General features: G+C 55.2%; 55 protein-coding genes and 2 tRNA genes (1 of these 57 only partly in view). 34 read left to right on the top strand and 23 right to left on the bottom strand.

Annotated features, from left to right (window positions below):
• The 3 genes in view from ASE07_RS14275 to ASE07_RS14265 are tightly spaced (at most 24 nt apart) and all read left to right on the top strand, a layout consistent with a single transcriptional unit that may run on beyond the window.
• Positions 1-606 carry the 3' portion of an MBL fold metallo-hydrolase gene (locus ASE07_RS14275; RefSeq protein WP_057291506.1) on the top strand. It extends 348 nt beyond the left edge of the window, so only the last 606 of its 954 coding nucleotides appear in the window; its start codon lies off the left edge, out of view; the stop codon is at positions 604-606.
• A 24-nt stretch (positions 607-630) separates the two neighbouring features.
• Positions 631-2349, top strand: a complete 1719-nt coding sequence (locus ASE07_RS14270) for an FAD-dependent oxidoreductase (RefSeq protein ID WP_057291505.1) — start codon at positions 631-633, stop codon at positions 2347-2349.
• Entirely contained in the window at positions 2331-2540 is a 210-nt protein-coding gene (locus ASE07_RS14265) for a DUF2783 domain-containing protein (protein WP_057291504.1), read from the top strand. Before ASE07_RS14270 ends, ASE07_RS14265 begins: the two co-directional genes overlap by 19 nt.
• Positions 2541-2591: 51 nt before the next feature.
• Here ASE07_RS14265 and paaY read toward each other — a convergent pair whose 3' ends face one another.
• Positions 2592-3197 (bottom strand): phenylacetic acid degradation protein PaaY, encoded by a 606-nt coding sequence (gene paaY, locus ASE07_RS14260; RefSeq protein ID WP_057291503.1) that lies wholly within the window; start codon positions 3195-3197, stop codon positions 2592-2594.
• Positions 3198-3401: 204 nt separating this feature from the next.
• On the opposite strand from paaY, the gene ASE07_RS14255 reads away from it, so the two are divergent.
• From ASE07_RS14255 to ASE07_RS14240, 4 genes are all read left to right on the top strand, one after another.
• Positions 3402-4019: a TetR/AcrR family transcriptional regulator gene (locus ASE07_RS14255; RefSeq protein ID WP_057291502.1), complete on the top strand. Its 618-nt coding sequence runs from the start codon at positions 3402-3404 to the stop codon at positions 4017-4019.
• A gap of 62 nt (positions 4020-4081) precedes the next feature.
• On the top strand, positions 4082-6130 hold the full coding sequence (paaZ, locus tag ASE07_RS14250) for a phenylacetic acid degradation bifunctional protein PaaZ (protein WP_057291501.1): 2049 nt from the start codon (positions 4082-4084) through the stop codon (positions 6128-6130).
• A 644-nt stretch (positions 6131-6774) separates the two neighbouring features.
• Positions 6775-7887 carry a glycosyltransferase family 4 protein gene (locus ASE07_RS14245; protein WP_057291500.1) on the top strand — a complete coding sequence of 371 codons (1113 nt, stop codon included), beginning with the start codon at positions 6775-6777 and terminating at the stop codon, positions 7885-7887.
• A gap of 357 nt (positions 7888-8244) precedes the next feature.
• Positions 8245-10413 carry an amylo-alpha-1,6-glucosidase gene (locus ASE07_RS14240; RefSeq protein WP_057291499.1) on the top strand — a complete coding sequence of 723 codons (2169 nt, stop codon included), beginning with the start codon at positions 8245-8247 and terminating at the stop codon, positions 10411-10413.
• 83 nt (positions 10414-10496) lie between these two features.
• Here ASE07_RS14240 and paaX read toward each other — a convergent pair whose 3' ends face one another.
• Entirely contained in the window at positions 10497-11432 is a 936-nt protein-coding gene (paaX, locus tag ASE07_RS14235) for a phenylacetic acid degradation operon negative regulatory protein PaaX (protein ID WP_200960940.1), read from the bottom strand.
• Between the two features lie 253 nt (positions 11433-11685).
• On the opposite strand from paaX, the gene paaA reads away from it, so the two are divergent.
• From paaA to ASE07_RS14190, 9 genes are all read left to right on the top strand, one after another.
• The gene (gene paaA, locus ASE07_RS14230; protein ID WP_057291498.1) at positions 11686-12678 is read left to right on the top strand and encodes a 1,2-phenylacetyl-CoA epoxidase subunit PaaA; all 993 of its coding nucleotides are present in this window, start codon (positions 11686-11688) and stop codon (positions 12676-12678) included.
• Between the two features lie 24 nt (positions 12679-12702).
• Positions 12703-12987, top strand: coding sequence for a 1,2-phenylacetyl-CoA epoxidase subunit PaaB (gene paaB, locus ASE07_RS14225; protein WP_057291497.1), 285 nt, complete (start codon positions 12703-12705; stop codon positions 12985-12987).
• A 46-nt stretch (positions 12988-13033) separates the two neighbouring features.
• Positions 13034-13789: a 1,2-phenylacetyl-CoA epoxidase subunit PaaC gene (gene paaC / locus ASE07_RS14220; protein WP_057291496.1), complete on the top strand. Its 756-nt coding sequence runs from the start codon at positions 13034-13036 to the stop codon at positions 13787-13789.
• Positions 13783-14310, top strand: coding sequence for a 1,2-phenylacetyl-CoA epoxidase subunit PaaD (gene paaD / locus ASE07_RS14215; RefSeq protein ID WP_057291495.1), 528 nt, complete (start codon positions 13783-13785; stop codon positions 14308-14310). The genes paaC and paaD overlap by 7 nt, the downstream gene beginning before the upstream one ends.
• 144 nt (positions 14311-14454) lie before the next feature.
• Positions 14455-15531, top strand: coding sequence for a 1,2-phenylacetyl-CoA epoxidase subunit PaaE (paaE, locus tag ASE07_RS14210; protein ID WP_057291494.1), 1077 nt, complete (start codon positions 14455-14457; stop codon positions 15529-15531).
• A gap of 94 nt (positions 15532-15625) precedes the next feature.
• Positions 15626-16417: a 2-(1,2-epoxy-1,2-dihydrophenyl)acetyl-CoA isomerase PaaG gene (gene paaG / locus ASE07_RS14205; RefSeq protein WP_057291493.1), complete on the top strand. Its 792-nt coding sequence runs from the start codon at positions 15626-15628 to the stop codon at positions 16415-16417.
• A 41-nt stretch (positions 16418-16458) separates the two neighbouring features.
• Positions 16459-16923 carry a hydroxyphenylacetyl-CoA thioesterase PaaI gene (gene paaI, locus ASE07_RS14200; protein WP_057291492.1) on the top strand — a complete coding sequence of 155 codons (465 nt, stop codon included), beginning with the start codon at positions 16459-16461 and terminating at the stop codon, positions 16921-16923.
• 58 nt (positions 16924-16981) lie between these two features.
• Positions 16982-18304, top strand: a complete 1323-nt coding sequence (gene paaK, locus ASE07_RS14195; RefSeq protein ID WP_057291491.1) for a phenylacetate--CoA ligase PaaK — start codon at positions 16982-16984, stop codon at positions 18302-18304.
• A gap of 157 nt (positions 18305-18461) precedes the next feature.
• The gene (locus ASE07_RS14190) at positions 18462-19463 is read left to right on the top strand and encodes an MBL fold metallo-hydrolase (protein ID WP_057291490.1); all 1002 of its coding nucleotides are present in this window, start codon (positions 18462-18464) and stop codon (positions 19461-19463) included.
• Between the two features lie 71 nt (positions 19464-19534).
• Here the strand turns inward: ASE07_RS14190 and ASE07_RS14185 are convergent, their stop codons facing one another.
• The gene (locus ASE07_RS14185) at positions 19535-20098 is read right to left on the bottom strand and encodes a flavin reductase family protein (RefSeq protein WP_057291489.1); all 564 of its coding nucleotides are present in this window, start codon (positions 20096-20098) and stop codon (positions 19535-19537) included.
• 402 nt (positions 20099-20500) lie between these two features.
• Between ASE07_RS14185 and ASE07_RS14180 the strand changes: the two genes are divergently transcribed.
• Entirely contained in the window at positions 20501-21793 is a 1293-nt protein-coding gene (locus tag ASE07_RS14180) for a polysaccharide deacetylase family protein (RefSeq protein ID WP_057291488.1), read from the top strand.
• Positions 21794-21914: 121 nt separating this feature from the next.
• Here the strand turns inward: ASE07_RS14180 and ASE07_RS14175 are convergent, their stop codons facing one another.
• Both ASE07_RS14175 and ASE07_RS14170 read right to left on the bottom strand, forming a co-directional pair.
• Positions 21915-22118, bottom strand: a complete 204-nt coding sequence (locus ASE07_RS14175; RefSeq protein WP_057291487.1) for a hypothetical protein — start codon at positions 22116-22118, stop codon at positions 21915-21917.
• A 167-nt stretch (positions 22119-22285) separates the two neighbouring features.
• Positions 22286-23194 (bottom strand): LysR family transcriptional regulator, encoded by a 909-nt coding sequence (locus ASE07_RS14170; protein WP_057291486.1) that lies wholly within the window; start codon positions 23192-23194, stop codon positions 22286-22288.
• A gap of 133 nt (positions 23195-23327) precedes the next feature.
• Here ASE07_RS14170 and ASE07_RS14165 point away from each other — a divergent pair, with 133 nt between their 5' ends.
• The 3 genes from ASE07_RS14165 (at position 23328) to pncB (ending at position 26106) form a co-directional block, all read left to right on the top strand.
• A complete protein-coding gene (locus ASE07_RS14165; protein ID WP_057291485.1) occupies positions 23328-23708 on the top strand; it encodes a tautomerase family protein in 381 nt (126 codons plus the stop codon).
• 346 nt (positions 23709-24054) lie between these two features.
• Entirely contained in the window at positions 24055-24870 is an 816-nt protein-coding gene (locus tag ASE07_RS14160) for an isochorismatase family protein (RefSeq protein WP_057291484.1), read from the top strand.
• An 18-nt stretch (positions 24871-24888) separates the two neighbouring features.
• Positions 24889-26106 carry a nicotinate phosphoribosyltransferase gene (gene pncB / locus ASE07_RS14155; protein WP_057291483.1) on the top strand — a complete coding sequence of 406 codons (1218 nt, stop codon included), beginning with the start codon at positions 24889-24891 and terminating at the stop codon, positions 26104-26106.
• Between the two features lie 376 nt (positions 26107-26482).
• Here the strand turns inward: pncB and ASE07_RS14150 are convergent, their stop codons facing one another.
• The 4 genes from ASE07_RS14150 to ASE07_RS28845 form a co-directional block, all read right to left on the bottom strand.
• Complete coding sequence (locus ASE07_RS14150; protein ID WP_057291482.1) at positions 26483-27295, bottom strand: citryl-CoA lyase; 813 nt, start codon at positions 27293-27295, stop codon at positions 26483-26485.
• 2 nt (positions 27296-27297) lie between these two features.
• Positions 27298-28500 carry a CaiB/BaiF CoA transferase family protein gene (locus ASE07_RS14145; protein WP_057291481.1) on the bottom strand — a complete coding sequence of 401 codons (1203 nt, stop codon included), beginning with the start codon at positions 28498-28500 and terminating at the stop codon, positions 27298-27300.
• 40 nt (positions 28501-28540) lie between these two features.
• Positions 28541-29308 carry an IclR family transcriptional regulator gene (locus tag ASE07_RS14140; protein WP_057291480.1) on the bottom strand — a complete coding sequence of 256 codons (768 nt, stop codon included), beginning with the start codon at positions 29306-29308 and terminating at the stop codon, positions 28541-28543.
• Positions 29309-29466: 158 nt separating this feature from the next.
• Positions 29467-29781: a hypothetical protein gene (locus ASE07_RS28845; protein ID WP_156396636.1), complete on the bottom strand. Its 315-nt coding sequence runs from the start codon at positions 29779-29781 to the stop codon at positions 29467-29469.
• A 103-nt stretch (positions 29782-29884) separates the two neighbouring features.
• On the opposite strand from ASE07_RS28845, the gene ASE07_RS28840 reads away from it, so the two are divergent.
• The 3 genes from ASE07_RS28840 (at position 29885) to ASE07_RS28835 (ending at position 31399) form a co-directional block, all read left to right on the top strand.
• Positions 29885-30109, top strand: coding sequence for a hypothetical protein (locus ASE07_RS28840; protein WP_156396635.1), 225 nt, complete (start codon positions 29885-29887; stop codon positions 30107-30109).
• Positions 30110-30199: 90 nt separating this feature from the next.
• Entirely contained in the window at positions 30200-30952 is a 753-nt protein-coding gene (locus ASE07_RS14125) for a hypothetical protein (RefSeq protein WP_057291477.1), read from the top strand.
• Between the two features lie 243 nt (positions 30953-31195).
• The gene (locus ASE07_RS28835) at positions 31196-31399 is read left to right on the top strand and encodes a hypothetical protein (protein ID WP_156396633.1); all 204 of its coding nucleotides are present in this window, start codon (positions 31196-31198) and stop codon (positions 31397-31399) included.
• Positions 31400-31722: 323 nt separating this feature from the next.
• Here the strand turns inward: ASE07_RS28835 and ASE07_RS14115 are convergent, their stop codons facing one another.
• Positions 31723-32319, bottom strand: coding sequence for a hemerythrin domain-containing protein (locus ASE07_RS14115; RefSeq protein ID WP_082584152.1), 597 nt, complete (start codon positions 32317-32319; stop codon positions 31723-31725).
• Between the two features lie 181 nt (positions 32320-32500).
• Between ASE07_RS14115 and ASE07_RS14110 the strand changes: the two genes are divergently transcribed.
• Entirely contained in the window at positions 32501-32839 is a 339-nt protein-coding gene (locus tag ASE07_RS14110) for a hypothetical protein (protein ID WP_057291474.1), read from the top strand.
• Between the two features lie 594 nt (positions 32840-33433).
• On the opposite strand, the gene ASE07_RS14105 is transcribed toward ASE07_RS14110, so the two are convergent.
• Entirely contained in the window at positions 33434-34846 is a 1413-nt protein-coding gene (locus ASE07_RS14105) for an MATE family efflux transporter (protein ID WP_057291473.1), read from the bottom strand.
• A gap of 36 nt (positions 34847-34882) precedes the next feature.
• On the bottom strand, positions 34883-35338 hold the full coding sequence (locus ASE07_RS14100) for a MarR family winged helix-turn-helix transcriptional regulator (RefSeq protein WP_057291518.1): 456 nt from the start codon (positions 35336-35338) through the stop codon (positions 34883-34885).
• Positions 35339-35507: 169 nt separating this feature from the next.
• Between ASE07_RS14100 and ASE07_RS14095 the strand changes: the two genes are divergently transcribed.
• Positions 35508-35837: a hypothetical protein gene (locus ASE07_RS14095; protein WP_156396629.1), complete on the top strand. Its 330-nt coding sequence runs from the start codon at positions 35508-35510 to the stop codon at positions 35835-35837.
• 117 nt (positions 35838-35954) lie between these two features.
• Here the strand turns inward: ASE07_RS14095 and ASE07_RS14090 are convergent, their stop codons facing one another.
• Positions 35955-37388 carry an aminotransferase-like domain-containing protein gene (locus ASE07_RS14090; RefSeq protein ID WP_057291471.1) on the bottom strand — a complete coding sequence of 478 codons (1434 nt, stop codon included), beginning with the start codon at positions 37386-37388 and terminating at the stop codon, positions 35955-35957.
• A 633-nt stretch (positions 37389-38021) separates the two neighbouring features.
• Here ASE07_RS14090 and ASE07_RS14085 point away from each other — a divergent pair.
• The 3 genes from ASE07_RS14085 to ASE07_RS14075 all read left to right on the top strand — a co-directional run bounded on the left by ASE07_RS14085 (position 38022) and on the right by ASE07_RS14075 (position 40301).
• Complete coding sequence (locus ASE07_RS14085; protein WP_057291517.1) at positions 38022-38687, top strand: c-type cytochrome; 666 nt, start codon at positions 38022-38024, stop codon at positions 38685-38687.
• A gap of 34 nt (positions 38688-38721) precedes the next feature.
• Positions 38722-40017 (top strand): cytochrome c, encoded by a 1296-nt coding sequence (locus ASE07_RS14080; RefSeq protein WP_057291470.1) that lies wholly within the window; start codon positions 38722-38724, stop codon positions 40015-40017.
• Between the two features lie 68 nt (positions 40018-40085).
• A complete protein-coding gene (locus ASE07_RS14075; protein WP_057291469.1) occupies positions 40086-40301 on the top strand; it encodes a DUF2970 domain-containing protein in 216 nt (71 codons plus the stop codon).
• 30 nt (positions 40302-40331) lie between these two features.
• Here the strand turns inward: ASE07_RS14075 and ASE07_RS14070 are convergent, their stop codons facing one another.
• From ASE07_RS14070 to ASE07_RS14035, 8 genes are all read right to left on the bottom strand, one after another.
• Positions 40332-42125, bottom strand: coding sequence for a PHA/PHB synthase family protein (locus ASE07_RS14070; RefSeq protein WP_082584150.1), 1794 nt, complete (start codon positions 42123-42125; stop codon positions 40332-40334).
• Between the two features lie 342 nt (positions 42126-42467).
• Complete coding sequence (locus tag ASE07_RS14065) at positions 42468-43400, bottom strand: crotonase/enoyl-CoA hydratase family protein (RefSeq protein WP_057291468.1); 933 nt, start codon at positions 43398-43400, stop codon at positions 42468-42470.
• Between the two features lie 143 nt (positions 43401-43543).
• The gene (locus ASE07_RS14060; RefSeq protein WP_057291467.1) at positions 43544-44185 is read right to left on the bottom strand and encodes a TenA family transcriptional regulator; all 642 of its coding nucleotides are present in this window, start codon (positions 44183-44185) and stop codon (positions 43544-43546) included.
• A 55-nt stretch (positions 44186-44240) separates the two neighbouring features.
• The gene (locus tag ASE07_RS14055; protein WP_057291466.1) at positions 44241-46403 is read right to left on the bottom strand and encodes an ATP-binding protein; all 2163 of its coding nucleotides are present in this window, start codon (positions 46401-46403) and stop codon (positions 44241-44243) included.
• 9 nt (positions 46404-46412) lie between these two features.
• Positions 46413-47642 carry an EAL domain-containing response regulator gene (locus ASE07_RS14050; protein ID WP_057291465.1) on the bottom strand — a complete coding sequence of 410 codons (1230 nt, stop codon included), beginning with the start codon at positions 47640-47642 and terminating at the stop codon, positions 46413-46415.
• Positions 47643-47894: 252 nt separating this feature from the next.
• Positions 47895-48278 (bottom strand): hypothetical protein, encoded by a 384-nt coding sequence (locus ASE07_RS14045; RefSeq protein ID WP_057291464.1) that lies wholly within the window; start codon positions 48276-48278, stop codon positions 47895-47897.
• A gap of 115 nt (positions 48279-48393) precedes the next feature.
• Positions 48394-49179: a universal stress protein gene (locus tag ASE07_RS14040; RefSeq protein WP_057291463.1), complete on the bottom strand. Its 786-nt coding sequence runs from the start codon at positions 49177-49179 to the stop codon at positions 48394-48396.
• Positions 49180-49254: 75 nt separating this feature from the next.
• Positions 49255-50250, bottom strand: a complete 996-nt coding sequence (locus ASE07_RS14035; RefSeq protein WP_057291515.1) for a bile acid:sodium symporter family protein — start codon at positions 50248-50250, stop codon at positions 49255-49257.
• Positions 50251-50341: 91 nt separating this feature from the next.
• On the opposite strand from ASE07_RS14035, the gene ASE07_RS14030 reads away from it, so the two are divergent.
• From ASE07_RS14030 to ASE07_RS14020, 3 genes are all read left to right on the top strand, one after another.
• On the top strand, positions 50342-51142 hold the full coding sequence (locus ASE07_RS14030) for an AraC family transcriptional regulator (RefSeq protein ID WP_057291462.1): 801 nt from the start codon (positions 50342-50344) through the stop codon (positions 51140-51142).
• A 213-nt stretch (positions 51143-51355) separates the two neighbouring features.
• Positions 51356-51432: transfer RNA gene (locus ASE07_RS14025), tRNA-Arg, on the top strand.
• Positions 51433-51531: 99 nt separating this feature from the next.
• A tRNA-Leu gene (locus tag ASE07_RS14020) sits at positions 51532-51616 on the top strand.
• Positions 51617-52009: 393 nt separating this feature from the next.
• Here ASE07_RS14020 and ASE07_RS14015 read toward each other — a convergent pair.
• Positions 52010-52951 carry a DUF4214 domain-containing protein gene (locus tag ASE07_RS14015; RefSeq protein WP_057291461.1) on the bottom strand — a complete coding sequence of 314 codons (942 nt, stop codon included), beginning with the start codon at positions 52949-52951 and terminating at the stop codon, positions 52010-52012.
• A 306-nt stretch (positions 52952-53257) separates the two neighbouring features.
• On the opposite strand from ASE07_RS14015, the gene ASE07_RS14010 reads away from it, so the two are divergent.
• Both ASE07_RS14010 and ASE07_RS14005 read left to right on the top strand, forming a co-directional pair.
• Entirely contained in the window at positions 53258-53461 is a 204-nt protein-coding gene (locus ASE07_RS14010) for a hypothetical protein (protein ID WP_057291460.1), read from the top strand.
• Positions 53462-53654: 193 nt separating this feature from the next.
• Positions 53655-53921: a hypothetical protein gene (locus ASE07_RS14005; protein ID WP_057291459.1), complete on the top strand. Its 267-nt coding sequence runs from the start codon at positions 53655-53657 to the stop codon at positions 53919-53921.
• A 336-nt stretch (positions 53922-54257) separates the two neighbouring features.
• Here ASE07_RS14005 and ASE07_RS14000 read toward each other — a convergent pair whose 3' ends face one another.
• Positions 54258-54653 carry a hypothetical protein gene (locus ASE07_RS14000; protein ID WP_057291458.1) on the bottom strand — a complete coding sequence of 132 codons (396 nt, stop codon included), beginning with the start codon at positions 54651-54653 and terminating at the stop codon, positions 54258-54260.
• A 266-nt stretch (positions 54654-54919) separates the two neighbouring features.
• On the opposite strand from ASE07_RS14000, the gene ASE07_RS13995 reads away from it, so the two are divergent.
• A complete protein-coding gene (locus ASE07_RS13995; protein ID WP_156396626.1) occupies positions 54920-56233 on the top strand; it encodes a hypothetical protein in 1314 nt (437 codons plus the stop codon).
• Positions 56234-56421: the final 188 nt, after the last annotated feature.

The raw sequence follows: 56421 nt of genomic DNA, 5'->3' as shown, positions 1-56421 counted from the left end.
AGCGAGATCGAACGCTTTCCGCGACTTTTCCGTTCGGTAGAGTCAGTGCCTGGATTAACCTGGCCGACCATGGCCTTTACCGGCGAAATGACCTTGTGGCTGGGCAAGCTGGAAGTGAAGATCATGCAGGTTGGCAGAGGCCATACCAAGGGCGACACCATCGTCTGGCTGCCACAGCAAAAGATCCTGTTTTCCGGGGACCTGGTGGAATACGGCGCCACGCCGTATGCGGGCGATGCCTACTTCAAGGACTGGCCAAAGACGCTTGACGCACTTGAAGCCCTCAAGCCGGAAAAGCTGGTTCCAGGCCGCGGGGCGGCATTGACCACGCCGGCAATGGTCAAGGAAGGCATCGACGGAACGCGCGCCTTTGTCAGTGAGCTATACCAGGCGGTACAGAAAGCTGCGACCGAAGGTAAAGACCTGAACAGCGCCTACAAGCAAACAATGGATACCCTGCGTCCCAAGTATGGGCAGTGGGTCATCTTTGATCACTGCATGCCGTTTGATGTAACCCGGGCCTACGATGAGGCAACCCAATATGCGGACCCGCGTATCTGGACTGCCCAGCGTGACAAGGAAATGTGGCACGCACTCGAAAGTTAACCGACAGGCCGCAGGAGTGTATCCATGGAAAAAAATTACCAGCAGCTGAAATTCGACTACGTCCGCTCCCCGGACGAAGTCGCGGCCACGCCGGTTCGCCGTCCTGTCGTGGTGGTGGGCGCCGGCCCGGTCGGCTTGTCGGCCGCCATCGACCTTGCGCAGCAGGGCATTCCGGTCGTGGTGCTGGATGACGATTGCGTACTGTCGAACGGCTCGCGCGCCATCTGCTTTGCCAAGCGAACGCTGGAAATTTTCGACCGGCTCGGTTGCGGCGACCGCATGGTGGAGAAGGGCGTGTCGTGGAATGTCGGCAAGGTATTCTACCGGGATGAAATGGTGTACGCGTTCGACCTGCTGCCGGAAACCGGTCATCGCCGTCCCGCCTTCGTGAACCTGCAACAGTATTATGTTGAAGGCTACCTGCTCGAACGTGCGCAGCAACTGTCCAACCTCGACCTGCGCTGGAAGAACAAGGTGGTCGGCGTGTCACAGGATGGCCCTCGGGTCGAGCTGATGATCGAAACACCGGACGGCCAGTACCGGCTGGATTGCGACTATCTGATTGCCGCAGACGGATCGCGCAGCACCGTACGAAAATTGTGTGGGCTCGAAAGCAAGGGTCGCACGTTCCATGATCGCTTCCTGATCGCGGATGTGCGCATGAAGGCGGAGTTCCCGCCCGAGCGCTGGTTCTGGTTTGATCCGCCTTTTCATCCCAATCAGTCGGTGTTGCTGCATCGCCAGCCTGACAATGTGTGGCGCATCGACTTCCAGCTCGGATGGGACGCTGACCCCGTTGCGGAAAAGGATCCGGAGAAAGTGACTGCACGGGTACGTGCGCTTCTGGGAAAGGATGCCGAGTTCGAGCTGGACTGGGTGAGCGTCTATACCTTCTCATGCCTGCGCATGGAGAAATTCCGGCATGGCCGCATTTTCTTTGCCGGCGATGCAGCGCATGGCGTATCGCCTTTCGGAGCACGCGGTGCAAACAGTGGCGTGCAGGACGCCGACAACCTGGCGTGGAAACTTCGCCTGGTGATCGAAGGAAAAGCACCGGAGGCGCTGCTTGAATCCTATTGCGATGAGCGTGAATTTGCGGCAGATGAAAACATCCTCAACTCCACGCGTTCCACTGATTTCATTACGCCGAAGAGCGCCATCAGCCGTACCTTCCGGGACGCTGTCCTGCGTTTGTCTAAAACCCATGATTTCGCGCGCAAGCTGGTCAACAGCGGCCGCCTGTCGCGTCCCTCGGTCCTTGCGCAAAGCGCATTGAACACGCCCGATCAGGATATGTTCGACAGCGCGATGGTGCCGGGAGCACCGGCTGACGACGCGCCGATCCAGATTGCGGGCCGTCCACAATGGTTCAGTACGCAGTTGGGGAACGAATTCACAGGGGTGTATTTTTGCGATGCGTCGCCTGCGTCACTGGCCGCCCTATCAGGCCTGCTTTCGCTGGTGGCAGCCGAGATACCCGTGCGAACAATAGTTGTCCTGCCGGCCGACGCAGCAGGTCAACAGCTGGATGGTATCGAAACCATCATCGACACGGAAGGCTTACTGGCAAAACGATACGACGCGCGGCCCGGAACGTTTTATCTGTTGCGTCCGGACCAGCATGTATGTGGGAGGTGGCGTCAATTTGAGGTGCCGCGCGTCACGCAGGCGGTCTTGCGCGCGACGGGCAGGCGGAGTGTCCAACCGATTCCTAGTGAGCAATCATGCCTGGTCACACATTGATTACCGCGTCGAACATGACGCAACCTGACGAGTTTTATGAACGTCTGATTGATATGCATCGCGAGTTGACGCCGCAGCAGAGCGAGGCTGCGAATGTGGCCCTGATCCTGCTGCTGGCAAATCATGTAGGCGACCTCGCGGTGTTGCAGCAGGCGATGGATATTGCGCGTGCTGATGCACAGCAGGTATAGCGATTAATCCGGATCAGTTAGCAACCTGTGGAACAACTGCGGGGCGCTAATTCATTTATCCCGCTTGGTAGCAATCAGAGGCTTCACATCCGGGGCGCGCAACCGGGGACGGTCTGCTTCGACAACGGTGAGTGGATGCACTTCCTGCATGGTCGCAAGACAGCGCTTCGTCAGATCCTGATACGTCAGCGTCCCTTCAAGCTTCCAGGCGATTTCTTCATCGCTCAGATCGCGGATCACCTTCGCCGGCACACCGGCAACCAGAGAGCGGGGTGGAATCTTCATGCCGGCACGCACGAAGGCGCTGGCCGCGACAATCGCTTTCTCACCGATTTCCGCCTCGTCCATCACGACCGCATTCATGCCGACCAGGGCATCGCGTCGCACCATGCAGCTATGCAGGACCGCACCATGGCCGATGTGGCCGTTTTCTTCGACAACGGTGTCCGCCGATGGGAAGCCATGGACCACGCAGGTATCCTGAACATTGGCACCCCGGTGCAGGACAATCCGGCCGAAATCGCCACGCAATGACGCGCAAGGGCCGATATAGCAGTCGGGTCCGACAATGACGTCACCGATCAGTACGGCGCTAGGGTGAACATACGCGGTCGGATCGACCACTGGCACGACGCCTTCAATGGCATAGCATGGCATGCTGGGCTCCTGTAGATGCTGCGCTTGGTGAATGGACTGGCTAGGGCATGTCGTTGCCCGCCTTGCAATTTAAACGAGTTTCAATATAATTTAGTCCGACCGGTCGGTCAAGAATGTAAACGGGAAACGCGCGGCAGAAATCGTGAGCGCGAACCCGAATGTCTGGAGTCCGCCCGGTTATTTGCAAATCAACAAGGACTATGCATGGCCAGAGGACGCGCGCCGGGATATGACAGCCAAAGGGAAACGATACTCGCACGCGCGGCGGAGTTGTTTGCCATGCGGGGCTATGCCGGGACCTCGATGAATGAGGTGGCCGAAGCCTGCGGATTATCGAAGCCGGCGCTGTATCACTATTTCAAGGACAAGTATGCGTTGCTCGTCAATATCGCTGAAGGCCATGTGTTGCGGTTGGAAGCGGTGGTCGATGAAGTCCTCGACCAACAATTGCCCGCACAAGAGCATCTCGGTCAGCTGATTCGCTGCTTTGTCGAAGAGTACGCGGACGCGCAGCACGCCCACCGCGTGCTGACCGAAGACATCCGTTTTCTCAACGACGACGATCGGGAACGCATTCTTGAACGCGAACGCCGCGTGGTGTCGGCGTTTTCAAAAGTGATTCGCCAGATCCGGCCCGAGATTGATGATGCACGCATGGCCACGCCACTGACCATGCTGTTATTCGGCATGATCAACTGGATGTTTACCTGGCTGAAGCCGGATGGCGAACTAACCTATGAGGCAATGGCGACGGTCGTCGCCGATCTTTTCTTCGGCGGCATTCCCGCAGTCAGATTGCCGATCCAACCGATCCAACCTTAGGCTTTTTATTTGGCGCGGGTAAGTATGCGCGCCCGTTTCCACACGTAATCAGGAGAGTTCACATGAGCGCCGTACCCACCTTGCAAAGCTTTATCGGCGGCCGTTGGTTCGGCGCCGAAGCCGGTCAGATGCTGGCCAGCGCCATCGACGGTCGCGCCGTCGCGAATACGCACGCAGACCGGATCGATTTCGGTGAAGCGGTCGCCTACGCCCGCCGTGGCGGAAAGGCATTGATCGCAATGGATTTCCAGGAACGCGCCGCGCGACTCAAAGCGCTCGCCGCCTATCTCGCAGAACGCAAGGAACAACTCTACGCAATCTCTCACCATACCGGCGCGACCCGCGCGGATAGCTGGATCGACATCGAAGGTGGCACCGGTACTTTGTTCGCCTATGCGAGCATGGGGTCGAACGAACTCCCATCCGGTAACATCATTCACGAAGGCCCACCGGTGCAGCTCGGCAAGCAAGGCAAGTTTTTCGGTTCACACATACTTGTTCCACGCGGCGGCGTTGCCATCCATATCAACGCGTTCAATTTCCCGGTGTGGGGTCTGCTCGAAAAGTTTGCCCCGACTTTCCTTGCCGGCATGCCTTGTATCGCCAAGCCGGCGACGGCGACCAGCTACCTGACCGAGGCGATGGTGCGCATGGTGCACGAGTCCGGCATTCTTCCGGATGGCGCGCTGCAACTGGTGATCGGCGGCACCGGCGACCTGCTCGACCGGCTTGACGGTTTTGATGTGGTCACATTCACAGGCTCGGCCGACACGGCTGCCAAATTACGTGCGCATCCCAATCTGCTGCAGAAAGGCATTCCGTTTAATGCGGAAGCCGACTCGCTCAACTGTGCAATTCTGGCGCCGGATGTTACACCCGACGACGAGGAGTTTGACCTTTTCGTGAAGGAAGTGGCGCGCGAAATGACCATCAAGGCAGGGCAGAAGTGCACCGCGATACGTCGTGCAATTGTTCCGCGTCAGCATCTCGATGCAGTGGCACAACGCTTGCGCGAGCGCCTGGCAAAGACGGTCATCGGCGACCCGTCGCGAGAGGGCGTCAAGATGGGGGCACTTGCTTCGAAGGCGCAGCAGTCTGACGTTGCCGAACGTGTTGCCATGCTTGCGCAAGGCAATGAAGTCGTGTTCGGTGAGCGAGATGGTTTTTCGCCAGTCGGTGATGGCGTCGAGCGCGGCGCTTTCTTTGCGCCCACATTGCTGCTCTGCCGTGACGGCATGCGTGATGAGCGCGTACATGACATCGAAGCCTTCGGCCCGGTCAGCACGCTGATGCCTTACGAAGACATCGACGAGGCGCTTGCGCTGGCAGCAAAAGGAAAGGGAAGCCTGGTCGGCACGCTGGTTACGCGCGACCCGAAAATCGCGGCGAAAATGATTCCGGTGGCGGCCATGCAGCATGGCCGTATGCTGGTGCTGGATCGCGAAGCCGCGGTCGAGTCAACCGGTCACGGATCACCGCTGCCCATGCTCAAGCACGGCGGCCCGGGGCGCGCCGGTGGTGGCGAAGAACTGGGCGGTATCCGCGCGGTCAAGCATTACCTGCAGCGCAGCGCAATCCAGGGCTCCCCGACAATGGTCGCCGCGGTGACCGGCGAGTACTTGCGCGGTGCGGCCGTCAATGAATCCGAGATTCATCCTTTCCGACGTTATTTCGATGACTTGCAGGTCGGCGACTCGCTGTTGACCCATCGCCGCACGGTGACCGAAGCGGACATCGTCAACTTCGGCGGCATTTCTGGCGACTACTTCTACATGCACTTCGATGAAATCGCGGCAAAGGAAACGCAGTTCGGCAAGCGCATCGCCCATGGTTACTTTGTCTTGTCCGCCGCCGCGGGCCTGTTCGTCTCGCCGGCCCCCGGACCGGTTCTGGCGAACTACGGCCTCGATACGCTGCGCTTCGTCAAGCCTGTCGGGATAGGTGACACGATACAGGCCCGCCTCACCGCGAAACGCAAGATCGACCGGCGCAAGAAGGATGCGAAAGGCGTGGGGCAGGGTGTCGTCGCATGGGATGTTGCCGTGACCAATCAGGATGGTGAGCTTGTCGCGAGCTACGACATCCTGACGCTCGTCGCCAAGCGTTCGTAAAGTTAATACCCACTCGTCGTCAATAGCCCGCTATTGACTCCTCCTGCGCCTTGCCAGTCAAAAAAATCCATCAATCTCATTTGTCACGTTACAGGTTGGGATTGGTATAAGTTGTCATAAACATTCAATCAAACTGCGAGCGAACGTGACTCAGTCACATTCGCTCGCAGGCTCCCCACTCCCGACCCGCGGCACCGCTGCTACTTTCAGCACACCAATTATTTACTCTTTGGTAAATCGCTCTAGTGCATGCCAAAAATACTCGGACAGAACATGAGCTTGGATTTTTGTTCTGATACTCCATATAAATACAATTTTCGAGATGTAAAACATCAGCAATGGGCCGGGGATGCCAACTATTGCGGCATTGTAAAAGCCGCGACGCCTGCATAACAATTAATTGATCCAGCCCGTTTGATGCGACCGGTAAGAACCATCCGATAGATGAAACTTACGGAATCCTGATTAGATCAATCTTACACAAGCTGAGCGCCTATACTGCCTATGTTGGGCGTTCGAATAGGCATGTACCGTACCCGGTAACTGTTTTCATTTTCAAATGAAGTGATGGGGGGAGCATTTATTCAAGGTAACAAAATGAATTGATCACGCCCAGTGGCCACATGACTTCCGAGTGACAGGCTATGAAAATCGCACAGGTAGCACCGCTTATCGAGAGCGTTCCACCCAAAAAGTATGGCGGCACTGAACGCATAGTCTCCTATCTAACCGAAGAGCTTGTCCGGTGCGGGCATGACGTTACGTTATTTGCCTCAGGCGATTCGATTACCACGGCAAAGCTTGTACCAGCCATTCCAAAAAATATACGTGAAAATCTGAACCCCGAGGCATGGGTGGGCTATCACACGATACAAATGGACATGGTTTCAGAGCTGGCCGACCGCTTCGACGTGATTCATTTCCACACGGATTACCTGCATTTCCCGATCGCTCGCCTTTGTCGTGTTCCTTATCTCACCACGATGCATGGACGCCTTGACTTGCCAGAACTGACGTGGATATTCAAGCGTTTTGCCGACACGCCCTTGGTATCCATTTCCGCGAGCCAGCGGGTGCCCTTGCCTTGGGCGAACTTTGTTAATACGGTATATCACGGCCTGCCACCCGATTTGTATTCATACGGACCTGGGGACGGAGGCTATTTTCTTTTTTTAGGGCGCATTTCACCCGAAAAGCGCCCGGACCGGGCGATCTCCATTGCGCGGCAGTGTGGTGTGCCGCTTTACATCGCAGCAAAGGTGGACAGGGCCGACCAGGGATATTTTAATCATGTCATCAAACCGCTTCTGGATTGCCCGTTGGTCACTTATTTAGGCGAAGTTGGAGATGGGGAAAAACAGGCCTTGTTGCAAAAAGCGCGTGCTCTGCTATTCCCGATCGACTGGCCCGAACCATTCGGCCTTGTCCTGATCGAGGCACTTGCTTGTGGTACACCGGTGGTGGCCTATCGGCGTGGATCGACACCTGAGGTGTTGGAGCATGGCATTACCGGCTTCCTGGTCAGTGACGAAAACGAGGCGATCGAAGCTGCCCGAAACATTCACCTGATAGACAGGAAGCAATGCAGGGAATCATTCGAGCGCCGGTTTACCGTTTCGCAGATGGCTTCAGGGTATCTGCAGGCGTATAGGCAAGTGATGGTGATGCATGACTGCAGGCGCGACTTATTTCCGATCGCACCCAGGCGTGCCAAGTTGAACGAGGGAACTTCGAGAATCAGCACCGGCGGACTTTGATGAGATGTGCAAAGGTTGGACCCGGAGCAGGTGCAGCTGTGAAACAGGCCGAATTTTTAACTATGAATATTTTGGACATCGCCTGACGGCGTAGACGTGACGTCGACCACTCCAGGCGATTTACGCAATTTGGGCGTTGCTTTAACCAACAGAGGAACATACAGATCGCGGCTCAGTCCACTCCAGTGATCATCACTGTCTGCCGCATCACGGACTTGCGGAACAACATCGACTTCTGCGAAATGGAAGTCATCCGCCTGGATAACGGCAACAAAAAGGTATGGTGCGAGAGAAGAGGTGAATGGTCTTGGCTGCGAGTCGCAGCAGATCGGCACTGTAAGGTGAGTGGAGAATCCAATGGTTGAGAAAATCCGTCTTGGCGAGCAATGGTACATTCTCGCAACGTCTTCGTCGCCCGATGAAAGGCGACGCGTCCTCAAGGAAAACGACACCTTCGCCATGTTCGATCGTTTCGGCGACATTCAGCCGATCGGGGTGAGCGAGGAAGGCATTTATCGTGGTGATACCTGCTTTCTTTCGCAACAGGAATTGTTGATCGAGGGCGTGCGGCCGCTGTTTCTGAATTCGACAGTCCGTGACGACAATGGGCTGTTGACTGTAGAACTGATGAATCCCGATTTGCATCCTGAAGGGAAGAATTCTGTTCCGAAAGGCACGCTGCATGTGTTCCGGGCAAAATTGTTGTGGAACGACGTGTGCCAGGAGCATATACGTGTCGCGAATTTTGGACTCGATCCAGTCGAGATCACGCTATCTATCGAGTTCGGTGCAAGCTATGCCGATATTTTCGAGGTGCGGGGGTTCCGGCGCAATCGTCGTGGCGACACCCTTGCTCCAAAGTCGACGGATCGCGAACTGCTCCTTGGATACCGCGGTCTCGACGGAACCGTGCGCAAGACGCGCATTAACTTCGATCCGCCACCGCAGAAACTTTCATCATCACGTGCGGACTATAAGTTGCATCTTCTTCCCAAGGAAGAAACCCATCTGTACTTCAGTATCGGCTGTGAAGTTGGTAACGAGATGACGCCTGCCCCAGTCGACTATTTTTCGGCCTTCACAAAAAATAATGAGGCCATGGCCGAACGCTTGACCAATCACTGCAGGATTTCGACGTCCAACGACCGATTTAACCAATGGCTTGATCGCTCCACCGCCGATCTGGTGATGTTGACAACCGTAATGAAGGACGGCACCTATCCCTATGCCGGTTTGCCCTGGTATTCAACGACCTTCGGCCGCGATGGGATCCTGACGGCATATGAATACCTGTGGCTGGATCCTGGCATGGCAAGAGGAGTACTCACCTTTCTGGCCTCAACGCAAGCCGCGGAATTTGATCCCGCGCGCGACGCGGAGCCGGGAAAGATTCTTCACGAAGCGCGCAACGGCGAATTGGCCGAGCTCAATGAAATTCCGTTCGGCCGGTATTACGGAAGCGTGGATGCCACGCCACTCTTCGTGGGTCTGGCCGGCGCCTACTACGAGCGCACTGGAGATCTCGAATTCATTCGTGGCATCTGGGACAACATTCTGCGCGCGCTGCACTGGATCGACAACTACGGCGACCGTGACGGTGACGGGTTTGTCGAATATGCGCGCTACACCGAAGCAGGTCTTGCGCAGCAGGGTTGGAAGGATTCCCAGGACTCGGTCTTTCATCGCGATGGCCGATTTGCTGAAGCGCCGATTGCATTATGCGAAGTACAGGGTTATGTTTATGACGCGAGATTGCAGGCGGCGCGCCTCGCGGGTCTGTTAGGCGACGATGCATTGAAGCAGGATCAGGAACGTGCGGCGCAGGCGCTGAAAAAGCATTTCAACGACGCGTTCTGGTGCGAAGAAATCAATATGTACGCACTCGCTCTCGACGGTAAGAAACAGCAATGCGCTGTACCCTCATCCAATGCCGGTCATGCGCTCTGGTCAGGTATTGCTACGCCGGAGCGCGCAGCCCGGGTAGCGGCTCAACTGGTCAGTGAAAAATTTTTCTGTGGCTGGGGCGTGCGCACCATTCCGACCGGCGAAGCACGCTATAACCCAATGGCCTATCACAATGGCTCGGTATGGCCGCACGACAATGCGATCATTGCCAGCGGCATGGCGCGCTATGGACTGACCGGCAATGCCATGCAAGTATTTGCGGGTTTATGGGACACCATTCAGTACATGGATCAGTACCGCATGCCGGAGCTCTTCTGCGGCTTTTCAAAGCGCCCGGACGAGGGGCCCACGCTGTACCCAGTCGCTTGTTCTCCGCAGGCGTGGGCGGCGGCAAGCGTGTTCTACCTGCTGCAAGCCTGTCTGGGCCTGTCGTTTGACAGCGCGAAATCTGAAATACGCTTCCGCCATCCAAAGCTGCCACCATTCCTCGAATCCGCCACGATTGATCGCCTTGCCGTTGGCGACGCCGTCGTTGACCTGCAGCTTCAGCGCTATACGAATAACGTAGGCATCAATATCATGCGCCGGTCCGGCAATGTAGAAGTCGTCTCTGTTGCCTAGAGCACCTGGAGCAGATTTCGAACTGGTGTTTGGAGCAGCGATTCGATTCGACGTGCTGGGTGTAGCCAGAGGCACCTTTTGTATCAAGCGAGACCACCGAAGCGTTGATAGAAATAGGGAGCTGCCTCCGGCGCAACTTCATCTTCGCGTCGCAAAATCTCAGTGATATAGGCCTCCGCCTCGGCATGCGTCGCTGCATAGAGTCGATGGCATAACTCGTAAGCGGTTTTTCCTGGCCAACTATCCGGCAGCAACTGTAGCGGCAACTGCGGATCGTGCAACTGCACCCGGCGAAACTCGTGAATCAGCAGCGTACGCAGGATGAATGCCTGTTCGTTATCGAGCAGGCGTTTGGTATCCAGCAGTTCTTCCAGACCGGCGAAGCATTGGATGAAGTGCTCATAATTTTTGACAATGTTGCCGAGTTCCCAGCACTGGCCCACCAGATCGCTGAGCGGTTTTGCAAAGGGCAGCCCGGATTCCTGGGCGTGGCAGACAAATACATTTCCTTCGACGCCGACGCGCGCCAGGATTTCCTTTACGGTATCAGGCTCCGCCGCCGGGTGGCCAAACACCGATGGTGCGATCGTGCCGAAACCTTCCCACACCAACTCCTTCCGCAAACCGGAACGCTGCTCCGCAGTAATGGCGCCGGACGTGGCAAACAGCAAGGTCCACTTGCCATCCCATGGTCGATAAGACGGCGTATAAACGCGCTGATACGCACGCTCGAAGCGGCGTGCCGCAGATTGCTTGAGGGCATATTGACTACGACGCCCTTCGCGCTGCGCCTCCAGCCATCCTTCCTCGGCAAGACGGAAGACACTGGTCCTGACCAGGCGGTCGCTGATACCGAAAGGCGCCAGCAATTCAATCAGGCTGCCTAACCATACCTGGCCACCGTGGGGCGTGATGACATCGCCAAACAAGGTCATTACCATGGATTTTGCTCGCGGAGGATTGTCCGCCATGTAATGGTCAATCCATTTTCTGATCGCCGGATTTTTTGTTGTTGGCATAGGTAAAGCCGGTCAATGGTAATTATGTGGATGAAGAGGATGTTCGATGCGAACAGGAAATATGTGGTCTTTCATGCAATGTTACCTCAAGATGCGATACAAGAATTTAATATGATACGAGAAAAGCTATTTACATTAATATTTACGTATCATATTATGAAAGAATCCAAGAGGCTGCGGCAAACCTGCGCGGCTTCAACCATGCGGCGTAGCCAACTTCGGCCAGGCCGCATAGCGATGAGAGGGTTTAACCATGTATGCACAGCTGGTCGACACCGGAAGCAAAAAGCTCCGCTCCATGGAGGAGTTGGGACCCGAGGAACGCGCATTTCAGGAACGCATCGATGAAGGCATAAAGATTGAAGCCAAGGACTGGATGCCTGAAGCGTACCGCAAGACCCTGATACGACAGATTTCGCAACATGCCCACTCGGAGATTGTCGGCCAGTTACCGGAAGGTAATTGGGTTACGCGCGCACCGACACTCAAGCGCAAGTCCATCCTCCTGGCAAAGATTCAGGACGAAGCCGGCCACGGACTTTACCTCTACAGTGCGGCAGAGACACTTGGTGTTTCGCGTGACCAGTTACTTGCAGATTTGCATTCAGGCAAAGCCAAGTATTCGAGCATTTTTAATTATCCGACGCTAAGCTGGGCTGACATGGGCGCCATTGGCTGGCTGGTCGACGGTTCGGCGATCATCAACCAGATTCCGTTGTGCCGCTGCTCTTACGGTCCTTATGCACGCGCGATGATTCGCGTCTGCAAGGAAGAATCTTTCCATGCGCGCCAGGGTTACGACATCATGCTGTCGCTGTGCCGTGGCACGCCAGAGCAAAAACAGATGGCGCAGGATGCGCTCAACCGCTGGTGGTGGCCATCGCTGATGATGTTCGGTCCTTCGGATGCGGAATCCGTCAATAGCGCACAGTCGTCCGCGTGGCGCATCAAGCTGTTTTCCAACGATGAACTGCGCCAGAAGATGGTGGATCAGACCGTGCCGCAGGCGGAGTACCTCGGCCTGACCGTCCCCGACCCTGACCTGAAATGGAACGAAGAACGCGGGCATTACGATTTTGGCGAGATCGACTGGGAAGAGTTTTACAACGTACTGAAAGGCAATGGACCGTGCAACCGTGAACGCCTGCGTACCCGCGTCAAGGCGTACGAGGATGGCGCATGGTTTCGTGACGGACTGGTTGCGCATGCCGAGAAGCAGGCGCAACGTAAAACCAAGGCTGCCTGAATCATCGCGTGATTGGAGAATGACATGAGCAAGGAATGGCCCCTCTGGGAAGTGTTTATCCGCAGCCAGCACGGACTGGCGCACAAGCACGTGGGCAGCCTACATGCCCCCGACGCCGAGATGGCGGTTAACAATGCGCGCGACGTCTACACCCGGCGCAACGAAGGCGTCAGCATCTGGGTCGTGAAAGCGGCCGACATCACCGCCAGCAGTCCGGGCGATAAGGAAGCCCTGTTCGAACCGGCGAACAACAAGGTGTATCGTCACCCGACGTTCTTCCCCATGCCGGAAGAAGTGAAGAACCTGTAATTCATTCATCAAGGCGTCACGTATTACGGCGGCGAACGGAGACAGTATGTCCGATCAAAAATTCATGTATGTGCTGCGCCTGGCTGATAACGCTATGGTATTGAGTCAGCGACTGTGCGAATGGTGCGGCAAGGGGCCAGCGCTCGAAGAAGATATGGCGTTAAGCAATGTCGGACTGGACCTGATCGGGCAGGCGCGCTTCTGGTACACCTATGCGGGCGAACTGGAAGGCAAGGGCCGTGACGAAGATGCCATCGCATTCCTGCGTGACGCGCATGATTACCGCAACCTGTTGCTGCTTGAACAGCCCAATGGCAGCTATGCCGATACGCTGGCGCGGCAGTTTTATTTCGATGCCTGGCATTTCCTGCTGCTGCAGCAATTGACACACTCGACCGATGAGCGGATTGCCGGCATTGCCGAAAAATCGCTGAAGGAAGTCAGCTATCACGCACGCCGCAGCGCCGATCTGGTCGTTCGCCTTGGCGACGGCAGCGAAAGGAGTCATGCCATGATGCAGACGGCGCTCGATGAATTGTGGATGTACACCGGCGAAATGTTCCGTGCCGATGCAGTGGATGACGCCATGGCGGCACAAGGTGTGGGACCCGATCCGGCCAGCCTGCGCGAGCCCTGGCTGAACCACATGCGGGATATTTTCTCGGAAGCGACACTCAAGATGCCGCCTGCTGACGCGTGGATGCAAAAGGGTGGGAAGCAGGGCGTACATACCGAACACCTGGGCTACCTTCTCGCTGAAATGCAGTTCCTGCAACGCGCCTATCCGGGTGCATCATGGTAAGCGCTTCGCCTGCTGCCGTCGAAGAGGTATGGCACTGGCTGTCCGAAGTGCCCGATCCGGAAATTCCCGTCATTTCGGTGGTCGATCTCGGCATCGTTCGCAATGTCGCCTGGACTGCCGACGAGGAATGCGTCGTGACGCTTACGCCGACCTACAGCGGATGCCCCGCCATGCGAGTCATCTCCGACTCCATCGGCGAAGCCCTGTCCAACCACGGTATCACACGCTTTCGCGTCGAGTCGCAGTTGTCGCCGCCATGGACAACCGACTGGATGAGCGAGAGCGGCAAGCAAAAGCTCAAGGCATATGGCATTGCTCCGCCGGTTCACCAGGCGGTCAATGAGCGGGTCATAGACATCAGCAGCCTCAGCCGCCGGAACAAGGTGGAATTGCAGGTGACATGTCCGAACTGCGGCTCGGCGCATACGCGGCTGAGCAGCCAGTTCGGATCGACACCCTGCAAGGCCTTGTATCGCTGCGAGGATTGCCTGGAGCCTTTCGATTATTTCAAGAGTCACTGAGCCACTGAAGTTCTGACGCACGCCGGAAACGCATACTGCAGCGCAGGGTGCATGGACCGCGTCCGAACTGGAATGCCGAATGTGCCGTCACGCTGCACGATAAAGCAGCTAGTCGTTGATCGCTGGAAATGGGAGCAGTTAGTCATGAGCAAGTTTCACCCGCTGACCGTAGCAGACGTGCGCAAGGAAGCGCGCGACACCCTAGTCGTGACCTTCGCAGTGCCGGACGAACTCAAGGAGTCGTACAAGTATTCGCAAGGGCAGCACCTGACGCTACGGGCGGGCATCAACGGCGAGGATGTGCGACGGTCCTATTCGATCTGTTCCGCCGTGCAGGACGATAGCCTTCGGATTGCGATCAAGCGTACTTCCAATGGCCAGTTCTCAACATGGGCAAACGAGGCGCTGCAGCCCGGCATGGTGATCGATGTAATGCCGCCGATGGGGCATTTTCAAGCGCCGCTGTCCGCTGATAATCGCAAGCACTACCTGGCTTTCGCGGCCGGTAGCGGCATTACGCCCATCCTTTCCATCATCAAGACGACGCTGCTTGCCGAACCGCTGAGTCGCTTTACCTTGTTTTACGGAAATCGAGCGTCGTCGACAGTGATTTTCCGTGATGAGCTTTCCGACCTGAAGGATCGCTTTCTGGATCGCTTCAAGCTTGTCTATGTGATGAGTCGCGAGCAGCAGGACATCGAACTGTTCAATGGTCGCATCAACAAGGAAAAATGCAGCCGCTTTTTCCAAAGCTGGATTGCACTCGATGATGTCGACATGGCCTTTATCTGCGGGCCGGAACAGATGATGCACGAAGTGTCAGAAGCCTTGCAGGAACACGGCCTGTCCAAAGATAAAATCAAGATCGAAATGTTTGCGGCCAGCGTGCCGAAGCGGCAGCACGTACCTCACGCCCAGCCGCTTCCAGGCAGTCACGATTGCGAAGTTACACTGCTTATCGACGGCAATCAGGTCAGCTTCACAATGGAAAAGGATAAGGAATCGGTGCTCGATGCCGCACTGAAGCAGGGTATCGATATGCGTTATTCTTGCAAGGCCGGGGTCTGCTCGACCTGCCGCTGCAAACTGGTCGATGGAAAGGTCGACATGGATGCCAACTATGCCCTCGAAGATTATGAGGTGGCACGTGGCTTCGTGCTCTCCTGCCAGAGTTTTCCGGTCAGCGACAAGGTTGTCATGGACTTCGATCAGGATCACTGAATACTGGATCTGTTGATCCCGTTGAATCGGAAATCAGGCCGACACCGACTGACAAAATCACGCAATAATAACCATCATCTTTCTGGAGCAGACAATGGCATTCCAACATATCCTGTTCAGCGTCAGCGAAGGCGTCGCGAAGCTGACTTTCAACCGTCCGGACAAGCTCAATAGCTTCACGACCGCCATGCACGTTGAAGTGCGCGAGGCACTGGAACAGGCCAAGTCTGACCCGTCAGTGCGCGTCCTTGTCGTGACCGGGGCCGGCCGCGGCTTCTGTGCCGGCCAGGACCTGAGCGATCGCACCGTCGCGCCTGGTCAGGAGGCGGTAGACCTTGGTGAGTCCATCCAAAAATATTACGGCCCACTGGTGCTGACGCTGCGCAGCCTGCCGGTGCCGGTGATCTGCGCCGTCAATGGGGTCGCCGCAGGGGCGGGTGCGAACCTCGCATTGGCCGCCGATATCGTGATTGCCGGCAGGTCGGCCTCGTTTGTTGAAGCGTTTTGCCGTCTTGGATTAATCCCCGACACCGGCGGCACCTACTTCCTGCCACGCCTTGTCGGTACTGCGCGTGCAATGGGACTGGCAATGCTGGGTGACAAGCTGAGCGCCGAGCAGGCCGAAAACTGGGGCCTTATCTGGAAATGCGTCGACGATGACCAGCTTGTCTCCGAAACCGACAAACTCGCCAAGCACTTCGCCTCGGCGCCAACGCTGGGCCTGGCGCGCACCAAGCAGGCCATCTATGCGAGCCCGGCGAACACACTTCCTCAGCAACTCGACCTCGAACGTGATTTCATGCGTGAACTCGGACGCAGCGAAGATTATCGCGAAGGCGTCAATGCTTTCATTGAAAAGCGTGCGCCCAAATTCAAGGGAAAGTGACAGCGGCACCTCAACAATCTGACACACAGGAGAGCTGGTCCATGCACGAAGCTGATCAGGCAAGTCCCGCACAGGCAGTGGCGGTAGCCACATCGGCCGCGATGTACGAACGTGATGAGGCGACAAAATCGCTTGGCATGCAAATCGTCGGCATCGGCCCGGGTTATGCACGCCTCAGCATGCCTATCCGACGTGACATGCTGAACGGGCATAAGACCTGTCACGGTGGCTTCATTTTTGCGCTGGCGGATAGCGCGTTCGCGTTTTCCTGTAACAGCTATAACCTCAATACGGTGGCGGCCGGATGTTCGATCGAATACCTCGCCCCCGGACGCGAAGGCGACGTGCTTACCGCTGAAGCGGTTGAGCAGGCACGCTCCGGAAAGTCGGGTGTGTACGACGTCATCGTGACCAACCAGAACGGCGAGCGCATCGCACTGTTCCGCGGCAAATCGCACCAGATCAAAGGCGAAGTGGTAGAAGGCCTGGTCCAACGGCAGACCTGAGAGTCGCGGTGTTAGAGATTCATCGAGATACGGAAAAACAGAATACAAGGAGACAGCCATGCCACAGCGCAATCCGACAGACAATGACCTTGACCCGATAGAGCGCGCCACCAAGGACGAACTTCAGGCGTTGCAGCTCGAGCGCATGAAATGGACGCTCCGTCACGCATACGACAATGTGCCGCATTACCGAGCATCGTTCGACGCGGTGGGGGTACATCCGGACGACTTGAAAACCTTGGGCGACCTTGCGAAGTTTCCGTTCACAACCAAGAAGGATTTGCGAGACAACTATCCTTTTGGCATGTTCGCCGTGCCACGGGAAAAAGTTGTCCGTGTCCATGCATCCAGCGGTACCACCGGCAAGCCGACCGTCGTCGGCTATACGCAGAAGGACATTGGTACCTGGGCCGATGTCGTCGCCAGGTCGATCCGTGCAGCGGGCGGCCGTGCCGGCGACATCGTGCATGTCGCCTATGGTTACGGGTTGTTTACCGGTGGCCTGGGAGCGCACTATGGCGCCGAGCGTCTTGGATGCACGGTGATTCCCATGTCCGGCGGGCAGACTGAAAAGCAGGTGCAGCTGATCCAGGATTTCAAGCCGGATATCATCATGGTGACGCCGTCGTACATGCTGAATATCGTTGAAGAGTTTCAGCGGCAAGGTCTGGATCCGGCGAAGAATTCGCTGCAGGTCGGCATCTTCGGGGCGGAGCCATGGACTGACGCAATGCGTACGGAAATCGAACAGCGCGCCGGCATCGACGCTGTGGATATCTATGGCCTGTCTGAGGTGATGGGTCCGGGCGTAGCGAGTGAATGTATAGAAAGCAAGGACGGCCCGGTAATCTGGGAAGATCACTTCTATCCTGAAATCATCAATCCCGACACGGGTGAAGTGGTTGCCGACGGTGAAGAGGGCGAGCTGGTGTTCACCTCGCTGACCAAAGAAGCCTTGCCTATCATTCGCTACCGGACGCGCGACCTGACGCGCCTGTTGCCACCAAGTTCGCGGTCGATGCGCCGTATTGCCAAGATTACCGGCCGCTCGGACGACATGCTGATTATTCGCGGCGTCAATGTCTTTCCATCGCAGATCGAAGAACTGATCCTCAAGCAGTCCAAACTCGCACCGCAATACCAGCTTGTCCTGACGCGCGACGGGCATCTTGACAAACTGGAAGTGCTGAGCGAGTTGCGTCCCGAAATGTCAGGCCGGTTGTCGGCCAATGAGGTCGACGCTGTCGCACGCGACTTGCAACACCAGATCAAGACCTATGTCGGCGTAACGACCGATGTTCGGGTGCTGAATTCAGAGGCGATCGAGCGCACGGCGACCGGCAAGGCGCGACGCGTCGTCGATAAGCGCGCAAAGCTGTAAGGTTAACGGCGGCTTGCTGCCAGCGCAGAGAACGCACATCTCCATGCGTTCTCTGCACTTCCTGCACCCCTTTCTCCGGAGCGCAGAGTCCCTACGCCTGAATGCCATATCCATTTGCGTTATGATCGCAAACTCCGTCACTACGATATGGAAAGATATGGCTCAGAACAATTCAAGAAATGCCCGTAAAATTCTGCTCGCTGCCATGATTGCAGCAACTGCCGCGGTTACCGCACTCCTGCCCGCGACGGCATCAGCGGCCCCTCCCGCCAGGCAAACCACCCAGGTGCCCGGCTATTACCGCCTGAATGTTGGAGACATTGAAGTTACCGCCCTGTATGACGGTTACGTTGCGCTCGACACTAAGCTTCTCAAGGGTGCCAGCGCCAACGATATACAGCAGTTAATTGGCAGGATGTTCATCGCGTCGTCCAAAGGGGTGCAAACGGCAGTCAACGCATTCCTGATCAATACCGGCAAGAACCTGATTCTGATCGACACCGGGGCTGCGAAATGCTTCGGCCCGACACTAGGTGTGATTGGCGACAATCTCCGGGCGGCGGGATACGAGCCTGCACAAATCGATTCCGTATTGCTGACGCATCTGCATGGAGACCACGCTTGCGGTCTCGTCGCCGCAGATGGCAAGCCGGCGTTCCCCAATGCGACTGTCTACGTGTCGCGAGATGAGGCCGGATTCTGGCTCAACAAGGATATTGCCGCCAAGGCGCCGAAGGAAGCGCAAGGTTTTTTCAAGATGGCCGACGACTCGGTTGCACCTTACGCGCGTGACGGCAAGCTCAAGCAGTTCGCTGCCGGCGACAAGCTGATGGAAGGCGTTGTATCGGTGCCCACGCCAGGGCATACACCCGGCCACGCGGGCTATATGTTTTCGTCAGGCGACCAGCAACTGCTGGTGTGGGGTGACATCGTGCATAGCCATGCCGTACAGTTCGCGCGCCCTGAAGTGGCGATCGAGTTTGACGTCGACAACAAGAAGGCAATCGCAACTCGCAAGAAGGTGTTTGCGGACGCGGCCAAGAATAAGCTCTGGATCGCCGGGGCCCATCTTCCCTTTCCGGGGATAGGTCACGTACGTGCGGAAAAGAAAGGGTACGCCTGGGTGCCGCTGGAATACTCGCCCGTGATTTCGAAGTAAGTCCTGGGAGATTGCGTAGCAAAGCGCGTCATTGAAACTGGACCGGCTGGCTGCGCAATCCCCTTGTGACTCTATTTTTTTACATCGAAAGCCTCCCCGGTTTCGAAAAAATTTCCGCCGGCGATGTAATGAATGCTGCGAGGGCTACCTTCATCGAATGACCAATGTCCTTCGACGAAGGCTGCCGGATCGGCCCATGCAGCAATCACTTCGGCAAGGAAAAGATCGTAGCGTTCCTGGATATGCGGCTCCGGGATGACTCGGCATTCAAGCCAGCCAAGACAGCCATTGATAAGTGGTGCGCCAATTTTCTCGGCAGAGAATGCGGTAATGCCATATTCGTCGAACTTGTTCACCTCACGCCCCGACCGCGAGCCGACCGCCAAGGTTTGCTGGGCCAACTCCCTTGACGGCACATTCAGTGCGAACTCTCCAGATCCTTCCACCAGACGGCGCGTCCATGTGTTGCGATCGATGACAACAGCCACCTTGGGCGGCGAAAAGTCGAGCGGCATCGACCAGGCAGCAGCCATGACATTGACCGCTCCGTCGTATGCGCTGCTGACTAATACAGTAGGACCATGATTAAGCAGCCGATAGGCTTTGGATAGTTCGACTGCAACGCGATGAGACATATCGGTTTCCTGTGTGTGATTCGTTTGATCGCCAGGGCATGCACGAAAGTTGCACTGCGACCTTCGTATTATGGACCTTTGAGGCCCCGGTTTCACGGAGGGGCATTCTGTCCGGCGCAGTGGACCGAAAGAAGATGCAGGCTTTGCATACGGCCTAAACCTTTTTCTTTTGTCTGAAATTACTCAAGTCATCGAGGATACAAGTTTTCATCGGCTGGTATATCAATATAAGAATGCCCTGCGCGCCCGCAATTGATGCATGTCCGGCACCAAGTGCATATCGCATGATTTGTCACAATTCCCCAGGCGACATGGATCATGGCAGCCCATGTCCATGCCCCCGATCATATGCATAAGGGAGGACCGCTCCCAAATTCAATCAGAACAAACAGGGGAAAGTAAATGTTGCGTGCAAGCGTAGTGCCGGTAGTTGTGTTGGGAGCTGCTTTGGGATTGACAGGATGTGGCGGCGGAAGCGGAGGGCCAGCCGCCGATGGGTTAAGCTCAACAGATACAGGTACCAGTGTCGCAAGCAGTCTTGGCACGAACGCGGGGGCGAGTACCGGTAACAGCACCGGCGGTAATTCAGGCACAACTACGGATACAAATGTAGCTCCAGGCGGCGGAACTGCAGATAGCGGAGGTGCTGGCACCAGCACTACTGCCGATACCGGCATCAGCAGTGGCAGCGGCTCCAATGGAGGAACCACCACGGGCGACGCAGCGTGTCCCGACTTAAGTCGCTGTGTAGACTTTACCGCACTGCGTATTGCGAAATACAAGGACAACAAGCGGGCGGCGGCTTCCTATACCTTCGATGACGGTTATGCGACCAGCACCGCCATCGGTTCCATCTTTGAAAAGGCCGGATTGCGCGCTACCTTTTACATCATCCCTGGCGTCATACCCGCCGATGGCTGGTCGATGTGGCAGGCACTGAGGGACAAGGGTCATGAAATCGGAAATCATTCCATGACCCATCCGGATTTTGTGAACACGGTGATGAGCGACCAGCAGCTCGACACGGAGATCAATGGTGCACAAAGGCTGATTGAGCAAAAGTTGGGCATCCGGCCGCAGACTTTCGCTTTTCCGTATCATCTCTATACCGATCGTGCATTGAAAGTCGCACAGCAGAACCACGTTGCTGTCCGTAAGATGAACCTGGGCGATCCAGGTTATCAGTTTGCTTTCTTTGACACGGATCACGGAACTGACCTCGCTGGCACCTTGGTTACAGTGAACCGTCAACTCGACGAAGTCGTTAAGGCGGGAGGATGGTTTGTCGCCGGAGGACATGGGATTGACGGCGACGGATGGAGCCCGGTCACGACCGAATTCCTGCAGAAACACCTGGCCTATGCGGCGCAGTATTCGTCTACGCTGTGGACAGACACGTTTGCCAACGTGTCGCGCTATAGGCTCTGCCGGGATACGGTCAAGGCGGAAGTGCTGCTTCAGTCGTCAACCCAGGCTTATGTGCGTCTGACCGGGACCTATGACCCAGCGGTATGCAATGCGCCTCTGACGGTTACGGTGCCTGTTTCGATTCCCTCTGGTGCCGCGCTGCACACTAAGACTGCTGACGGTACCGAGGTCCCGAACTGGGTGAGTGCGGGAACCGCCTTCTTCAACCTGCGTCCGGGTGACAAGATATCGCTGCAAGTTGTGCCAGCTACAAAATTTGCAAAGTAAACAAAACGGGGCGCATGCAGCGCCCCGTTTTAATGGGTGAACTCTATCAGGCTAAATTTATGCAACCAAGGGCTTGGTAATCCAGGCGTATGGCCAATTGCGATTTTGAATGCTTGGCGGCTTAATCGGTCAGGAAAAGGAGCGCTGCGAACACGCCACCGATCAGCAGCAAGGCTTTGGAAAATCCACTCATATTTTCCTTTTTCGTTGGCCACTGGCGATGGCGCACAGGCTGTGGCGGAGTCAGCGGAAAACCGCAGGCCGGGCAGACATGTGCGCTGGAAGCGGTTTTTGCTTTGCATTGGGGGCAGGATGCCTTTGCCATGGGAGCCTCTTGGTTTTCAGAATGACAATTAGACCGTAAACGTTCCAGCCGGTAAAGAACTGTCTGAGTTGCCTCGGTCAGTGCGGCGGCGTACGCGGAAAAGCTTTTTTCAACTGCACCATCATTACTCCATCAGCTAAATAAGCTGACGTATAGCCTTACCTCACTTAGTTGGCAGACAGCGCGTCCGCCGGTGTCTGGAGGACCTCAGGCGGAAGATTTTCATGCAACACCTCCAATATGACTTCACGCAATCGTGCAATCGCAGGCGTTATCGGTTTGTGTCCGTGACGGATCACCAGACCAATGCCAGGCAGCGTCGGCAACCGGCGTTCGATGCCAACGTTCGTCAGGCCCCGTGGCGCCGCTACGGCGCATCTGACTGTGACACCAATGCCGGCTTCCGCTGCTGCCCACAACCCTCCGAGGCTGGGGCTGGTCACCGCGATACGCCATTTGATACCGGCATCGTCCAGTGACTTGATGGCCGCCTGCCGGAATACGCAGGGTTGTTCCAGCAGTAGAAGCGGCAGCGGCTCATCCGGGGCGAGCGATAAATCCGGCCGACCTATCCACACCATGTCGAGTTCGGCGATTGGCTCCGCGCCTTCCGTTTTTTCATTGGAAAAGATCAGCGCGATATCGATTTCACCGCGATCCACCTGGACGGCCAGTGCGGAGTTGCGGTCCATGCGGATTTCGATGGCAACTTGGGGATGCGAGCGGGCAAACCTTGCCAATGTGGCGGGCAGCCAGGTGTTTTCAAAATCCACCGACATGCCGAAGCGTACACTGCCCATAACGGCCGAGCCACGCACTGCGGCGACCGTTTCCTCGTTGAGCTCCAGCATGCGCTGGGCATAATCATGCAGGGTTCTTCCCGCAGCGGTCAGGGTAAGCGAGCGACCCTGCTTTTCGAAAATTTCGACGTCCAGCTGCTCTTCCAGTTTTTTCATCTGCAGGCTTAACGCCGATTGCGAGCGGCCAATCTTGTCCGCGGCGCGCGCAAAGCTGCCCATGCTAATGCCGGTCACAAGCGTCCTCAGCAAATCCAGGTCCAACAGAAGTCTGCTCATATGTTTGCTCATATATGAGTAAATTTAAAGTATTTCTTTAAAACTTCGAATTTTACAAATGTATATTAGCTGCCTATAGTCCTCCTGTCACCCGATTATTCGAAAACGGAATCACATTGAAAAGGAGTAAATCATGCCATTCGTACGTATTTATTTGCCGCAAGGAAGTGCGCCGGAGATCAAGCGGCACGTGTCTGATGCAATTCACCAGGCTTTGGTCGAGACCTTCAAGGTTCCGGAGGACGATCGTTTTCAGGTCATCAGTGAGCATGGTCCGGATGACCTGGTCTGTACACCCGCTTATCTAGGTATTGCGCACTCGGCCCGGGTCGTCTTTGTACAGATCACCTGTAGTGAAGGCCGCAGCGTTCAGGCGAAAAAAGATCTTTTTCAGCACATGGCAGAACTGATCGCAATTAACGGAGCCTTTGCGATGGCCGACGTCATCATCAACCTGGTCGAGGTCAAAAAGGAAAACTGGTCGTTTGGCGACGGCATTGCGCAATACGCCTGAAAGCAGCTTCAAGAATATTTTTACCTTTTATTTTACGATGGAGATAACCATGAACACTAATCCTGCTTCTGATGCCACTTCCGATTCACATGCATTGCCTGTTGAAGATAAATGGCGCATCGCGAGGTGTGTCGTGCTCGTTTTAGTATGTTCGATAAGCGCAGCCTCGCTGTCTATCCACTGGCTCACACCGATTGTTTAGCAGGTCCCGTATCACCGCAGTCTTGAGGATCGCTTTATGACTGAAGGCGATCCTGGGGAGGCGATCTGGCGGATATAAGCCGGTCCAAGTAGGATACACTGGATCTCCTCCGCAAAAGACTTACCGTTTTTAAACGCATCTGCCATGAACGTCAACCTGCTTATCATTGACCCACAGAATGATTTCTGCGATATCCTGGGTGCCGCCCTGCCTGTTACGGGTGCCGATGAAGACATGAAACGACTTGCCGCTTTTATAGCGGGACATGGATCAGCACTGTCCTCCATCACGGTGACGCTCGATTCTCACGCCAGCGTCGCGGTCGAGCGCACCACCTTCTGGGCTGCACACGATGGAGGCGAAGTCCCGCCGTTCACCATCATCACCCTCGACAGCCTACGTAACGGAGAATATATTCCACGCGATTGCAGCCTGCTGCCGTCTGTGACCGCCATGCTGGAAAAACTCGAACAGCTTGGCAGGCACCAGTTGATTGCCTGGCCCGTACACTGCGTAACCGGGACATGGGGTCACAATATCCATACGGCGTTGTCACAACAACTGAATGCCTGGGAGTTTGCCCGTCAGTGCCCGGTTACCAGGGTGTTGAAGGGGCAATATCCCCTGTCGGAACACTATGGCGTGTTCGAAGCCGAAGTGCCCCATGAAGACGAGGAAGCGACGAAATTCAATGAGCGTCTCGCAACAGACCTGCTTAGGAACACGGATCTTCTGCTGATCGCCGGCGAAGCGTCCAGTCACTGCGTGGCGGCGAGCGTCGAACAACTTCTCGGCTATGCCAGGGGTAAAAATCTGCGCCTGCCACGCATGGTTCTGCTGCGGGATTGCATGAGTGCGGTTACGGGTTTCGACGCAGCGGAACGTGGATTCTTTGAACGGGCAGGCGCACAAGGCGTAGAACGCTTGACGGCGAATGAGGCCGCTGAACTACTGGACTAGATACGGAAAACGATAGACATGAAAAAACCCTTTCAGCCGGTGATTCAGAGCCTGCTCGACACGGACCTGTACAAATTCACGATGTGGCAGTCACTGCTGCATGCATTCCCGGCCAATCAGTCCGAATATCGCTTCAAATGCCGCAACAAGCCGGCGTATCCCTTGAGCTCGCTTCGGTACGATGTCGAGGCGCAGCTTGATGCTTTGTGTGCGATGCGCTTTACGGATGATGATCTGGAATATCTCCGCATGCGGCCGTACTTCAAATCGGACTTCATCGATTTCCTGCGGATTTTCCACTTTCAGCGACGCTACATCCGCATTGAGGAAGACGGTGATGATCTTGTCATCGTTGCGCAAGGGCCGCAAATCCATGTAATGGGTTTTGAGGTCTATGTACTGTCAATCGTCAACGAGCTCTACTTCCGCAGCGTGGACCAGGATGCCGCAATGGCGGAAGGGCGAAGGCGCATGCAGGCAAAGGTTGAGCTCCTGCGGCAGAAGGGACCGGAAACGGCCGAGCGCGTACATCCATTCCAGTTCTTTGACTTTGGCACGCGCCGGCGGTTTTCTGCGAGCTGGCATGACGAAGCGGTGGCTACGCTGAGCCGTGAGCTCCCTGCCTATTTCAAGGGCACTTCCAACGTGCACCTGGCGCGCAAATATGGCCTGGTACCTATCGGCACGATGGCGCACGAATACCTGCAGACATTCCAGGCAGTCGGTGTGCAGCTCAAGCAGTTCCAAAAGGCTTCGCTCGAGGCGTGGGTGCAGGAGTATCGAGGCGACCTTGGCATCGCACTGACCGATGTGGTTGGTATGGACGCTTTCCTGAATGATTTCGACTTGTACTTTGCCAAACTCTTCGACGGCTTGCGTCACGACTCCGGCGATCCTGCGGAATGGACCAGGAAGGCACTCGCCCATTATGCGAAGCTTCGCATCGATCCGCATACGAAGAGACTCGTTTACTCCGACAGCCTGAACCTGCCAAAGGCATTGGCATTGCATCGGGAATTTGCCGATTACGTACAGATGGGTTTTGGCATCGGAACCAACCTGACCAATGATATGGGTATCGACACACTGAATATCGTCATGAAGCTCATCACGTGTAATGGACAGCCGGTAGCGAAGCTTGCCGATGCGGAAGGAAAGACCATGTCCGTGGACGAAACCTTCCTTGCTTATCTGCGGCAGCAATTCAATCGCACTTATACCACTCCCAACCCATAACGCACCATGACATCGCGTCTTTTTCCGGGGGGCGCCGAGCCGCCTGCCGGCGGTGCACTCGTCGTCAATAGCCCGTTATTGACTCCTCCTGCGCCTTGCCAGCCAAAACAAATCCATCGGTGTCATTCGTAACGTTACAGGTTGGAATCGGTATTAGAGGGTCAGGTTGAAGAACGCCCGAACGACTTCTTTGGCAACAGTCGCTGAGGAAATTATCCTGATTGGAGTGCCGTTGCAAGAAATATGCGGCACCTACGCTCCATTTCATGGCGAGCAGGTTGATGTATTTAAGCGAACAAGTTCAAGTCGTCGTTTCAGGAGCGCTGAGACAGCAAAGCTGATACTTGGGATATTCTGGGATATTGTTAAAGGGCGTCTATTTCCCGGTATAGCGATAGCCCATATCGGGTGGCATCGGTCCCTTGATACGTCCGCCCTGTTGTTTCTGTTCCCACGCGTGCGCCAGGATGCCGACCGAGCGCGACAGGATAAACAAGCCCCTCGCGAGTTCCGGCTCGAAACCGAGTTCACCGTAGACGACGGCGGTCGCACCGTCGATATTCATCGGGATGTGGCGTCCGCTTCGCTTGCCAAGAGAAGTTTCTACCTGTCGGCCAATCTCGGCGTAATGTCCTGTCACAACGCCGGCGTCGGCGGCTTCGTCGATGAGGGCAAGCAGCCTGACCGCACGTGGATCAACCGGATGAAAACGGTGTCCATATCCCGGAATTATTTTTCCATGCGTGTTGCTGTACTCATCCAGTGCCTGTTCGGTCGCATCCGACACTGATTTTGAAGCAGCATAAGAACGAATGCACTCGAATAGCGCGAGGCATTGTTCACCCGCGCCGCCATGGACGTCATCCAGCACGTTGATCGCGGATGCCATCGCGCCATTAAGCGGAAGGCCGCAGGTCACCGCCATGCGCGAAATAGCGATCGAAGGAGCCTGCGGACCATGATCGACAGCCGAAACAAGCGCGGCCTCCAGCAGTCTGGCCTGCGCCGGACTCGGTTCGTCGTCGCGACACATCAGCCACACCATATGCGCATAGCTGATGTTGCCGATCAGGTCTTCGATAGGCTTGCCCTTGACGCGGATGATGCCCGGGCGAATATCGATAATTTTGGTGCTCCACCAATCCTTTGCCCTGGCAAGCCAGTCCTTGCTTTCCGCTCCGGTAGTCATAGTCATATGGCTCCTTCCGATCGCAACTGATCGATTTCCTCAGGCGTGTAGCCGGCTTCCTGCAAAATAGTTGTCGTATGCTCCGCGAGGCGCGGTGGTCCTTGTTCAACGCGGGTTACATCACCATCTACCTTGAACCCGCTGCGCGTTACCGTGATGCTGTCTCTGATGCCGTCGTTGAAGGGCAGGCTCATCAGCAGTTCGCGGTGGGCAATCTGCTCCTGGTTCAAAGCCTGCTCCACGCTGAGCACCTGTCCGGCGGGTACGCCGGCTGCAGTCAGCACGTCTTCCCAGTGGGCAGCCGTGTTTTCCGACAGCGCGTCTTCGATGGCCTGAGTCAGTGCGGCGCGATGCTGCTTGCGCGACTCACGTGCTGCGAATCGCGAATCTGCGATGAGTTGCGGCCGGCCGATGACCTGGCACAGCGTTTCAAACTGCTCCTGCTTGTTCGCCGCAATATTGAGCAGCCCGGACCCGGTACGGAAGGTCCCGGACGGACTTGCTGTGAAATTGTTATTCCCCATCGGCACAGGCGCCTGTCCGGCGATCAACTGATTGGAAACGATCCATCCCATGGTGACAATGGCCGAGTCCAGCATTGATACGTCGAGAAAGGCCCCTTCGCCGCTTCGTTCCCGCCGCACCAGCGCCGATGAAATGGCGAAGGCCGCCGTCATGCCGCCAATGGTGTCGCATACCGGATAGCCGACCCGCAGTGGCGCTGTCGCCTCGTCTCCGGTAATACTCATCACGCCGGACCGGCCCTGAATGATCTGGTCGTAGGCAGGTGCGTTGGCCAGTGGGCCGGTCTGTCCGAATCCTGAAATTGCGCAGTAGATCAAGCCGGGGTTAATCAGTTTTAGGGCGTCATAGCCGAGGCCGAGGCGATCCATGACGCCGGGGCGGAAATTTTCAAGAACCACATCCGCCTGCTGCACCAGCCTGGTAAATACCTTCTTGCCCGCAGCGGATTTAAGGTTCAAGGCGATGGAGCGCTTGCCCGCGTTTTGGGCAAGGAAGGAGGTGCCCATGTTCTTCCGGTTCAGACCGGCATCGGCACCGAGCTGTCGCGCCAGATCCCCGGAGCCAGGTGTTTCCACCTTGGTGACATCGGCACCAAGCAGTGCCATTTGATAGCCGGTAAAGGGACCGGCAAGGACATTGGTCAGGTCAAGTACCTTGATTCCTGAAAGTAGCGTTGTCATTGATATCCTGTACTGGTGTTGCTATCCAACATGGAAGATCTCATCCGAAAGTCGCATTCGCAAATGAAAACGCTGACGGGTTGCCTTTGAAGCGTATGGTCAATGTCCTTGCCGCGGCAATCAGGACTGGAATCATCGCCGCTACCTCTGCATCGCCAAACCTTGTAATGGGTCCGGACAGACTGAGTGCACCCTGCAGCGCATTTTTTTCACCGAATACGGGGCAAGCAACTGCAGCGGTTTCCACATCGCGCTCACCGCGCGTAATCCGTATCAGGCTCTCGGCGCCGAGTGTGTCGGCATCGGACGCAAAGCGCTCGAAATCAACGAGTACATGGCCTGCCGCGCCCTTGTCCAGCGGCAGCAGTTCACCGACTTGAACGTGGTCCCGTACGGCACGAGGAGAATCGACCCTGAATGAGCAAAGACGCATCGTGCCGGAGCGCACGTAAAAGGACGCGCTTTCACTTGTGGCCTGCACCAGTTCACGCAATACAGGCATGACCAGCTCTGCAGGATGCAATGCCTTGGTGGCGAGAGCGGCGAGCCGGATCGGTGAAGGCCCGAGCATGTAGACGCCACTGTCGAGCCTATGGATGTAGCCGTAGGATTCGAGCGATTGCATCAGGCGCAAGATCGTGCTTTTGTAGAGACCAGTCCGCTGGCTGAGTTGGGCTAGTGTCAGCATAGGCGCGTCTTCAGTGAATGCGTCGAGAATACTGAGCGCGCGATTTACCGCGGCGACGCCGGGTTCGTCGGAACTGCCATCTTCATCGGCCATGACCTGTATAGGAGCCCTGCTTGCCATATGGATATTATTCTGTCAGATGAAACGATAGCTGACAGAATAGAACGACGTAGGTCATTCGTCAATTGTGGCGAACAGATAATATTTCCAGGTATTAACATTCACTTACAGCTGAAACACCTTTACGCGATCATGTTTCAGCGCTCCATGGTTAGTATTCATCTGGCAATGCCTACTTGATATCCGCCTTTGGAGACCACTATGAAAAGTATTAAGACTGCACGTCCTGCTCTTATCCTGACCGCACTCACAGCAGCCCTCTTGTCTGCCGGTACTGCATTTGCACAGACCGCATCGACAACATCTGCGACAGAAACAACAACTACGACCGCAACCACGCCTGCAACGGCGACTACCACACCAACGACGACGCAGGTCACCGCAACGACAAGCATCGATTCGGCAACCGGCACAACAACGGCAACCGCTACGACAGCGCCGACCACAACCACGACGGCAACAACGACAACCACTACGGCTCCCGCAACAACCACTGCCAGAAAAGGCGCAACCGTCTACAAAGCCGGCGCAACTGTGCCCTCCGGCGTAACAGCGAAAACCCATGGAGCTACGGTTGTGCTGCCCGAATCGGCACAGGCGGGTCAAGCGCGTGCGGCCGAGAACAAGGCCTTAGCTGCAGAAAAACGTGAAGCCATCTCCGCGTTCAAAGCAGAGAAACCTGCCAGGGTCGACAAAATAGAAAAAGTGGAAAAGGTCGAAAAGCTTGAAAAGGTGGAGAAAGTCGCAAAGGTCGAGAAAATCGAGCGCCCCGAAAAAGTCGAGAAGACTCGCCGCAACTAACCGGTCAAGCCCGCCATAAACTCACTAGCTCTATCCAGCCGGGCAACAAGCGTTGCCCGGCTTTTTATTGAAACAACGATTGTTATCAACATGAAAAAACTGAGTCTCCTCGCAGCCGCGCTGCTGTCCCATGCAGCGTTCGCCGAAGGCAATTTCACTTTCAAAACGGGATACGACTACACCACGGGCAAATACGGTACCGATACCCATACCGAGATTACAGCCATCCCGTTTATCGGCACCTACGAGAGCGGCAACTGGACATTGAAAGCGTCCATTCCCTACGTGCGCATCACAGGTTCTGACAATGTTATCGCCGGCGTGGGCGCCGTGCGCCAGACCTCGACCACGACGCGTACGGACTCCGGCATGGGAGACCTGACCACGAGCGCAATCTATTCTTTCATGCTCGACCCGAAATCGCAGACTGGTATCGATGTCACGGCAAAGATCAAGTTTGGTACTGCCGACAGCGACAAAGGCCTTGGGACCGGTGAAAACGATTACTGGATCATGATCGACCCGTACACCAGGATGGGCGACCTGACATGGTTCGGCGGCATTGGCTACGGCATGCTGGGATCATCAGAAGTACTGAAGCTCAAGGATGTCATCAGCGCCAACGCAGGCCTCTCATACAAGCTCGATCAGCAGGCAAATATTGGCGCGATGCTGGACTTTCGCACCAAATCTACGGACGCCGGTTTCGCACAACGTGAACTGACCGCGTTCTATTCGCGCAAGCTTGGCGGCGGCTACAAATTACAGGCCTATGCGACGAAAGGCTTTTCTGATGGCAGCCCTGACTGGGGCGGTGGTGTCAACGTCGCCTATAACTTCTAAATGTTGACATCCCCTGGCAGTGCGGCCTGCGGCACGGGAAGGTTACCTGGATTATCGAGGACAGCGAAATCGAGAATTATTCTTTCCTGGAAAGCGCTGCGCCGGATCCCGTCGGTGTAATGGTGTCGTTACCGCAGCTTGTGCTTCGGCACCGATCCTCGTTAATTGTGCTCATCGTCCAAACTTTCTACCTCCGAATGGTTCTATTGAGAATAGAGTCGATTCAAATTTTCGGAGAACGTAATGGCAGAAAGTACCCGACAGCAAGATGCGCAGTCCGATACAAGGGATGCGGCGACTAAAGCAGCGGAACGGGAGAAAACCACGCCACCAGGTGAAGCCCCTGTAAAGCAACATAACCCCGGCGATCAGGGGCTTAACCCAGGGCAGAGAGGCCCTGCCCAACCGTCAGGAACCAGCGACGCCGGGGATGCAGGTGGCGCCTGAAAAGCGAGCTGAAAATCAGGAACGTATAACGATCCTCGCTGCTAGAACGGACGTAATACCAATCCCAACCCATAACGCAACATAAGATCGCGTCTTTTTTCGGGGGCGCCGAGCCGCCTGGCTGCGTTGCACTCGTCGTCAATAGCTCGCTATTGACTCCTCCTGCGCCTTGCCAGTCAAAAAAATCCATCGATCTCATTTGTCACGTTACAGGTCGGGATTGGTATAAGGTGCGCGGCAAGATACGCAACATGCGCTTGTTAAACGGCCGCAAGGCGAGCCACGACCTCTGCGGCTCGCTCGCCTGCCTTTTAATTACAGCGCTACAGCGCCGGACCGACTCCAATCGGAGAGGGGGCGAGATTGACGATCAGTGAGAATAGCTTTTCCATGCTCTCCTTGTACTGGCTGCCGATCAATGGATCTTCATGATTGGTAAAGGCGGCATCAAGCTTTTTCCAGTCTTCGTCGGTCAGGACTTCCATCGCGGTCGTCAGTATCTTGTCTTCTTCAAGACGCATGTGCGCCGAGTAAAAGCCGGCGTACTGTTCGACCATCAGATAGAACGGCTCAAACGCCGGCTTGCCTTCGAGTTCGTAGCGGGCAAGGGCATGCTCCAGTTGCAGCACCAGTCGGTCGCCAAGTGTATGCTGGGCTTCGAGTTCCGCGATGGCCTGATCCACTTCATGCGTGCGCTTTCGCACAAGCGGAAACAAGAGATAGTCTTCCTTGGGATGGTGCATTTTCTCCGGATATTCGCGGATGTAAAAAAGCATCGCCCGAAACACCTTCAGGTCCGGCGCTTTACCCCCTTTGTCAATGGCACGCACGATATGCACCATGGCCTGTATGACAGCGTTGAGCAGATCATGGTCTGCCTGTATCGACCTGACGGAGGCGTGGGAAGAACGCAAACGCATACTGATGCTCACTTGTCTCGATGTGTTGAAGGGCTGACAGCGCACCGTGGTGAACGCATGCTCACCATGCCTGCCAAGGGATCGCTAATGCACTATGCGGATGCTATGCATTCGGATGTTGCAAAACCATGATCTGCATCAAAAATTTCAAAATGCCGATACGAAGCAGCGATGAATTTGCATGAAGAAGCCGATCGCGACCAGCCACAGCAGGATAGGGTTCGAGCGCGATGCAGGCAGATTTTCAAGTCACGAGAAGAGCCGCAGAGAAATAAAAGTAAAAGCGGAAGGTGACTTAACTAGGTTTCGCCCGGCGGCGCTCTGCAGGATGCAACAACACACGCTTGGCAACATGGAGCGGGACCTTCCTTGCGTTAATGAACTCGGACGCCTCACGGAGGCCACGCGTTCCAAGCAAGGCGATGGCTTCCTCCACGATTACCTCGGTTTCCTTATCGACGCGTTCAATAACCACATCAGGAAAAAGCATCTTCCTGATCTGATTCGATGTCGTCCATGATTCTCCGTTGTCCTGAGTGGAACTCACTGCTTTCCTCCGATGCTTAACTTTCCTGAGCGGACCAGACATACCATCATGGATCGGTGCCGCACATCACGCCGGACGATTAATAACGGCGTGTGCACGCAAGCGACTGATGCCATACCGATATAACCTGAAAATGCCGGTAGCGAATACATGGCAAAAATAACATCAGTTTGCCGTCTGGTTTTTGTGGATTCTCTATTTGTGGACATAAATCCGATCGATTGCAGTCCAGGAGACAGGCGTCCATGGCACTGCCTGATTTTTCAGCAAAGTATCCTTAGCCTTTAAACACAAGGCCTGGATGAGAGGACTTTAAAGATATCCACATAGTTTTCCACTGGAAATGTGGACGGAAGAAGAATGCGTCCGAAGCATCTAGAGCGGATTTCATCGTGGTGTACGGAGAAAGTGCCGTGTGGCGGGCCACACAAGCGACAAGCAACGCCGTCCTGCGCGTCAAGGCGGACCGAGGCGACAGTACACACGATGAAATCCGCTCTAGTTATGTGTGGCGCGACATGCCTGTGTGTACGCAGGCAACGAAGAGTCGTGGCTTTGCGCGAACGCTCAGCTTTGCTGCATGCGTTTCATCAGGGTTGAAGTGCTGCTCGGCCACCCGATCGGACCGAACCAGGCTCCACCCGCGATAGACCATGCGTTAATCAGACCATAGATCACCAGCGCTACCGCCTGCATGGCGAAGATATGCATCAGCGTTCCGCCGTACCGCAGGGCGAGCCAGCCGCCGATAGCGGCGACTGCCAGCCTCGCCGCATTGCCCGCGACCGGCCACTTGAGACGTCCTGCACCTTGTGAAGCAAAGTACAGTGTCAACCCCAGGCCAAACAGGCCATAGACCGGCCCAACGGCTTGCAGGTATTGCGTGCCGGCGTCGAGCATGGCCGGATCGCTGTCGAACAAGGTCAGCCAGGCATGGGGAAAAGTCGCTGCCAACAGACCGATTGCCTCTGTGATGACTGCTGCCATGCCCGCCCCGATCCAGGTTGCATGCAGCGCGCGTTCACGCTTGCCGGCACCGATGCAGGTGCCGACGATGGCAACAAGCGGACCGCCGAAACCAAAGACCAGCGGTACCAAAAGATATTCAAGACGGGAGGCGGTGCCAAAACCGGCAATGGCGGCGGTGCCGAAACCGCCGACCAGCATGGTCGTAATACCGATCGCGAGATTGGTGGCGACGGTCGAGATGGCGCCCGCCAGACCGACACGAAGAATATCCTTGAACAATGTCCAGCGAAACCGGACTGCCTCGAACGATGGACGCAGCAGACTGTGTGGCGACCACAGGTACCAAGCCAAAGCGAAACTGCCCACCAGGTAATACGACAATAGAGCTGCTGCACCACCTGCGATGCCCATGCCCTGAACTGGTCCCCAGCCGAAAATCAACAGTGGTGAAAGGGGAACCAGTATGACCAACCCGGCGCAGGTAACGATCGCCGGAACCGCCATGTTGCCGGTACCACGGATTACCGCCGCCAGAGAATTGAAAATCCATACGATAACCGCACCGGCAAACACCCAGTTTGAATACTTCAGTGCTGCGTCCAGTGCCTCGCCGCTGCCGCCCATCTTGCCGTATAACCAGTAGCCGCCCGGTAGAACGATCAGCATGAAAGCCAGCCCAAACAACACTGCGAGCAGCAATGAGTGCAGAACAAGATCATTGGCATCATCACGACGCTTGGCGCCCAGCGCGCGTGCAATTGCGGATGCAATACCGCCACCAATGGCGCCAGCAGACATCATTTGCATCAGCATGACGACAGGAAAGACCAATGCCATGCCAGCCAAGGCTTGGGTGCCGAGTTTTCCGACGAAATAGGTTTCGATCAGACCAACCGATGCCTGGGCCACCATTACCAGGACATTGGGTGCCCCCAGGCGCAGCAGCGTAGGCAGGATGGGAGCCTCGAGCAAACGGCGGGTGCGGGGATCCAGCGAGGGGGTCTCGTTCATGTTGGGCTTCCGTCTCTGTGCCGCGATGCGGCGTGTTTACTCTTCGGTTTTCGTATCGAGGGTGGAAAGCAGATCGAGGGAATCATCGATCAGTGCATGCAGGGCAAGCACCCGTTCCACGCCCAGGGTGCGATTAAGCGTTTCCTGTGCTTGTTTCCAGTGATGCTGCGCTTCTTCGCGTTTCTGCCGCCCCGACTCTGTAATGCTGATGCTGCGACTCCTGTCGTTTGCCCCTGCGCCGATGACAATCCAGCCTGCATCGGCAAGTGGGCGCAGATTACGGGTCAATGTCGACGCATCCATCCGCATGGATCGGGCAAGGACGTTCGGCTGGATTGGGCCGAGCTTCAAGATGTGTGAAAGCAGGGAATACTGGGTGCTTTTGAGGCCGGCACGTTGCATCGCTGCATCGTAATGTTGACCCACACTGCGCATCAGCTGGCGCAGCTTGAAGTTGGTGCAACCCTCGGGTCGGGCTGGTTTGGATGTCATATCGAAGTCCGGTGCATGTGCATCGAAAGATGCATATGCAAGCATATTACATGCAACAGTTGTATATGCAAGTAAAATTTGACACCGGAGCAGAAAGGCGGTCTTATTTTATTTAATTAATAGATCGATTCCCGTATGAAATTGTTGTATTCTCAATACGATGAAACCCATGCTGCAGAACATGGGCAAAGCCAGGGAGAAGCGAGTGAACCCACTTATCGTGCGAGCGATCGAGGCAAAACGCCGACTCAAGCTAAGGTATTACGGTGGAGATCGGATTGTTGAACCCTGCGTATACGGCCTGGATAAGCTCGGCGACGCGCTCCTGATTTGCTATCAGGTAAGCGGCACCGGCAACGCCGAACGCGACAAGGGTTGGCAGCAATTCAGACTCTATGAGGTGGTCAGCGTATCGGAACTTGACGAATGGTTCGTGCATGAGCGTGGCGGCTATGACCACCTTCTGTCAAACATCGTCACCATTTACGCTCAAATTTGACGCTGACGTTTGCTGACGTTTCTAGCGGTTTGAACCACGGCTCACGCACATCGCAGCGTCAATGATTGACACTCATACGTTGCACTCTGCCCGCGCCTATATCAGAAAGCGCAGGGATCAACCCGATCGATCGTTCTCCATTGAGGTTGTAATCAATCGTCCCAGTGTCGCCACAGCCTGCTCCGCACGCGCATCCCATTCATGGCCGTAATTCAGGCGCAAGCAGTTGTTGAAGTCGCGATGCGCCGAAAACAACGGGCCCGGCGCCACGCTGATGCCGAGCGCAATCGCCTTGTTTTGAATTTCCAGCGTGTCCAGCTTGCCCGGCAGTTCTATCCACAGAAAATATCCGCCTGACGGGCGCGTTGCCTTGGTGCCGCGCGGGAAGTGCCGGACGATGGCCTGCATCATTGCGGTCTGGTTGACTTCCAGGGCGTGCCGCAACTGGCGCAGATGTTTGTCATAACCGCCCTTGGCAAGATACTCCGACAGCGCGACCTGTGCAGGCGCAGAGCTTGCAAGTGTCATAGTCAACTTGAGACGCACGACATCGTCGACATACCGGCCCGGCGTGGTCCAGCCGACACGGTATCCCGGGGCAAGGCATTTGGAAAACGATGAACAATGCATTACCAGTCCCTTGGCGTCAAACGCCTTGGCCGGAACAGGGCGCTTGTTGCCGAAATATAGTTCGCCATAGACGTCATCTTCGATGAGCGGCACGTTATGTTCTGCAAGCAAAGCCACCAGTGCCTTTTTTTTATCGTCCGGCATCAGGCTTCCCAGGGGATTTTGAAAATTGGTCATCAGCCAGCAAGCCTTTGGCTTGTGTCGCGCGATTGCCAGCGCGAGCGCATCGAGGTCCACACCTTCGCGTGGATGTGTTGGCACCTCGATGGCACGCAGCCCGATGCGCTCCAGTGCCTGCAACGCGGCATAGAAGGTGGGCGATTCAATGATGACGGCATCGCCGGGACGCGTAACCGCCTGGAGGCAAAGGTTCAGCGCTTCGAGCGCGCCTGTCGTGATAATGATGTCGTCAGGATGCACATGCAGGCCGTCCGCCAGATAACGCAGGGCGATCTGGCGACGTAGCTGCGCATTGCCCGGCGTAAGATCGTCCAGCGTACTCCATGGGTCCATGCGGTGAATGCTTGACGCCATGGCACGTGCCAGACGCGGAAGAGGAAACAGATGCGGGCTGGGAAAGGCCGAGCCGAAAGGGACGACATCCCGCAGCTTGGTCGAGCGCAGGATATCGAAGACCCGCTTGCTGACATCGACGACTGTCGCGTCACCGTGGATTGGCCGCGAAATACCCGGTTCGGGTGGCAGAACCTTGCCGCCTGCGGTCACGAAATAGCCGGAACGTTCGCGCGCGCGAATCAGCCCGCGTGCCTCCAGCAGATAATAGGCTTCGAACACCGTGGACGGACTGACGCCGCGGCTTGCACTGGCATGACGCACCGACGGCAAGCGATCACCCAGCTTCATCACGCCGGTGCGGATGGATTGCGCGATTTCCTCTGCTAATGCCTCGTAACGTTTCATCAATTGCTTTATTTCAAGTTGGTTGCAACGCCGTTTCGGCCAGCAGGCGGCGGACTCTTTGCCAAATCATGTCGACCGCTCCCTCAAGCTGATCACCCTTATCCTGCAGCCGTGTGCAAACCGGTTGCGTGTACGGTGCGCACCATTCCGGAGCCTGTCGTCAAACCCCGTCAAAGTGTGCGATACATCGTTCCCAAAGAACAGATGCAGGCAGGGACAAAAACAGCATAGCAGATAGACGGATTCCGCAAATTTCTTATGCCGGCAACAGAGCAGGGATCTCAGACCGGATACTCAGGAAAGTGATCAGGGTTACCGATATCCCTGCGCAAGGCAGCTTTTCGAGCGCATCTGATCTGCAAAAAAAACCGCCGGCTGAATCTGTTTTCTCCGCCTGGACCGGTTCAGAATCGCTCTGTATCGGGGAGCCATAACAGCTCCCGATCGTTACATCATCTGCGGAGCGGCACAGTGCACATACCCTTTTGCAATTTCCTTCAGACGTCCTGCATTCGGACAGAAAGCCATGTCTGGCAAGCTCTCAGGTCAACAGCCAAAACAACCGTTATTGCAACTCTATTCCCTTTGCTATGGATCGGTATTGGCCATGCGGCAGAGAACGACACCAGCGTTCTGATCCAACGCGGCTCGAATTCCGAGCCTACCGTTCGGCAAATTGATACAACCGCCGAGCGCGTCGCCGCATGCGCGACTTGCCACGGCAAGGAGGGACGCGCAACGCGGGACGGATTTTTTCCACGTATTGCCGGCAAGCCGGCGGGTTACCTGTACAACCAGCTTGTCAACTTCAGGGAAGGGCGGCGCCAGTATCCGTTAATGAATGCGATGGTTGCGCACATGTCGGATGCTTACCTGAAGGAGATCGCTCAGTATTTCGCTGACCAGCAACTGCCATATCCGCCAGCACAGCGATCGGCGTTTTCCCGGTCGACGCTTGAGCATGGACGCGGACTGGTCATCCACGGTGACGCGTCGCGCAACATCCCGGCCTGTATCGCTTGCCACGGCAAGAACCTGACTGGCGCCACGCCGACTATTCCCAGCCTTGTCGGACTACCGAGGGACTACCTGAATGCGCAGTTCGGCGCATGGAAGTCGGGAGCCAGGCACGCCGCGGCGCCGGACTGCATGGCACAGATCAGCCGGGTTCTGCAACCGGCCGATATCCAGGCGGTGTCCGCATGGCTGGCATCCCAACCCGTTCCGGATGATATGACGCCTGCTTCGTCCGCGAGCATGAAACTGCCGCTGGATTGCGGCAGTGTGCCTTATCCATGAAGGACGCAAGGAAGTCAGGAATTTAGGAACCCACATGAAACGATTTTTATTGCCGATAGTTGCCGGTGTTTTCATCCTTGTTGCCATTCCGGCCTTCATATTGATGCGAGATATGTTTACCGACCCGCTGAGCACAAGCACACGCAGCGCGCCGACCGAAATGGCTGGCGAGGCCTCGCGTGGACGCTACCTTGCGCGTGCAGGTAACTGTATGGCATGCCATACCGTGCGTGGCGGCATGGCGTACGCCGGTGGGCGCGCGATCAGCACGCCGTTTGGTGACATCTATACGTCCAATATTACCCCGGACCCAGAGACCGGGATCGGCACCTGGTCGCCCGATGATTTCTGGAGAGCGCTGCATCATGGCAAATCGAAGAGCGGTCGTCTGCTGTATCCCGCATTCCCTTATACGAATTACACCAACGTCACGCGCGCGGATTCGGATGCGTTGTTTGCTTATCTGAAAACCGTTCCTCCCGTCCAGCAGGATAATCGGATACATGCCTTGCGTTTTCCCTATAACCAACCGATTCTGTTAGCCGCATGGCGCGCACTGTACTTTCGTCCAAGCGAATATGTGCCGGCCGATCACCAGACTGCACAATGGAACCGCGGCGCCTATCTGGTAAAAGGGCTTGGCCATTGCAGCGCCTGCCACACCGCAAGAAACGCACTGGGTGCCAACTCGCCGAAAAATGATTTGGCCGGAGGAATGATGCCGGTGTCGAACTGGTATGCCTCCGCGTTGACTTCAAGCGGCGAGGAAGGCCTTGGCGATTGGCGCGTTAAGGATGTGAAGGACTTTCTGCATACCGGCGTGTCGGCACGCGGAGCCGCTTTTGGTCCAATGGCGGGCGTTGTCAGCACCAGCCTGCAGCACCTGTCGGGCGAGGACATCGAAGCGATGGCCATCTATCTGAAATCCATAACGACCGGCGCCATGCCCGTAGCACGAAGTGCTCCGGCCGAAAGATCACCCGAAGCGACTGCCGTTCTCAGGGACGGCGGGCGCCTTTACGAACGTCACTGCGCCGAATGCCATCAGGCGAACGGGAAGGGGGCAGGCATTGCCTACCCCCCGTTAGCCGGCAGTTCCACATTGCGCGCGCCTTCTCCGGTTAACGCCATACGCATCGTCCTCAATGGAGGGTTCGCGCCTGTGACACGCGGCAATCCGCGACCCTATGGCATGCCGCCATTTGGCACAACACTGAACGATCACGAGATTGCCGCAGTCGTTTCTTATACTCGGACAAGTTGGGGAAATGACAGTCCTATGGTCACCCCGATCGACGTCATGCTTTTTCGTGGCATACCCACGGATTAGACCTGCGATCAGGCATTCAGAGGTTTGATTGTTATCCGAGCGCGCATTCACTAAAAGGAGTATTGACAATGACCGACAGGAACAACGACACAACACGTACCCGATCGTTTATGAGCACGATGATTGCGATTGCGTGGTCATTCATCGGACTTCGCCGACGCAAGGATTTCGACGAGGATGTCGCAGGCGGATTTAATTACGTCTACGTCATCGGCTGCGCATTGATCGCGGTCAGCGCGTTTATCGGGGTGCTTCTGACCGCTGTGCATTTCGCGGTGACGTGACAGACGAGTCCATGGTCAAGGCAATTTCGCTTACGTCACCATCACGTAGGTGCCGGGTGCGGAGCATAGGGCTTTACCCATGGCTGGCGGGTGCACGGACTCACCCGAACTCGCTTTCAGCCACGACTCCCACGCTGGCCACCACGAGCCTTCCGTTGTCGGCACCGTCGCTTCCCACGTATCAGGATCGATGTAGGCGTCGTCGTGCCGATGCCGGGCCACTTGGTAGCTTCGTTTCGGTTGCCCGGGTGGCGAGACCACGCCCGCATTATGGCCACCGCTGGTCAGCAGGAATGTCACCTCGGTATCTGCAAGCAAGTGGATTTTGAATACGGATCGCCACGGTGCAACGTGATCGGTTAATGTACCGACCGCGAAAATCGGGACACGGATATCCGTGATGGCGACCGTTCTTCCGTGGACCCGGTACCTTCCTTCCGCAAAGTCGTTTCCTAGAAACAAGCGACGCAAATACTCTGAATGCATGCGGTACGGCATGCGTGTCGCATCGGCGTTCCATGCGGCGAGATCGTTGCGTCGTTCCGGCTGCCCGAGAATATATTGGTTTAACCGGCGTGACCAGATCAGGTCGTTCGAGCGCAATAGCTGAAAAGCACCCGCCATCTGTTTGGTATCGAGAAATCCCTGATCCCACATACTTGCTTCGAGCTGCGCGATCTGGCTCTCGTCGATAAACAGGGACAGTTCTCCCGGCTCGGTGAAGTCCACCTGGGCGGCAAAGAGTGAAATACTCGACAGGCGCTCGTCGCCGTCACGGGCCATGGTTGCTGCCGCGATCGACAGCAGGGTTCCGCCCAGGCAGTAGCCGACTGCATTGAGCTTGTCACAGCCAGTGACTTCCGCGATGGCATCGATTGCCGCCATGATGCCTAGCTGACGATAGTCTTCCATGGACAAATCGCGGTCTTTAACCCCGGGATTTTTCCATGAGATCATGAATACCGTATAACCCTGGCCGACCAGGTAGCGCACCAGACTGTTTTCAGGCGACAGATCGAGGATGTAGTATTTCATGATCCATGCCGGCACAAAGAGGACAGGGCGAGCCTGCACCGCAGGTGTCGTCGGTGCGTACTGGATCAATTCAATGAGGCGGTTCCTGTAAATCACCTTGCCGGGAGTTATTCCCAGCGACTTGCCGACGCGAAGACCGTCCGCAGAGGTCGGCGGAATGCCCGTGATCAAAGCTTCAATATCTTTCCGTTCCTTGACCGCGCCGCGGACCAGGTTCGCTCCGTTGCTGCGCACGGTCTCCTGAATCGCATCTGGATTGGTCGGCAGATAATTGGATGGCGACAGTGTGTCAAGTAATTGGCGTGCAACGAAGGTCACGACCTGTTCGTGGTGACGAGACACACCGACCACGCCGGTTGTTGCACGATGCCACCACTGCTGCGTCAGCAAGAAACCTTGTGAAAACACGTCAAACGGCCATTGCTTCCATCCTTCGCCGGCGAAGCGCTTATCCTGTGGCAGCGGTTCCACGCGCTGCCGGTGCATATCCTCCAGGTGGAGGAAAGAGTGTGCATGGAGCGACTGCCACTGCCAATATTTTCTCCATGCTTCGAGTAGTAACTGATGCTGTTTGGAAGGGGAAAGCTGTAAATGAATAATCCAGTCGCAGTACGCCAACCATAGCGAAGCCGGTGAAACATTTGCTGTCAGACGTCCCATGTAGGCGTTGAATGCGCGATCAAGACTGTCCGCAGTTCCGTGGTACCAGGGATCATCGTGCGGAATGGTCCCAAGCCAGGCACTGCCAAGACGTTCCGTCTTGCCTGGTTCATGTGCTGATGTGTCCATAGGTTTTCTTCCGGCGTACACAACGACAGGGGATTACGAATGAACAGTATCTCTCTCTTGCTGGCTAAGAATGTTGACGGACGTGGGCAAAAAGGGATTTTGCTTGATCCGCGTCAAATTGATCAGAATGAGTAAGCAAGGGCCGAAGCCTTTCGGCTCCTTGCGGCAAGTGGGTGGGACGAGAACTCGTGCTGCAGGGAACGCAATACCAATATCAATACCAAGCCCAATCCCAACCCATAACGCGAACCATCGATATTACTGGTTATGCTACGGGTTGAAACTGGTATGCGTTCTCAGTCGACCAATTCAGGCATACGACACGGGGAAATCTTCTGGATTTCACTCCACAAAGTCGTTGGCTGGATTAATAGCTTGTCCTTCCTTGCGTGAAGCGAGCTGACGTTGCTGCGACCGTACAAGTCGTCCCATCATCTTTAGATCCCGGTCTTCGAGCCTTAGGGCGGCGTCCACCCAGACTTCGGTGATGTTCATGAGCTCATCGTAGGTAACAGGATTGGTATGCCGGCGACATTCATACATTGCGCGCATGCCGTTCTTCTTGCGGTTGTTGGTATGAATGAAGTCGTACACTGCGTTTTCGCCTTGCCCATCGGGTACCAGCACGTCCACCAGGCCAAGCTGGTGCAATTCGGATGCACTGTAAATTTTCCCGCTCAAGATCATTTCTTCGGCCATTTTTGCGCCGAGGCGACGCGCAAGCAGGCTATACGCGCCCATTCCCGGGAAAAGGTTGAACAGGATTTCCGGAAAACCCATTCGACTGCTTTCTTCAGCAATGATCACGTTGCTGCTTAACGCCGATTCAAACCCGCCGCCGAGTGCGTCGCCCTGTATAAGCGAAATCGTCACCGCGTTCGTATCGTAACTGGTCAGCCGCCCATGCAGGCAGTCGATACACATCTTGGCGTAGTGCAGCAGTGCCTGGCGATCCCGGGACTTGATCAGTAAGACGAATAACGCAAGGTCGCCGCCATAGTTGAAGATGTGTTCCGTTTTCGACGCCCCGACGAAGTACTCAATCGGCTCAAGTGAGCCTTCGCACATGGCCTTGCCGCCATTGGCATTAAATGACTTATGGTTATCGATCAAATCATTCAACAGGCCCAGATTGAAGCAAGGAGTGCCAGTGGGGTTCAGGTAGGTCCACACAGCCTTCGTCTCGCGATCGTATTCGACGACGAGCTGCTTGTAAGGTTTGCCGATAGTGTGACGATGAGGCTGGAGGAATTTGACATCAGTTAAAGCATTCATTATTTAGTCCTTTTTAAGAATTGGTGCTGCGGGACTAATGTAAATGAAGTTTGCCTTAAATGAATGCAGTTGTTTAAATTACCATCGTGCTGCCGGCTGGTTGATGGCCGTGCGCCGGCAGCAGAGCGAAAAACCTGAAAGCCTTATTGCGAAAGGAACTGGCTGAACAGGTAGAAATTCATATGAATCGAATTGATGACCGTCTTCTGCACGGACTCGTCCTCGATGGTTTGCAACAGTTCGCGGAGCCGGGCCATATGGTCGAGATCCATTGAGGCATGCGACTCGAGGAATGAAAAGCCATCCGGAAGGGGTTTATTCAGACCATTGGCTATCGACGATGCGACCTGTCCGCCATATACGGACGAGATAATTTCGAGCACGTACAACATACCGAGTACGCAGCAAGGATGGACCCGTTCCGACACGTAGTAGTTATAAGCGATCATCGCTTGCACGCTGGGAGACGGCATTGCATCTTTTACAATGCTGGCGGGTACATCGAAATGCCCCAGATCGCTGAGCACCATATTCTCATGCCCTTTTTCTTCGTCGATGTTGTGGTAAAGATGATAACGTACATCGATGAACCCGTCGGGGCAGCGGCTCGCCGCGGTGGCCATGATGGGGCAGAAGTGCCAGACGATATGGTAAAGGTCCATCAGGAAGGCCTTGTAGGCCTCTTCGGTCATGCGGCCGTTTAGCATGTCTTGTACTTTAGGCAATGCTTCCATTTCACGGCGGCTGGTGTCGGTTGCTTCTATCAGTTCAATGAAAAATGACATGGTGTTCCCGGTTGTTTCTTGTTGATGATAAGAGTGGTTTGATCAGAGAGGACGCTCAATGAAGACGCGTCGATGAAGGCATGGCATGCCGTGTCCTGCGATAGGGAACGAGCAAATCGTCCGTTCGTGAGAGCGCACTGCGCAGTTCGGATACGATCTGTCCTGCGTTCCCGACAAGGTCGGATACGGCAAGTTTATCTATGCGTTCGCAGACGGCGCACAGGCCGATTGCGCCCACACCCAATGCGGTGCCCTTCAGGGCATGTGCAATGCGTTTTGCTTCGGCGGGGCGCTGCAGTGCCAGTGCCTTTTCAATCTTCGAAATAATTACTACGGCTTCGGTTGAAAAATCGTCAATCAGGCCGTCGACAAAATCACGGGTGTGACTTATCCGGTCAAGCTGATCCAGGGTCGAAAAATCGACAAAGTTACTCACCGATGTGCCCGGTTCGAGTGCAGGCTCAGGCATTGAGGTCGGAATGGCAGTGGCAAGTGCACCGATCGTCTTGAGCAAGACATCCGACTGGATGGGTTTGGGAAGGAATGCATCAAAACCGGCGTCCAGGCATTCTTGCTGAAGCTCGTTGCTGACGTCGGCGGACAGCATGATGAAGGGTAAGCGAATACCGGCGGGACGCGTGTACTGATAGGCGCGAAAGACATCGATGCCGTTCATGTCCGGCATATTCATGTCCAGGATTACCAGATCGAACGTGCGTTGCTCAAGTATTTCGAGCACTTCATCTCCGTTCTCAACCGACTCTGCATGATGTCCCGCGCGTTTCAATATCTGAGCGACCACGCGGCGGTTGGTTTCGTTATCATCGGCAATCAGGATTGCGCAGCGCTTGAATGAATCAGGCGTGCGTAAGCTGGTCAGCGACGCCGAGGTCGACGTCATCGATGGCTCAGCAATGCAAGCAGGGGCATGTGTAGCGTCATGACGCCCAAAGCGCAAGTCAAACCAGAAAGTGCTTCCCATGCCTTCGACGCTACGAAAGCCGATGCGCCCACCCATCAACTCGACTAACTGTTTTGCAATTGTGGTGCCAAGTCCGGTCCCACCGTACTTGCGTGTCGTTGACGGGTCTGCTTGTGTAAAGCTTTCAAAAATATGGGCCTTAGCCTTGGGATTGATGCCGATACCGGTATCCTCGACCTCGAACAGGATCTGCGCTTGCGTATCCTGCACCGCCAGTGCGGCAATGCGAAGGGTCACGGATCCCTGGCTTGTAAACTTGATTGCATTTGACAGAAAATTTGTCAGAACCTGCCGCAGGAGAGTCGGATCACCTAACAGTTGCAATGGTACGTCTCTCTGTATTTCTATCCGCAGGTCGAGACCCTTTTCTTCTGCCTGATGCCTGAACAACCTGCGCGTATCTTCGATCACCGTGGCAAGATCAAATGCGGTGACCTCAACAGTCAATTTGCCCGCTTCAATCTTCGAAAAATCCAGCACATCATCGACCAACGCCAACAAGAGCTTGGACGCACTGTCCAGGCTACGCACCATTTCTTTCTGGTCTCGATTCAGTTCAGTGCTCCGCAGCAGGTCCGACATGCCGATAATGGCATTCAGTGGGGTGCGCATTTCATGGCTGACCGACGAGACGAAACGACGTTTAGCCAGGTTTGCCGCTTCTGCCGTTGCGAGTGCCTGCGTCAGTCTCCGAACCAGCGTAGCGAGGTAAAGCGAAATCACGACCATGCCGATGGCCAGTCCGAATCCGACTGCCTGCTTGTCATCCCAATAAGGCTGCGTTGCCACGACGGTTGTAAATCCTGCAAACGCCAGCGCCAGTGTGTAATACAGATAAGCCGTGCCAAACCGGAATCCGTGCCCGATGATGAACCACAGATAAAGACAGAATAGCGGCGCGGCAAGGTCCGGAGTCGCGTAGATAAAGTAAGTCGTATTGGCGACATCGGTCGTGACCGCGGCGATACGGCGGAAGGTGCTGTAGGGCTTGCCGATACGGATGGCGACGATAATGCTGATACACACAACCAGCCAGAGCGCCATGATGAGGTCGTTGACCAGCCACCATGCATCCTGCCGCTGAGGCGAACCCCAAGTGCCGAAGGTGTAATAACTAATCAGGAGGAGACCGAGTGCCAGTCTGATTACCGCTTGTTCCAGTTCAGGGCGTTTGATCGCCCTTTCCGAAAAATCAGTCCTGGACCCGCTTCCCGAATCCCGAAATTCCGTAGTCATCCGCCGCGACTAGCCAGGCCGCCGGGCCGAAGCGAGGAACTTCATCAGGTCCATCTGATTCATCGGCTTGGCAAGGAAGTAACCCTGTCCGGTCTCGCAACCGAGCTTGCGGATGAAGTCCAGCTCGGCGCGGGTTTCCACGCCTTCCGCGACAGTGTGCAAGTCCAGTTTTTTCGCCAGGTCGACAATCGACTCGGCGATGAGCGTCGTTTTTCGGTTTTCGGTTGCGCCGGAGACGAAGTTGCGGTCGATCTTGATCTCGGTAAAGGGCATTTCGCTCAATTGAAGCAGCGACGAATATCCTGTCCCGAAGTCATCGACTGAAATGGCGAAGCCTTGCATGCGCAATCTTGTCAGCGACTCCATCAGGCCTGACACGTTCTGCGACACTGCGGTCTCGGTGACTTCGATTGTGATCCTGCCGGGAGCAATACCGTAGCGCCGTACGAGGCTGCCGATCTGGTTCGGCATATCTGTATTTTGCAGTGTTAACGGCGAAAGGTTGATTGCCATGCCGATATCGCAACCAATCTGCGACCACTCCCTGGCGCACGTTAAGGCATGTGAAAACAGGCTGTCGCTTAACGCATCGATCAGGCCAGCTTCTTCCATCGCCGGCACAAAGGCAGCAGGTGACAGAATGCCAAAACCCGGATGTGCCCATCTTGCCAACATTTCGACCCCACTAGGCATGCCGGTTTCAAGACAGAACTTGGGTTGAAAGTAGGGGATAAACTGGTTGTTGGCCAATCCTTCACGGATCTCTGAGGTGGTATGCACCACCTTGACGGCACTCGCAGGGGCCGCCATCTCCTGAACCTTGGCCTTTTTGCAATCGGCCAGCATGCCTTTTAGACAATCAATGTTTACCGGTTTGGGAAGCACGCCAAGCAACCTGGTGTTATAGCTGCGCAGCACCGCTTCGGCCGAAGCCAGTAAACCGGTATCGATTGCAGAAGTAACAATAAAGGACTTGACGCTATAGTTGGCCGCACGGCGGATGAATTCGATGCCATCCATGCCCTCCATGCGGAGGTCGCAGATGGCAACGTCAAATTCACCTTGCGTTCGTTTCAGCGCATCCAATGCTGCGGAGCCGTCACCCGCGCTTTCGACGGCGGTGATGCCGAGATGATGAAGGACACCAACCAGCAGGTTGCGCTGGAAGGATTGGTCTTCAAGGACCAGGACTTTCAATCCTGATATGGTGTTGGCGACTGCGTCGGGTTGTGATGTCATGCCGATTGTGAATTGGTTAGTCAGTAGACAGGATCTGCTTGGATTGCTGGATTCGCTGACGACACACCACTAAGTTGCTTTACATCAATATTACTGCATTCTACGGCACAACGCCGCCGCCAAAAGCTTGATAAGACGTATTTTTTAATTGACACCCCCGTACATCATGCCATATGAGGACCTTCCTAAAACAAAAAGCGTTGCCGGAGTTGCAAAAGTGCGACCGTCGATATATCAGATAGGCGACCCGTCTTAAAGACTATCAAGAATGCGCCGTACTGTTGCATGTTCGATTATCAGTGCCGGATCGTTTTGAAGAACGTCCAGGTAGCGCCTGGTGAATTCCAGGGGACTATCATCGTCGGACGATATCAGTCGGCGCGCTTGGGCGTAGATTGCGACAACGCTCGGTTCATCGATAATCTCAGCATCGCTCAGGGCATCGACATCAACCATAAATTCGCTAAGCCCATGCAGCCATTCGAACTGCGGATGGCGGGTCAACAGCTGTAGCAACTGGCTGGGGTCGACCTGTCCCCATTCACGCTCATAGTCTTTCTGGACAACTTTCACCAATGCCTGGTGCAGACTCCTCAGTGCTCGCGTCAAGTCGAGTAATGCCTTCTTCGTGTCCATGCCACCCTTTCTGTGAAGTTGCTATGTTTGCAATGCATGGTCGCAGTGCATCTGCACGATACTAATGTCATTATGCGCCGGGATTGCATCAGCGTTTTGCGGACGATGGTTAGAGTTAGTAAGAGGACAGCGTGGGCATTATCCGTTGGCGCTCGCGTGCGGTACCATTGGGAACCGCCGGAGAGATGCCTTGCTCGCTCATTCGGCGCGGCACAACCAGCACATCCGCGTTGGTACAGCTTGCGATACGTGATGCCGCACTTCTAAACAGTAGATCCTTCAGGCAAAGCTGTTCTTGAGGGCCGATAAGTATCAGGTCCGCGTCCATCCTGGTGGCGTAATTAGCGATCACAGAAAAAGTAGAGCCAAAATGTGCAACGTGAGATACCAGGTTGTCAAATGGACGAAGTTGATCGGTGAAGTGCACTAATTTCGCAATTGCCTGCTCATGAGAACTCAGACGTTGCGAACGAACATCCCCTGATGCATGACTAGTCTCATGCAAGGAATTCTCAGGCCCCTGAAACGCGTTCAGAAAAACAATTTGGGCGCAAGGAAAACAGGCGATAGCGAACTCGGCTGCAATTCTCGCTCTCTCCGTAAAATCAACCGGGACAAGGATCTTTCGATGGTAAGTGCGTTTATCTGCCCTGCAGAGAAGTATGGGGCGCGTCGCAGTCCATAGTAACCGGTCGTTGTACCGGTCAAGCAGGAACTTGCCTACAGTATTGGTACTACCTGTTCGTCGGATAATGAATTCTGAGACCGTAGTTCCGTGCTGTGCGGGAAGCTTGAACGGAACCCTGCCATCCGTTGTTCGTAAAAAATGTTTTGCAGTCGGTGGGGACTCGATGGTTCCCACAATGCTCTCCCCGGGCAGACGTTTTCGGAGCTGCTTCATTTTTCACCTCGCAGAAAACAACTGACTGTCGCCAGCACACGCGGCTTGTCCGGCAACCCGGACTTACTTAGCGACTTACTTGGCGAATGCCGCTCCGGCATCCGATGCATCATTGCGCCGCGCGTATCTCTGTGCCAGCACCGCGCAGGCCATCAATTGGATCTGATGAAAAATCATTAACGGTAACAGGAGCGGACCGATCGAAGCACCCGCAAACAGCATGTGTGCCATGGGGACACCGGTGGCCATGCTCTTTTTCGATCCACAGAAAACGGCCGTGATCTCGTCTTCCTTGCTGAACCCTAATGAGCGGGAGATGGTCGCCGTCACAAAAAGCAGTAGGCCAAGCAAAAAACAGCATACCAGCGTCAATGAGATCAACGCCAAAGGCGGCACCACTTGCCAAAGGCCACCGATCACGGATGCACTGAAAGCGGTATAGACCACAAGCAGGATTGAACTCTGGTCCACGCGAGCCAGCGTTGAACGATGCCGTTCGATCCACTGCCCGATCCATGGCCGTAGAAGATGACCAGCCAGAAAAGGCAACAGCAACTGAACCGCGATATGAAGGATGGCGTCCACGGTAGAACGCCCCGTGCCGTTTGTGTGAAGAAGGACGCTCAGCAAAAGTGGTGTAACGACAATCCCGATTAGACTGGATGCGGACGCACTGCATACGGCTGCCGGGACATTGCCGCGGGCAAGTGAGGTAAATGCGATTGCGGACTGAACGGTTCCCGGCAACGCGCACAGATAAAGGATCCCCATGTACAGGCCCGCGCCAAGCAAGGGTTCCAGAACAGGCTTAAGAGCCCATCCAATAGCGGGGAAAAGCACAAATGTAAATCCAAAAACCAGCGCGTGCAGCCGCCAATGCATCGCGCCGGCAATAATCGCCTGCCGTGACAGTTTGGCTCCATGCATGAAAAAGAGGAGAGCGACGGCAAAGCTTGTTACGGCTTCAAAGATCACCGCACCGTTACCGTAAACCGGGAAGAAACTGGCGGCAGCGATCACCACGATAAGTAACACGGTGAAGTTGTCAAACAAGGAACGCAGACGTGACATGAGAACCATAAAATCAAATATAAAACCTGCTTGCAGGGCCATTAGTAATACATTACCGTGTTGTTTTGCGAACGTTTATCGCTAAACTGATATGAAACATCGCCAATCGGACACGCCCGTTGTTTCTCAGACCGAGCTTGAAGCATTGACTGCGTTGCCTAGGCCGGTCTTTGGGAGTGCTCAGGGCCTCCCAAACGTTGCTATCGGACACCGGCATACTCATCAGTGGGTCCAACTGTCATATGCAATTCGTGGCGTCATTGAAGTATCCACCGCAACAGGGCGCTTCGTCGCGCCGCCACATCGTGCAATCTGGATACCCGCGCGCGTATCGCACGCCGTGCGCAGTGCGCCGGATACAGAAATCAGAAGCCTTTACATCGATCCGGATGCGGTTGCCTGTCATCCTGCGTGCCGGGTACTCGTGGTAACACCATTGATGCGCGAACTGATCCGCACATTTAGCGAGCTTCGCGTTGAATACGACGAAGAGGGTAGCGATGGACGGCTCGTCCGCGTCCTGCTTGATCAGCTAGCTGCGGCACCGGAAGCCGACCTCGCTCTACCGTGGCCGAATGACCGGCGTCTCCGAAAGTTGTGTGAGGAACTGCAGGCAAAACCGGATAGTCGCAAAAGTCTCTCCAACTACAGCCGGCAAATGCAGCTGTCGGAACGCTCGCTCAGCCGCTTATTTGTCCAGGAAACAGGCTTGAGCTTCCGGCGCTGGCGGCAGCGGTCAAGGCTGCTCAGTTCCTTACCGTTGCTTGAACGTGGTGAGCGCGTGACCGACGTGGCTTTGGCCTGCGGATATGAAAGCATGTCTGCTTTCGTTGCCGCGTTTCGCGAGCAGATGGGGATGACGCCGGGTGAACTGGTTGCAGGAAAAACCTGATACAACACGCTTGGAGCTTGCCAACCAGCGACTCGGTTTATGTCCCGATCAAAATTCTGGCGATGTCTGGAGGGCTCGGTTAAATGCTACATAAACGAATAGCTATTGCGGCCATGCTGGCTCGACTTCGTACAACGACATGGCAAGTTCGGAATATTGCCACCATGACTGGGCTTCCGATTTTGCGGCCCGCGTGCTACACTCCTGCGCTTTGCGGCTGTAGCTCAGCTGGATAGAGTACTTGGCTACGAACCAAGGGGTCGTGGGTTCGATTCCTGCCAGCCGCACCAGTATTTGTCAGGAAAGGGATTGTGGATATTTCCTCAATCCCTTTCTATTGGTCCTATGTGGTTTTGTTGTATGCGCATGGACATGACAATCTGTGGAATGCCCAGATGGTGGAATTGGTAGACACGCAGCGTTGAGGTCGCTGTGCCGAAAGGTGTGGAGGTTCGAGTCCTCTTTTGGGCACCAAATAGCTTCACGATTTATCCCGCAGTTTGCTGTGAAGCCACTAAATTTAAGTTCAAGGCTTTCCGGCTTTTCTATTCGCCTAAGTTCGAAACGACACCGCGTAAAATCGCGCGTTCCTGTTTGGCACTACGCCCAAATCGTCACTTTTGCAACTTTGCAAAACTTTGCTTGGACGTAATCACTTCATTTCTTAATAAATCAAACGGCGTGTGCTGAGTTGCTTGCCGAGACCCCCACGCGAGTCGGCCATCTGATCTGCACCGCGATGCCTAGTTGATGGACCAAGAACCAACAATGCAATAAGAATCCTATTCAACGCGGCGTGCGGGCATCGGTGATCTAGTGTCCCGGACAATGCGTCCGGGACGACAGTACGGTCAGAAAGAAATGGCTTTAAAACCAGAAAGCCGGCAACTGCGGCCCTTGTGCGACAAGCAGATCGTAGACGCTGGCCGACGCTAAGGTATCTTGGAGGTAGGCGTCAAAATTTTGCGTTTCTTGGTAGGTAATGGAGCGATTGATGTAGGCGTCAGTCTCCAGCACTTGTACATACTCCGCCATGTCGCTCGCAGTCAGTTTCCAGTTATGGTTATTGTCGCCGTATAACTGCACCGTGATGTATCCCGGCGTCGTCGGTGACACATCCGGATGAAGGTCCATCGAAAACAGATCTGCGAATCCCGTATGTGTTGTGCCCGGCTGTATTTCCAAACCGTCGAAACCTTCCATGATGTACGACTTTTTGTCGATCTGCCAGTGGATCGCGGCATCTATGAACTCAATTGCGAAAGCTTTAGCAACGGCGCCAACCACATTCGCCAGCTCGGTATTCGTAGCCGCATTGACAGCCGGCACGGAGTTAATACTGTCCGTCACTTGGGCGAGAAGGGATTTGAGCGTATCAGGTGCAAGCTCTTTTTGCTGCAAAATCTGTACTTCCGCAGCAAAGCTGGCAGTAGAAACACGATTGACGATAAAGGCTTTTCCAGGCGTGCCTTCAGGCGAATTCATCCCGGCATTGATCATGTCGAGAACCAGTTGGCCACGCTGTCCGCTTTTATCTAAACCATCAGTCCAGTATGCCAAGCCACCCGCATCAGGGGCTTTATTGAAGACATTCTGATAAATCTTGGTCACAAAATCGGCGTTGGACAGTCCAGCCGGATATACCTGCTCGACGATCGGTAACTTGAAAATGATGTCAGCCACCTCCGCCATGCTCTTTCCTGCGGAAAGCAATGATGACCAGTATTCAAAGCCGCCTTTTTCTGGCGCTCGAAGAAATCCGGCGACGTAGAGTTTAACTAATTCATTCTGCTGGCTGGTAAGCGCCATTGTTACTCCTGTTCTGTGGTGAAGTGATTTGCACAGGCATTTACAAATCACTGGGATGTCATTGACGAATTGCAAAGCCGTTATATTATAAAACTGAGTATTTCTATAAGGCAATAACCGAAAATCACAAGGAGTGCTGCCTTAATCAGCAACTTTGCTTAGTTGAAGATGTTGATATGCGAAGTTTTTACTGAAGTCCTTTTGCTTTCACTTATTTGTATTTTTCCGTCCAGGCGATCACTTCAATGGCTTAAAAAGATAGGCGTTCTTTCATGCTAGGATTTCCCCTTCTTTTTGGAGGTACAGATGATCATTAGTGACCAATTCAAGGCCTTGATGGAAGAATTCAGGAAGGCAACAGAAGAGGAGCTTGAAGCCATCAATTCGGTAATTCCTGCTGCGGAACTTGGTATGGCCCAAGCCATGGAAGCTACTAAGCATATGGAGGAAGTACATGACCGCAAAATGCACTTGTACACACAGCTTCAGTCCCTTAATCCCAGTGAGTAAATACTGCACTCTCGGGCCTTACGAAAGGACCGCCCGGTACGTGGGTGGAGCTGGCATGCCGCCGGAATAACGTCACATGTGCCCGTCGAGGTAACGCGACCAGACCGGTTCGCTGCCTTCCTTGTCGAACACCGTATCAGTGTTGTCGCTGTCTGGGAGGCTCTCAGAAACGTGACCAACCAAGGAGGCCGGAATGACACGTCAGATTGTTTCAATCGAGCAAATCAACGCCTTGATTGCTGCTGAGATGGAGAAGCACGAGGAATGTCGGGACGTAAAAATTGCCTCGGCATATGTGCATGAACCTGATGCAGATGGCTGTAATTGGGACCTCAATTCATGGTCGGATGATCGCGACGACGTACGCGTATGCCGAGATCGGATCTTGGATGCAGTGCGGGGTCTTCGGGCTAAATACAATGCGCCCGATCCAGTGCAAGCCCCGCCTGATTTTGCTTGATGCAACCGTCAATCTTCACCAAGCTAGCCGATCCTTAGCCGGGACGGTATGCGTAGGTTCGCGCATGCGCTGCCATTGGCACCCTTGCCGAAAGACTTCAGCAGGAATGCTAGACCAAGCGAATGAATGCGATCAAGTCGTAGCATGTATCGGGCAGGTTCTTAATTGAACCGCTGTGAATGGCTTGAACAAAAAATTTGAAAGATCGGCTGAGCTATCTGACCTTCCTGTAGATATAGGTGCGACACGTGCGTCCATTAGCGCACCATGGATCACTTTCGAGGATGCTGATGACAAGTTTAAAAACATACCGATGAAATAATGCGCTTTCGACGCCTATTCCGGATCTGGAATAAATTGCAGTAGGGCTTCGCGATAGGATGCCGTGTCTTCAAACGACGCAGCGTAATTTTCATCCGCGAGGAGTTTCCTAAGGTGATAGAGAGCCGTCTCAGGATCTTCTAAGGCATGCCTTGCGTTCGTCCGTTCATACGGTTTTGCGGAAATGAGTGCGTTCACTGCGGCTCTGGCATCCGCGTTCTGGTGCTGCAAGACAGCCAACTGCTCCTGTAGGGCAGCTTGCTCGCCAAGTGCTTCTTGATATCTGGCGGCCAAGGTTTTTTCCGCCTCCTGGCGAAACTTAATCTCGGCTTGAAGTACTTCAATGTAATCGGCAGCGTAAGCGTAGCCGTTGTTTCTCAGGCCCGAAAGTAGAGAATCGATCTTGGTCATCAGCGCATTTTACAACGTCAATATTTACTTCGTTTGCCAGCTATCTCAATAGAGCTTCTACCCAGTGATGCGGCCGAGCCGCCATTGCCTCCGCGATGGACTCGCCCCTGCTTACCAGTATCGTCGGTATTAGAGAGAAGGCGTACTTTTTAAAAGAACCTGGAGGTAGGTACTTCAACGCACCGTGTGGATGCGAGGTTATTGGCAGAATTAACGCAACTCGTTCTATAAAAAGTAAAACAGATAAAACACTGAACTTTTGCATCATGGAAACGCTCTTAATGCCGTTTCTCATGCTCAAGCCAATGTTTTCTTTTAAGCCAGCCTCGCCTCGTCTCTTGACCTTTGTTTTTACGCTCTTACTTTCTGCGTGTGGGGGAGGGGAGGAAATATCAGATGAGTCAAGGCTCGCCAATTCCATACGAAACGATACGCGACTTCCTCTTGTGCGCGCTAAGGCCCGGCAGCTTGCAGCCAGGGAGCTTACCGCCGGCAGTGGTTATCCGGCCGTGTTTATCCGGGATCTCAACACATTTGTTGAAATTGCAATCGAAGGGCAGGGAGCACAAAAAGTGCGATCCCAGCTCAAACAGTTCCTGGAGCATCAGGGAGACGATGGAAACGTCGTCGATGGAATCACCGTGCATGACGGTTCAACCTTCAAAGCCACGGTCGAAAGTGACCAGGAAAGCTCGCTTGTCCAGGCGGTCGGAAAGTACATCGCAATGACCGGTGACACGGCGTTTCTGGTAGAAGATGTTCGCGGTGTTTCCGTGATTGAGCGCCTCGAACACGCACTCATGTTCCTGTACAAGCAGCGCTTTGCCGACGGTTACGGTCTAGTGTTCGGCGGCACGCGCGCGGATTGGGGCGACGTACAACCCGAAGATACCCCGGGTGTCTACCTGAATGCGGCCAGCCATCCAAGCTTGAGTATCTATGACAACGCAATGCTGACGCTGGCACTGGCCGACCTGCAAACTCTATTAAGTAAAGCGGGACGCGACGCCAGCGCCTGGGCTGTCAGGGAGCGTGAATTACGCGCCGCGGTGCGGACTCACCTGTGGAACGGCAAGCAGTTTGTGCCGCACATTTATCTTGATCGAGGATCGCCGTTTCCGTCGGCTTTTGACGAGTCCCGAATTTATTTCCAAGGGGGGACAGCGGTAGCGATCCAGGCTGGCCTGCTTGAGCCAGCGGAAGTCACACAAGCTTTTACCCGGATGATCAAAAACAAGAACGACTCCGGCTCGGGGACCGTTGGCGTCTCTCTCTATCCATCCTATCCCGCAGGATTCTTTCAGAATAAAGACTACATGGGCGCAGAATATGTGTACCAGAACGGTGGCGACTGGCCATGGTTCGGCGGCCGTATTATTCAACAGATGGTTGCACACGGACAGGCGGCCGCTGCCTACCAGGAGATTGCCCCAATGCTGGACCGTGTGCTGCGAGACGATGCGTTTTTCGAGTGGTATACCCGCGAGGGGATAGCACAGGGTTCAGGCGAGTACCGGGGCTCTGCAGGGCAACTTGCCATAGCGATCGACATGCTTCTGGAATGGTCTGCGCACCGGTAAATTGCTTGCGAGCGCCCGATGAAAATCTGCCGACGAGCGAGCAGATGGCGTTTTCAGCAAATCAGTAGTCGCGCAAAGATTGGCTGCTGCGGGTGTGCGCCGTGATAAGGCGATGTAGTTCCAGCGGGTGGAAGCCCCGCCCGGCGAAGTGCTCCCGCCGGAAGCTACCGGAGCAGCGGTGGAGGTAA

The organism is Noviherbaspirillum sp. Root189, assembly GCF_001428545.1.
Classification (GTDB): domain Bacteria; phylum Pseudomonadota; class Gammaproteobacteria; order Burkholderiales; family Burkholderiaceae_D; genus Noviherbaspirillum.
The sequence above is the reverse complement of the archived record's forward strand: the minus strand, read 5'-3'. Positions and strand labels throughout refer to the sequence as shown.

Excerpts from the sequence above, each read along its gene's own strand:
- ASE07_RS28835 (WP_156396633.1), top strand. The coding sequence starts at position 31,196 with ATGGCAGAAAGTACCCGACAGCAAGATGCGCAGTCCGATACAAGGGAT.
- ASE07_RS14190 (WP_057291490.1), top strand. The coding sequence starts at position 18,462 with ATGGCTCAGAACAATTCAAGAAATGCCCGTAAAATTCTGCTCGCTGCC.
- paaZ (WP_057291501.1), top strand. The coding sequence starts at position 4,082 with ATGAGCGCCGTACCCACCTTGCAAAGCTTTATCGGCGGCCGTTGGTTC.
- paaB (WP_057291497.1), top strand. The coding sequence starts at position 12,703 with ATGAGCAAGGAATGGCCCCTCTGGGAAGTGTTTATCCGCAGCCAGCAC.
- ASE07_RS14105 (WP_057291473.1), bottom strand. The coding sequence starts at position 34,846 with ATGAACGAGACCCCCTCGCTGGATCCCCGCACCCGCCGTTTGCTCGAG.
- ASE07_RS14170 (WP_057291486.1), bottom strand. The coding sequence starts at position 23,194 with ATGAGCAGACTTCTGTTGGACCTGGATTTGCTGAGGACGCTTGTGACC.
- ASE07_RS14150 (WP_057291482.1), bottom strand. The coding sequence starts at position 27,295 with ATGACTACCGGAGCGGAAAGCAAGGACTGGCTTGCCAGGGCAAAGGAT.
- ASE07_RS14160 (WP_057291484.1), top strand. The coding sequence starts at position 24,055 with ATGAACGTCAACCTGCTTATCATTGACCCACAGAATGATTTCTGCGAT.
- ASE07_RS14115 (WP_082584152.1), bottom strand. The coding sequence starts at position 32,319 with ATGCGTTTGCGTTCTTCCCACGCCTCCGTCAGGTCGATACAGGCAGAC.
- ASE07_RS14175 (WP_057291487.1), bottom strand. The coding sequence starts at position 22,118 with ATGGCAAAGGCATCCTGCCCCCAATGCAAAGCAAAAACCGCTTCCAGC.
- paaG (WP_057291493.1), top strand. The coding sequence starts at position 15,626 with ATGGCATTCCAACATATCCTGTTCAGCGTCAGCGAAGGCGTCGCGAAG.
- ASE07_RS14110 (WP_057291474.1), top strand. The coding sequence starts at position 32,501 with ATGAAGAAGCCGATCGCGACCAGCCACAGCAGGATAGGGTTCGAGCGC.
- ASE07_RS14000 (WP_057291458.1), bottom strand. The coding sequence starts at position 54,653 with ATGACCAAGATCGATTCTCTACTTTCGGGCCTGAGAAACAACGGCTAC.
- ASE07_RS14095 (WP_156396629.1), top strand. The coding sequence starts at position 35,508 with ATGCTGCAGAACATGGGCAAAGCCAGGGAGAAGCGAGTGAACCCACTT.
- ASE07_RS14010 (WP_057291460.1), top strand. The coding sequence starts at position 53,258 with ATGATCATTAGTGACCAATTCAAGGCCTTGATGGAAGAATTCAGGAAG.
- ASE07_RS14240 (WP_057291499.1), top strand. The coding sequence starts at position 8,245 with ATGGTTGAGAAAATCCGTCTTGGCGAGCAATGGTACATTCTCGCAACG.
- ASE07_RS14030 (WP_057291462.1), top strand. The coding sequence starts at position 50,342 with ATGAAACATCGCCAATCGGACACGCCCGTTGTTTCTCAGACCGAGCTT.
- ASE07_RS14180 (WP_057291488.1), top strand. The coding sequence starts at position 20,501 with ATGTTGCGTGCAAGCGTAGTGCCGGTAGTTGTGTTGGGAGCTGCTTTG.
- ASE07_RS13995 (WP_156396626.1), top strand. The coding sequence starts at position 54,920 with ATGGAAACGCTCTTAATGCCGTTTCTCATGCTCAAGCCAATGTTTTCT.
- ASE07_RS14145 (WP_057291481.1), bottom strand. The coding sequence starts at position 28,500 with ATGACAACGCTACTTTCAGGAATCAAGGTACTTGACCTGACCAATGTC.
- paaK (WP_057291491.1), top strand. The coding sequence starts at position 16,982 with ATGCCACAGCGCAATCCGACAGACAATGACCTTGACCCGATAGAGCGC.
- ASE07_RS14070 (WP_082584150.1), bottom strand. The coding sequence starts at position 42,125 with ATGGACACATCAGCACATGAACCAGGCAAGACGGAACGTCTTGGCAGT.
- ASE07_RS14245 (WP_057291500.1), top strand. The coding sequence starts at position 6,775 with ATGAAAATCGCACAGGTAGCACCGCTTATCGAGAGCGTTCCACCCAAA.
- pncB (WP_057291483.1), top strand. The coding sequence starts at position 24,889 with ATGAAAAAACCCTTTCAGCCGGTGATTCAGAGCCTGCTCGACACGGAC.
- ASE07_RS14090 (WP_057291471.1), bottom strand. The coding sequence starts at position 37,388 with ATGAAACGTTACGAGGCATTAGCAGAGGAAATCGCGCAATCCATCCGC.
- ASE07_RS14015 (WP_057291461.1), bottom strand. The coding sequence starts at position 52,951 with ATGGCGCTTACCAGCCAGCAGAATGAATTAGTTAAACTCTACGTCGCC.
- ASE07_RS14005 (WP_057291459.1), top strand. The coding sequence starts at position 53,655 with ATGACACGTCAGATTGTTTCAATCGAGCAAATCAACGCCTTGATTGCT.
- ASE07_RS14050 (WP_057291465.1), bottom strand. The coding sequence starts at position 47,642 with ATGACATCACAACCCGACGCAGTCGCCAACACCATATCAGGATTGAAA.
- ASE07_RS14060 (WP_057291467.1), bottom strand. The coding sequence starts at position 44,185 with ATGTCATTTTTCATTGAACTGATAGAAGCAACCGACACCAGCCGCCGT.
- paaX (WP_200960940.1), bottom strand. The coding sequence starts at position 11,432 with ATGCCAACAACAAAAAATCCGGCGATCAGAAAATGGATTGACCATTAC.
- ASE07_RS14140 (WP_057291480.1), bottom strand. The coding sequence starts at position 29,308 with ATGGCAAGCAGGGCTCCTATACAGGTCATGGCCGATGAAGATGGCAGT.
- ASE07_RS14045 (WP_057291464.1), bottom strand. The coding sequence starts at position 48,278 with ATGGACACGAAGAAGGCATTACTCGACTTGACGCGAGCACTGAGGAGT.
- ASE07_RS14040 (WP_057291463.1), bottom strand. The coding sequence starts at position 49,179 with ATGAAGCAGCTCCGAAAACGTCTGCCCGGGGAGAGCATTGTGGGAACC.
- ASE07_RS14080 (WP_057291470.1), top strand. The coding sequence starts at position 38,722 with ATGAAACGATTTTTATTGCCGATAGTTGCCGGTGTTTTCATCCTTGTT.
- ASE07_RS14065 (WP_057291468.1), bottom strand. The coding sequence starts at position 43,400 with ATGAATGCTTTAACTGATGTCAAATTCCTCCAGCCTCATCGTCACACT.
- ASE07_RS14165 (WP_057291485.1), top strand. The coding sequence starts at position 23,328 with ATGCCATTCGTACGTATTTATTTGCCGCAAGGAAGTGCGCCGGAGATC.
- paaI (WP_057291492.1), top strand. The coding sequence starts at position 16,459 with ATGCACGAAGCTGATCAGGCAAGTCCCGCACAGGCAGTGGCGGTAGCC.
- ASE07_RS14035 (WP_057291515.1), bottom strand. The coding sequence starts at position 50,250 with ATGTCACGTCTGCGTTCCTTGTTTGACAACTTCACCGTGTTACTTATC.
- ASE07_RS14125 (WP_057291477.1), top strand. The coding sequence starts at position 30,200 with ATGAAAAAACTGAGTCTCCTCGCAGCCGCGCTGCTGTCCCATGCAGCG.
- paaE (WP_057291494.1), top strand. The coding sequence starts at position 14,455 with ATGAGCAAGTTTCACCCGCTGACCGTAGCAGACGTGCGCAAGGAAGCG.
- paaY (WP_057291503.1), bottom strand. The coding sequence starts at position 3,197 with ATGCCATGCTATGCCATTGAAGGCGTCGTGCCAGTGGTCGATCCGACC.
- ASE07_RS14270 (WP_057291505.1), top strand. The coding sequence starts at position 631 with ATGGAAAAAAATTACCAGCAGCTGAAATTCGACTACGTCCGCTCCCCG.
- paaD (WP_057291495.1), top strand. The coding sequence starts at position 13,783 with ATGGTAAGCGCTTCGCCTGCTGCCGTCGAAGAGGTATGGCACTGGCTG.
- ASE07_RS14255 (WP_057291502.1), top strand. The coding sequence starts at position 3,402 with ATGGCCAGAGGACGCGCGCCGGGATATGACAGCCAAAGGGAAACGATA.
- ASE07_RS14100 (WP_057291518.1), bottom strand. The coding sequence starts at position 35,338 with ATGACATCCAAACCAGCCCGACCCGAGGGTTGCACCAACTTCAAGCTG.
- paaA (WP_057291498.1), top strand. The coding sequence starts at position 11,686 with ATGTATGCACAGCTGGTCGACACCGGAAGCAAAAAGCTCCGCTCCATG.
- paaC (WP_057291496.1), top strand. The coding sequence starts at position 13,034 with ATGTCCGATCAAAAATTCATGTATGTGCTGCGCCTGGCTGATAACGCT.
- ASE07_RS14185 (WP_057291489.1), bottom strand. The coding sequence starts at position 20,098 with ATGTCTCATCGCGTTGCAGTCGAACTATCCAAAGCCTATCGGCTGCTT.
- ASE07_RS14265 (WP_057291504.1), top strand. The coding sequence starts at position 2,331 with ATGCCTGGTCACACATTGATTACCGCGTCGAACATGACGCAACCTGAC.
- ASE07_RS14055 (WP_057291466.1), bottom strand. The coding sequence starts at position 46,403 with ATGACTACGGAATTTCGGGATTCGGGAAGCGGGTCCAGGACTGATTTT.
- ASE07_RS14075 (WP_057291469.1), top strand. The coding sequence starts at position 40,086 with ATGACCGACAGGAACAACGACACAACACGTACCCGATCGTTTATGAGC.